The 57671-nt window shown below is 32.8% G+C and carries 46 protein-coding genes and 3 pseudogenes (2 of these 49 running past the window's edge); 2 read left to right on the forward strand and 47 right to left on the reverse strand.

The annotated features are described in order from the left end of the window. The 32 genes and pseudogenes from DYE57_RS12855 to ylqF all read right to left on the reverse strand — a co-directional run. Positions 1 to 289, reverse strand: a pseudogene (locus tag DYE57_RS12855) (DNA translocase FtsK 4TM domain-containing protein); its annotated part reaches 576 nt to the left of the window's first position; the annotation flags it as partial. A gap of 270 nt (positions 290 to 559) precedes the next feature. After that, entirely contained in the window at positions 560 to 2233 is a 1674-nt protein-coding gene (rnjB, locus tag DYE57_RS07395) for a ribonuclease J2 (RefSeq protein WP_115313471.1), read from the reverse strand. Between the two features lie 231 nt (positions 2234 to 2464). Further along, positions 2465 to 4564 (reverse strand): polyribonucleotide nucleotidyltransferase, encoded by a 2100-nt coding sequence (gene pnp / locus DYE57_RS07405; protein WP_115313472.1) that lies wholly within the window; start codon positions 4562 to 4564, stop codon positions 2465 to 2467. A 132-nt stretch (positions 4565 to 4696) separates the two neighbouring features. Continuing rightward, a complete protein-coding gene (gene rpsO, locus DYE57_RS07410; RefSeq protein WP_002442583.1) occupies positions 4697 to 4966 on the reverse strand; it encodes a 30S ribosomal protein S15 in 270 nt (89 codons plus the stop codon). A gap of 127 nt (positions 4967 to 5093) precedes the next feature. After that, positions 5094 to 6065, reverse strand: coding sequence for a bifunctional riboflavin kinase/FAD synthetase (locus tag DYE57_RS07415; protein ID WP_115313473.1), 972 nt, complete (start codon positions 6063 to 6065; stop codon positions 5094 to 5096). Between the two features lie 15 nt (positions 6066 to 6080). Next, positions 6081 to 6998, reverse strand: coding sequence for a tRNA pseudouridine(55) synthase TruB (gene truB / locus DYE57_RS07420; RefSeq protein WP_115313474.1), 918 nt, complete (start codon positions 6996 to 6998; stop codon positions 6081 to 6083). A 144-nt stretch (positions 6999 to 7142) separates the two neighbouring features. Then, entirely contained in the window at positions 7143 to 7493 is a 351-nt protein-coding gene (rbfA, locus tag DYE57_RS07425) for a 30S ribosome-binding factor RbfA (protein WP_115313475.1), read from the reverse strand. A 330-nt stretch (positions 7494 to 7823) separates the two neighbouring features. After that, positions 7824 to 9938 (reverse strand): translation initiation factor IF-2, encoded by a 2115-nt coding sequence (gene infB, locus DYE57_RS07430; protein WP_115313476.1) that lies wholly within the window; start codon positions 9936 to 9938, stop codon positions 7824 to 7826. Positions 9939 to 9942: 4 nt separating this feature from the next. Continuing rightward, positions 9943 to 10260: a L7Ae/L30e/S12e/Gadd45 family ribosomal protein gene (locus tag DYE57_RS07435; protein WP_115313477.1), complete on the reverse strand. Its 318-nt coding sequence runs from the start codon at positions 10258 to 10260 to the stop codon at positions 9943 to 9945. Then, complete coding sequence (gene rnpM, locus DYE57_RS07440) at positions 10260 to 10544, reverse strand: RNase P modulator RnpM (RefSeq protein WP_115313478.1); 285 nt, start codon at positions 10542 to 10544, stop codon at positions 10260 to 10262. The genes DYE57_RS07435 and rnpM overlap by 1 nt, the downstream gene beginning before the upstream one ends. A 17-nt stretch (positions 10545 to 10561) precedes the next feature. Continuing rightward, entirely contained in the window at positions 10562 to 11785 is a 1224-nt protein-coding gene (gene nusA, locus DYE57_RS07445) for a transcription termination factor NusA (protein WP_115313479.1), read from the reverse strand. A gap of 20 nt (positions 11786 to 11805) precedes the next feature. Continuing rightward, positions 11806 to 12273 carry a ribosome maturation factor RimP gene (gene rimP / locus DYE57_RS07450; RefSeq protein ID WP_115313480.1) on the reverse strand — a complete coding sequence of 156 codons (468 nt, stop codon included), beginning with the start codon at positions 12271 to 12273 and terminating at the stop codon, positions 11806 to 11808. 179 nt (positions 12274 to 12452) lie between these two features. Beyond that, positions 12453 to 16763: a PolC-type DNA polymerase III gene (locus DYE57_RS07455; protein WP_115314131.1), complete on the reverse strand. Its 4311-nt coding sequence runs from the start codon at positions 16761 to 16763 to the stop codon at positions 12453 to 12455. Between the two features lie 257 nt (positions 16764 to 17020). Beyond that, complete coding sequence (locus tag DYE57_RS07460; RefSeq protein ID WP_115313481.1) at positions 17021 to 18724, reverse strand: proline--tRNA ligase; 1704 nt, start codon at positions 18722 to 18724, stop codon at positions 17021 to 17023. An 18-nt stretch (positions 18725 to 18742) separates the two neighbouring features. Then, positions 18743 to 20029, reverse strand: a complete 1287-nt coding sequence (rseP, locus tag DYE57_RS07465; RefSeq protein ID WP_115313482.1) for an RIP metalloprotease RseP — start codon at positions 20027 to 20029, stop codon at positions 18743 to 18745. Between the two features lie 236 nt (positions 20030 to 20265). Then, positions 20266 to 21048, reverse strand: coding sequence for a phosphatidate cytidylyltransferase (locus tag DYE57_RS07470; RefSeq protein WP_115313483.1), 783 nt, complete (start codon positions 21046 to 21048; stop codon positions 20266 to 20268). Between the two features lie 3 nt (positions 21049 to 21051). Beyond that, a complete protein-coding gene (locus tag DYE57_RS07475; protein WP_115313484.1) occupies positions 21052 to 21822 on the reverse strand; it encodes an isoprenyl transferase in 771 nt (256 codons plus the stop codon). 228 nt (positions 21823 to 22050) lie between these two features. Next, a complete protein-coding gene (gene frr, locus DYE57_RS07480; RefSeq protein ID WP_115313485.1) occupies positions 22051 to 22605 on the reverse strand; it encodes a ribosome recycling factor in 555 nt (184 codons plus the stop codon). 16 nt (positions 22606 to 22621) lie between these two features. Beyond that, positions 22622 to 23344 carry a UMP kinase gene (gene pyrH / locus DYE57_RS07485; protein WP_115313486.1) on the reverse strand — a complete coding sequence of 241 codons (723 nt, stop codon included), beginning with the start codon at positions 23342 to 23344 and terminating at the stop codon, positions 22622 to 22624. A 141-nt stretch (positions 23345 to 23485) separates the two neighbouring features. Next, complete coding sequence (gene tsf / locus DYE57_RS07490) at positions 23486 to 24364, reverse strand: translation elongation factor Ts (RefSeq protein ID WP_115313487.1); 879 nt, start codon at positions 24362 to 24364, stop codon at positions 23486 to 23488. A 153-nt stretch (positions 24365 to 24517) separates the two neighbouring features. Then, positions 24518 to 25306 (reverse strand): 30S ribosomal protein S2, encoded by a 789-nt coding sequence (rpsB, locus tag DYE57_RS07495; RefSeq protein ID WP_115313488.1) that lies wholly within the window; start codon positions 25304 to 25306, stop codon positions 24518 to 24520. A gap of 272 nt (positions 25307 to 25578) precedes the next feature. After that, positions 25579 to 26352 carry a GTP-sensing pleiotropic transcriptional regulator CodY gene (codY, locus tag DYE57_RS07500; RefSeq protein WP_115313489.1) on the reverse strand — a complete coding sequence of 258 codons (774 nt, stop codon included), beginning with the start codon at positions 26350 to 26352 and terminating at the stop codon, positions 25579 to 25581. A 20-nt stretch (positions 26353 to 26372) separates the two neighbouring features. Next, the gene (hslU, locus tag DYE57_RS07505; protein WP_115313490.1) at positions 26373 to 27776 is read right to left on the reverse strand and encodes an ATP-dependent protease ATPase subunit HslU; all 1404 of its coding nucleotides are present in this window, start codon (positions 27774 to 27776) and stop codon (positions 26373 to 26375) included. A 74-nt stretch (positions 27777 to 27850) separates the two neighbouring features. Next, a complete protein-coding gene (gene hslV, locus DYE57_RS07510) occupies positions 27851 to 28393 on the reverse strand; it encodes an ATP-dependent protease subunit HslV (RefSeq protein WP_115313491.1) in 543 nt (180 codons plus the stop codon). A 3-nt stretch (positions 28394 to 28396) separates the two neighbouring features. After that, a complete protein-coding gene (gene xerC / locus DYE57_RS07515; RefSeq protein ID WP_420802098.1) occupies positions 28397 to 29257 on the reverse strand; it encodes a tyrosine recombinase XerC in 861 nt (286 codons plus the stop codon). A gap of 242 nt (positions 29258 to 29499) precedes the next feature. Further along, entirely contained in the window at positions 29500 to 30807 is a 1308-nt protein-coding gene (gene trmFO, locus DYE57_RS07520) for an FADH(2)-oxidizing methylenetetrahydrofolate--tRNA-(uracil(54)-C(5))-methyltransferase TrmFO (RefSeq protein WP_115313493.1), read from the reverse strand. A gap of 28 nt (positions 30808 to 30835) precedes the next feature. Beyond that, positions 30836 to 32911: a type I DNA topoisomerase gene (gene topA, locus DYE57_RS07525; RefSeq protein WP_185802528.1), complete on the reverse strand. Its 2076-nt coding sequence runs from the start codon at positions 32909 to 32911 to the stop codon at positions 30836 to 30838. Positions 32912 to 33088: 177 nt separating this feature from the next. After that, positions 33089 to 33946: pseudogene (locus DYE57_RS07530) on the reverse strand (DNA-processing protein DprA). 244 nt (positions 33947 to 34190) lie between these two features. Beyond that, positions 34191 to 35099, reverse strand: coding sequence for a succinate--CoA ligase subunit alpha (sucD, locus tag DYE57_RS07535; RefSeq protein ID WP_115313495.1), 909 nt, complete (start codon positions 35097 to 35099; stop codon positions 34191 to 34193). A gap of 21 nt (positions 35100 to 35120) precedes the next feature. Then, complete coding sequence (sucC, locus tag DYE57_RS07540) at positions 35121 to 36287, reverse strand: ADP-forming succinate--CoA ligase subunit beta (protein ID WP_115313496.1); 1167 nt, start codon at positions 36285 to 36287, stop codon at positions 35121 to 35123. Positions 36288 to 36394: 107 nt separating this feature from the next. Next, the gene (locus tag DYE57_RS07545; protein ID WP_115313497.1) at positions 36395 to 37165 is read right to left on the reverse strand and encodes a ribonuclease HII; all 771 of its coding nucleotides are present in this window, start codon (positions 37163 to 37165) and stop codon (positions 36395 to 36397) included. A 1-nt stretch (position 37166) separates the two neighbouring features. Further along, positions 37167 to 38033: a ribosome biogenesis GTPase YlqF gene (gene ylqF, locus DYE57_RS07550; protein WP_115313498.1), complete on the reverse strand. Its 867-nt coding sequence runs from the start codon at positions 38031 to 38033 to the stop codon at positions 37167 to 37169. A 326-nt stretch (positions 38034 to 38359) separates the two neighbouring features. Between ylqF and DYE57_RS07555 the strand changes: the two are divergent. Continuing rightward, positions 38360 to 40975: pseudogene (locus tag DYE57_RS07555) on the forward strand (YfhO family protein). Then, a complete protein-coding gene (locus tag DYE57_RS07560; RefSeq protein ID WP_115313499.1) occupies positions 40953 to 43565 on the forward strand; it encodes a YfhO family protein in 2613 nt (870 codons plus the stop codon). Before DYE57_RS07555 ends, DYE57_RS07560 begins: the two are co-directional and overlap by 23 nt. A gap of 265 nt (positions 43566 to 43830) precedes the next feature. Here DYE57_RS07560 and rplS read toward each other — a convergent pair whose 3' ends face one another. From rplS to recG, 15 genes are all read right to left on the reverse strand, one after another. After that, the gene (rplS, locus tag DYE57_RS07565) at positions 43831 to 44181 is read right to left on the reverse strand and encodes a 50S ribosomal protein L19 (protein WP_115313500.1); all 351 of its coding nucleotides are present in this window, start codon (positions 44179 to 44181) and stop codon (positions 43831 to 43833) included. A 105-nt stretch (positions 44182 to 44286) separates the two neighbouring features. Further along, on the reverse strand, positions 44287 to 45024 hold the full coding sequence (gene trmD, locus DYE57_RS07570) for a tRNA (guanosine(37)-N1)-methyltransferase TrmD (protein ID WP_115313501.1): 738 nt from the start codon (positions 45022 to 45024) through the stop codon (positions 44287 to 44289). Continuing rightward, a complete protein-coding gene (gene rimM / locus DYE57_RS07575; RefSeq protein ID WP_115313502.1) occupies positions 45024 to 45527 on the reverse strand; it encodes a ribosome maturation factor RimM in 504 nt (167 codons plus the stop codon). The genes trmD and rimM overlap by 1 nt, the downstream gene beginning before the upstream one ends. A gap of 129 nt (positions 45528 to 45656) precedes the next feature. Then, a complete protein-coding gene (gene rpsP, locus DYE57_RS07580) occupies positions 45657 to 45932 on the reverse strand; it encodes a 30S ribosomal protein S16 (RefSeq protein WP_115313503.1) in 276 nt (91 codons plus the stop codon). 271 nt (positions 45933 to 46203) lie between these two features. Next, a complete protein-coding gene (ffh, locus tag DYE57_RS07585) occupies positions 46204 to 47571 on the reverse strand; it encodes a signal recognition particle protein (protein WP_115313504.1) in 1368 nt (455 codons plus the stop codon). Positions 47572 to 47600: 29 nt separating this feature from the next. After that, complete coding sequence (locus tag DYE57_RS07590) at positions 47601 to 47933, reverse strand: putative DNA-binding protein (protein WP_115313505.1); 333 nt, start codon at positions 47931 to 47933, stop codon at positions 47601 to 47603. 1 nt (position 47934) lies between these two features. Further along, on the reverse strand, positions 47935 to 49170 hold the full coding sequence (ftsY, locus tag DYE57_RS07595) for a signal recognition particle-docking protein FtsY (RefSeq protein WP_115313506.1): 1236 nt from the start codon (positions 49168 to 49170) through the stop codon (positions 47935 to 47937). Then, positions 49167 to 52736: a chromosome segregation protein SMC gene (gene smc / locus DYE57_RS07600; protein WP_115313507.1), complete on the reverse strand. Its 3570-nt coding sequence runs from the start codon at positions 52734 to 52736 to the stop codon at positions 49167 to 49169. Before smc ends, ftsY begins: the two co-directional genes overlap by 4 nt. Before the next feature lie 134 nt (positions 52737 to 52870). Next, positions 52871 to 53596 carry a ribonuclease III gene (gene rnc, locus DYE57_RS07605; RefSeq protein WP_115313508.1) on the reverse strand — a complete coding sequence of 242 codons (726 nt, stop codon included), beginning with the start codon at positions 53594 to 53596 and terminating at the stop codon, positions 52871 to 52873. A 119-nt stretch (positions 53597 to 53715) separates the two neighbouring features. Then, on the reverse strand, positions 53716 to 53949 hold the full coding sequence (locus tag DYE57_RS07610; RefSeq protein ID WP_115313509.1) for an acyl carrier protein: 234 nt from the start codon (positions 53947 to 53949) through the stop codon (positions 53716 to 53718). A gap of 116 nt (positions 53950 to 54065) precedes the next feature. Next, complete coding sequence (fabG, locus tag DYE57_RS07615) at positions 54066 to 54800, reverse strand: 3-oxoacyl-[acyl-carrier-protein] reductase (RefSeq protein ID WP_115313510.1); 735 nt, start codon at positions 54798 to 54800, stop codon at positions 54066 to 54068. Beyond that, positions 54793 to 55719 carry an ACP S-malonyltransferase gene (fabD, locus tag DYE57_RS07620; protein ID WP_115313511.1) on the reverse strand — a complete coding sequence of 309 codons (927 nt, stop codon included), beginning with the start codon at positions 55717 to 55719 and terminating at the stop codon, positions 54793 to 54795. Before fabD ends, fabG begins: the two co-directional genes overlap by 8 nt. Then, positions 55712 to 56698 carry a phosphate acyltransferase PlsX gene (gene plsX, locus DYE57_RS07625; RefSeq protein ID WP_115313512.1) on the reverse strand — a complete coding sequence of 329 codons (987 nt, stop codon included), beginning with the start codon at positions 56696 to 56698 and terminating at the stop codon, positions 55712 to 55714. The genes fabD and plsX overlap by 8 nt, the downstream gene beginning before the upstream one ends. Continuing rightward, positions 56691 to 57275, reverse strand: coding sequence for a transcription factor FapR (fapR, locus tag DYE57_RS07630; protein ID WP_165417887.1), 585 nt, complete (start codon positions 57273 to 57275; stop codon positions 56691 to 56693). The genes plsX and fapR overlap by 8 nt, the downstream gene beginning before the upstream one ends. A gap of 206 nt (positions 57276 to 57481) precedes the next feature. Beyond that, a protein-coding gene (gene recG, locus DYE57_RS07635; RefSeq protein ID WP_115313514.1) for an ATP-dependent DNA helicase RecG crosses the window boundary here: on the reverse strand, positions 57482 to 57671 show its 3' end. It continues 1859 nt past the right edge of the window; the window shows 190 of its 2049 coding nt (coding positions 1860–2049); its start codon lies beyond the right edge, outside the window; it ends in the stop codon at positions 57482 to 57484.

Raw genomic sequence — 57671 nt, forward strand, 5'->3', positions numbered from 1 at the left:
CAACGCTGCGACGCGTTCTAGGTATTTTTTTAGAATATGTTATAAAAATAGCAGCTATAAGAACTAAAATATATGTTAAAAATCTACTCATTCCAAAAATATAGTTAAAAAAGCTATCAATCATTCTACCAATGATGCCTAATTGAAATGCACCTAATATGATTAGTATGACAGTGACAATAGCGAATAAATAGCGTAAAGGCGTATCATTTTGTTTTTTTCTTTTAGAATTTTTACGGGCAGAATGAGTTTTTTTCCTAGCCGTTGTTTTTTTCTTTGCTTGTGGCAAGATTTTACACCTTCTTCTTTAATCTTTCACAGTTACTTAATTAAGGTTCATTGATAACCATTCGATATGTATTTCATCAATTTAAAATAAGATGAAAGAGGTAAGGACAATTAAAGTCATTTAGTTTAACTTAATCACTCACTATAAATCCATTGCTAGACTATTTTATGAACTGATTCAAGATAACCTATCTGTAAAATACAATCATTTAAAATGCATGAGTTGTATTACTCAATTGTCCCAACCTCTTTAAATTATATTTTATTTAGATTATATCTCAGATATAACTGGAATAATCATTGGACGGCGTTTCGTACTTTCGAATAATAATTTACTAATTTGATCTCTCATATTTTGTTTAATTTCAGACCACTCAATACGTTTTTCTTGTAGACCTTCTTCTACAATTTTACGCACTTTTTCTTCAGCTTCGTTTAAGAGTTCTTCGCTTTCCCTAACATAAACAAAACCTCTAGATTGTATTTCTGGACCTGCAGCAATACGCCTTTTTTTAGGATCTAACGTCACAACTGCTATAAATATTCCGTCCTCAGCTAGTAAATGACGATCTCTTAAAACAATATTGCCGACATCTCCGACACCGATACCATCGATAAGTACATTGCCAGAGTTTACCTTTTCATTTAAAACCATCTCTTTACCGTTGTAATTAATAACGTCGCCTTTTTCAACTAAGAATATTTTTTCGGGTGCAACGCCTGTTTCAGCAGCTAATTTTGCATGAGTAATTTGCATTTTAAATTCACCTTGAACTGGAATGAAATATTCAGGTTTCATTATATTTAACATCATCTTCAGTTCTTCCATACACCCATGACTCGATGCATGGATCTTTTTATTATTAGGTATGATGTGAGCGCCCGCACGAACTAATTCGTTTAAAGTATTAGCTATAATAACTTCCATATTTGCCGAAGCAGTGATTGCTAGAAAAACAGAATCGCCTTCTTCAATATTCATTATTTTATGTTTTTTCTGAGCCATTTGGTTAAGCGCTTCAACTGGTTCTCCTTGCATACCAGTAGCAATTATAATAACTTCATTTTTTGGATAATTCTCAACCTCGTTAATTGGAATAAGTAAATCTTTAGGTATATCAAAATATCCCATTTTACGAGCAATGTTAAATGAACTTTCTAGTGAACGACCTAAAAATGATACTTTACGGTTAAGCTGACTCGCAATATTTAACACCTGTTGAATTCGCACAAAATTTGAAGCATAACAAGAAACAATAAGTCTCCCTTTAACTTTAGCGAATGCATCATACATATGATGTTCAATGATGTTCTCTGGAGTATTATATCCAGGCTTTTCAGCTTCAGTTGAATCACTGATTAAAGCAAATACACCTTCATCTCCAATTTCAGCCATTCGTTTTAAATCTGGAGCATAGTGTCCATGTAAACTTTGGTCGAATTTAAATTCTCCAGTATATACGATTGAACCATATGAAGTATGAATGCACACACCTAAACTATCTGGAATACTGTGTGTCGTATTAAAGAAACTTACATTCACATTTTTAAATCTCATAATTGAGTCATGAGTTACAGTGTAATAACGAATTTTCTTTTTAATGTTACGGGCCTTCATACCTTCTTTTATCAGCGCGATAGTTAATTTAGAACCGTATACTGGTGCATCGAGTTGTTCTAATACATAGCTTACTGCTCCAATCGCATGTTCGTGGCCGTGTGTTAAAAATATACCTTTTAATTTATTTTTACTCTCAATGACATATTGAATATCTGGAATGACAATGTCCACTCCGAGCATTTCGTCTTCAGGGAACATTAATCCCGCATCTAACATAAACATTTCATCGTCTACTTCAACGATGTACATATTTTTAGCGATTTCGCCCACACCACCTAATGGTACGATGCGAATATCTTTATTTTTTTTCTTTATTAAACTCAAAATGTTACCTCCTATTAATAGTGACCCGTCCATATATAAACTTCCTATTTATTATAAGTTAAAAAAGTCTTGATGTACACTATTAATGCACTGTTTAACCCTTGGAACATTTACATTTTAAAATGAATGTCGATATTGTTACTATATGAAATTGACAGGAAAGTGTGTTTATTTATTCCAAAATAAAAAATTGAGTATTCAATAAAGAATACTCAACCTTAAAACAGATTTTTAATCGTTTAATAATACTTTATGTGAAGCATTTACGCGATCTTGTTTATCAATTTCAGTAATTTTAACTTCAATTGTATCGCCAATATTTAATACATCTTCAACTTTATTGATTCTATCTTTAGAAATTTGAGAAATATGCAGTAAAGCATCTTTACCAGGGAACAATTCAACGAAAGCTCCGTATTTTTCGATACGTTTCACTTTAGCATCATAAATTTGTCCTACTTCCGCTTCACGTGTAATATCTTCAATAATTTCTTTTGCACGGTCAATCATTGTTTGATCAACTGCACCAATAAAGATAGTACCATCTTGTTCGATATCTAATTTAACACCTGTCTCATCTATAATTTCATTAATTTTTTTACCACCAGGTCCAATCACGTCTCTAATTTTATCTGATTTAATATGCATCGTTACTACTTTAGGTGCATAAGCACTCAATTCTTCGCGAGGTTGATCAATTGTTTGAAGCATATGATCCATGATAGCTAAACGCCCTAGACGAGCTTGTTCTAATGCCTCCTCAATTACTTCACGTGTAAGACCATCAATTTTAATGTCCATCTGGATTGCAGTAATACCGTCTTTAGTTCCAGCTACTTTAAAGTCCATATCACCTAAAGCATCTTCCATACCTTGAATATCAGTTAAAATAGTATAACTATCATCACGTGTAACAAGTCCCATTGCAATTCCGGCAACTGGAGCTTTAATTGGAACACCTGCATCCATTAAAGCTAATGTAGAACCACAAATTGAAGCTTGTGAAGATGATCCATTAGATTCAAGCACTTCACTTACAATACGGATAGTATAAGGAAACTCTGAAGTGTCAGGAATAGTATAACGTAACGCTCTTTCGCCTAGTGCACCATGACCTATTTCTCGACGTCCTGGAGCACGAACTGGTCCAGTTTCTCCTACTGAGAAGTTAGGGAAGTTATAATGATGCATAAAACGTTTTTCAATTTCAGGTCCTAGACCATCAATTAATTGATAATCTCCAAGCGCTCCAAGGGTTAAAACTGATAAAGCTTGCGTTTGACCACGTGTAAATAATCCCGATCCGTGTGCTCTTGGTAATAATCCTACTTCAGAATCAAGCGGACGTATTTCGTCAACCTTCCGTCCATCTGGGCGTATCTTTTCATCTGCAATCAAACGTCTTACTTCTTCTTTAACTAGCTCATTTAAAATTGCATATACTTCATTAATGAGTGCTTCATTTTCAGGATCTTCATCATCAATAAAGTGAGCAACAACCTCTTCTTTAAGTGCATCTAATTTGTCATCGCGTTGTTGTTTATCAAAAGTTAAAACGGTTTCTTTTAATCCTTTTTCTTCAACTAGAACTTTTACCTTTTCAATCAACGCTTCATCTCGTTTAACAGGAATAAATTCTTGTTTCTCTGGTTGAATGTAATCAATAATTTCTTGTTGAAATGCAACTAACCGTTTAATTTCTTCATGTCCAAAGAAGATTGCCTCAATCATTTCACTTTCAGTAATTTCACTAGCTCCTGCTTCTACCATATTAACTGCATCTTTATGTCCAGCAACTTCTAAGTCTAATCTAGATAATTCTTTGTCTTCTACTGATGGGTTAATGACATATTCTCCGTTGATATAACCAACGTTAACTCCTGCGATGGGGCCATGGAAAGGTATATCTGAGACACTTAATGCCATTGAAGAACCAATCATAGCAACTATTTCAGGTGAACAATCTGGATCAGCGCTTAAAACGATATTCATAATTTGAACATCATGTCTATACCCTTTAGGGAAAAGTGGGCGTATTGGTCTATCTATTAAACGAGCAGTTAATGTTGCTTCATCACCAGGACGTCCTTCTCTTTTTTTGAAACCGCCTGGGATTTTACCAGCCGCATACATTTTTTCTTCATAGTTTACTGTTAATGGGAAAAAGTCACCATCTCTAGGTTCTTTTGAAGCAGTAGCTGTTGATAATACTACTGTATCTCCATAACGAACTAAAACAGCACCATTAGCCTGTTTTGCTAATTGTCCTGTCTCAATTGTTAACGAACGCCCAGCCCATTCAGTTTTGAAAACTTTCTTCTCTTGAGACATTATGAATCTCCTCTCTTCATTCTGTTATTAACATCATATCATTTATTCACATATTTTTATATTTTTTATTATGTATCTCAATAAAAAAGGAAAGTACCATTCAACTGGTGCTTTCCTAATTCTATATTAAGATTAACGACGGATACCTAATGATTTAATTAATTCACGGTAACGTTGAATATCTTTACTACGTAAGTAGTTTAATAAATGTCTACGACGACCTACCATTTTTAATAATCCACGACGAGAATGGTGATCTTTTTTGTGTTCACGTAAATGCTCATTTAATGCAGCGATTTCTGCAGTTAAAACAGCAATTTGTACTTCTGGTGAACCAGTATCTGTTTCGTGTACACGGTATTCTTTGATTAATTCATCTTTACGTTCTTGTGAAATTGCCATATTCAATTTCCTCCTTAAATAATAGTTAACTCCTTAATCTGAGTTAGGCGTCGGAGATTCGACCTACTAAGAAAAAGGTATAAAAGAATATCAGAAGTTAAAGATGCATATCTTTTCTTCCTCAACTTTAAACATTATATGATATATCATCACCAAAATCAATAGATAATAAGTGCCTAGCCCTAGATTTATCTTCATTCATTTGCTTAACTAAAGGATCAATCCCATCAAATTTAACTTCTGGTCTAAGAAAATGGTGCCAATAGACAGTGACACGTTCACCATAAATATTTTCATCAAAGTCAAAAATGTTTACTTCAATAACCACTTCTGCTTTAGATGAATCATGAAAAGTTGGCTTGACACCCACATTTGCAACACAACGATGTAGCTTACTTTCAGGTCCAATTTCCATGCTTACTGCGTAGACACCTTTTTTTGGTAACACATAATCATCGCTTGGTTGAACATTTGCTGTAGGAAAACCAATTGTTCTACCACGTTTTTCGCCTTGAACTACTGTACCTTTAATTCGATAAAGGTAACCAAGTTCATCATTAGCCTTTTGTAATCGACCTTCTGTTAAAGCCTCTCTTATAGCAGTTGTAGAAATCTTTTCAGAATCCATCTCTTGTTTACCTACAATCGTTGTATTAAACTCTTTAAATTCTTGAAGTACAGTCATATTACCTTTTCCAAATTTGCCAAAAGTAAAATCAAAACCTACTATAACTTCTTTTACATGATTATCGATGATATATTCTTGGATAAATTCTTCTGAAGTTACACTTGCAAATCGCGATGAGAAGTTAATCACAATGCAATAATCCACACCATGTTGTGCTAACATCTCTAATTTATCTGAAAGTGGAGTTAAATAAGTCGTACGTTTGCGTTCTGGATTCAAAACCACTGAAGGATGCGGATCGAAAGTCATCACTGCTTGCTTTAAGTGACGCTCTTTTGCTTTTTTATCTAATGTTTCAAAAACTTTATCGTGTCCTTTATGCATTCCATCAAAGAAACCAAACGCCATCGCTACTTCTTCTTTGATAAATTGATCTTTTAAAATAGGATGGGTAACTTCAATCACTTTCATAAAACTTTTTCTCCTTTAATTAAAGACTTTTTTGGGTTTAATTTCATTAGGTTTATCAGGGTGAACGGCATATATTGCCAGAGCTTTTTTAGTATTACAATCTATAAAAACAAATTGTTTATCGACTTTCTGAATTAACTCTTGTTTTAAAAACTTTTGTCCATTAAGAATTCTCTTTTTGAATAATTCGTCTTCTATTTCTATAGCTAATAAACCTTTTAAACCATATTCTATAGGAAACATTTTGTCTTGCAATGAGTCATGCTCATGTAATTCCCTAATTTGGTCAAGCGTTAAACTATCTTCTATTCGAAACCCACCTGAAGACATACGTGTTAATAATGACATATGCGCAGGATAGCCTAACTTTAACCCTATATCTGTAGCTAATGTCCGTATATATGTACCTTTTCCACATGTTACTTTAATATCGAAATGACATTGATGGTTAGCAAACTTTACTTCTGAAATTCTTTTAATATCTTTAATTTGAACCTGTCTTTTCGGGCGTTCTACAGTTTCATTATTGCGAGCATACTCATATAATTTTTTACCATTAACTTTAACTGAGGAATACATAGGTGGAATCTGTTCAATAGTTCCTAGAAATTGGAGAAGTACGCTATCTATTTCATTCTCTGTGATATCAGCATTATTTATCAATTTACTTTCTAAAATCTCTCCTGTTTGATCCTCAGTCGTTGTACTGACTCCCAAGGTAACAGTAGCATTATAAGTTTTACCCATATCCATCACATAATCACTTACTCTAGTAGCATTGCCAAGGCAAATTGGAAGTACTCCATCAACTTCAGAATCTAAAGTCCCAGTATGCCCAATTTTTTTCATTTTTAAAATTTTTCTCAATTTAAAAACGACATCATGACTAGTTAATCCTCGTTCTTTAAAAACAGGCAATATACCGTTATACATTTTGTCTCACCTTTTATTTAATGTTGCTTTAGTTTTAACTATTATAACATGTTATTTTATAACATTTGAGACTATTTAAACATAAAAATAGTAGGTAGTTCCTTATTCTATAGCCAATACGTGTCACTACCTACATTTGAAATGTTATTTATCTTTTTTGTGTAAATCTTGTAGCATACGTTCAATCTTATTACCATATTCTATAGATTCATCATATTCAAATGTTAAATCTGGAATGATTCTTAGACGCATACGAGATCCTAATTCTGACTTAATAAAGCCAGTAGCTTTCTCTAGAGCTTTAAAAGTATTTTCAACTTCCTTATCACTTCCTAAAACAGTTAGGAAAATTTTTGCATGAGATAAATCATTTGTTAATTCAACATCAGTAATTGTTAAAAATCCCACTCTAGGATCTTTAACTTTATTGTTAACGATGTCCATGATTTCTTGTTTCATTTGTTCGCCAACACGTTCTGCTCTCATGTTATTCATCAAATTCACCTCACTTGTTTATCAGTATTATAAAATTTTATCGTAATTATCATTCATAATATTAATAGTGTGTTTACATCAATGTGTACTACTCAATATTCTATTAAATCTATAACTGCTTATCAATTAACACAAGTAAAAGAAGAGGCAGAAACATTTTTATAAGCTTGCAGACAACAATCTATGACAAATAACATAGTTACATAAATGTTAAGAAATCATGAGAAATTTGACCACATAATAAACTCTAATAAAAGTCATAACATGACATCAATCCTCTATAGAGTTTTAAACTTTGTGTCTCGCCTCATTGCTATTAAAAGTATACTATTATCTTTGAATTTCTATCATTTCAAATGCTTCTATAATGTCTCCTTCCTTAAGATCATTATATTTTTCAATCGTGATACCACATTCATAGCCTTGTGCTACTTCTTTGGCATCATCTTTAAAACGTTTTAGTGTATCAAGTTCACCTTCAAATAAGACGATACCATCTCTAATAACACGTACACCTGCATTTCGAGTAATCTTACCTTCAGTAACATAACTACCTGCAATCGTACCAACTTTAGAAACTTTAAATGTTTGACGTACTTCTGCTTGACCAATCACTTGTTCTTCAAATTCAGGGTCAAGTAAACCTTTCATCGCAGATTCAATTTCTTCAATTACATTATAAATAACGCGATGCAATCTCATATCAACATTTTCAGCTTCAGCTGCACGTTTAGCCCCTGCATCTGGTCGCACATTGAACCCGATGATAATACCATTAGAAGCATTTGCTAACGTAACGTCTGATTCATTAATGGCACCTACAGCTGTGTGAATAATACGTACGTTAACGCCTTCTACATCAATTTTCATAAGAGATGCTGACAATGCTTCAACTGATCCTTGAACATCACCTTTAATGATGACATTTAAATCTTTCATTTCTCCTTGTTTCATTTGTTCAAATAAATTATCTAATGAAACATTTTTACTTTCTTGACGTTGTTGGATAACGCTTGCTTCATGACGTGCTTCACCAATACGACGCGCTTGTTTTTCATCACTAAATACAACAAAACGATCTCCAGCTAGTGGTACATCATTGATACCAGTAATTTCCACAGGAGTTGACGGACCAGCTGACTTAATACGTTTACCTAAATCATTGACCATCGCACGAATACGACCATACGTATTACCAACTACAATTGAGTCTCCAACATGTAACGTACCATTTTGAACAAGTAATGATGCAGCTGGACCACGTGATTTATCCAATTCCGCTTCAATAACTGTACCTACAGCACGTTTATCAGGATTAGCCTTAAGTTCTTGTACTTCTGCCACTAACCCAATCATTTCAAGTAAATCATCAATTCCATCACCACTCAGTGCTGAAAGTGGTACGAAGATAGTGTCACCACCCCAATCTTCAGGAATTAATCCGTATTCAATAAGTTCTTGCATGACACGGTCTGGATTAGCAGTTGGTTTGTCAATTTTATTAACTACTACAATAGTTGGAACTTCAGCTTCTTTTGCGTGATTAATAGCTTCAATTGTTTGTGGCATTACTCCATCGTCAGCAGCTACTACCAAAATAGTAATGTCAGTGACTTGAGCACCACGCGCACGCATAGTTGTAAATGCAGCATGTCCAGGTGTATCTAAAAATGTGATTTTTTTACCAGCATTTTCAATTTGATAAGCACCAATATGTTGCGTAATTCCACCAGCTTCTCCTTCTGTCACCTTAGTATTACGAATAGAGTCTAATAAAGTAGTTTTACCATGGTCAACGTGCCCCATAATAGTAACAACTGCTGGTCTTTCACCTGCATCAGGATCATCTGACTCATCATCAAAATAGATTGATAAATCTTCTTCATCAATAATTACTTCTTTTTCAATCTCCACACCATAGTCATCAGCAATTAATTCTAATATTTCTTCATCTAATGACTGATTTATATTAGCCATAATGCCAAATAGGAATAATTTTTTAATAATACCTGATGATTCCACATTTAATTTGTCAGCTAATTCACCTACAGTAATACCCTCTTGATAAGTGATTTTAGATGGCATCTCTTGTGGCTCTGAAGGTTGATGTTGTGGTTTATTATTTTTGTTGTTTTTATTGCCTTTATTATTTTGTTGTTTGCCTTTATTGTTTTTCTTGTTTTGACTGTTTTTATTTTGTTGATTTGATTTTTGATTAGTATTTTGTTTATTATCAGATTTTTGGTGATTATCTTGAGTATGTTTTTTATTATCGCTATTGTTTTGTTGTACTTTAAACTTTTTATCTAAAGCTTTGATTTGATCTTCTTCTAAAGCTTGCATGTGATTCGATACTTCAACGTTCAGATTTTTCAACTCATCTATAATCTCTTTACTCTTTAAATTTAATTCCTTCGCATATTCGTAAATTCTTTTTTTACTCATATAATCACTCCTTACGATATTCATCTATCATTGATAACAATTTCTTAGAAAAACCATTATCAGTAATGCCTATGTTGACTCTCTCGCTTTTACCAATTGCTATCCCTAATTCAGTTCTCGTGCCAAATTCTCTTAACGGAATCTGGTTACTCACACATTTATTGTTCATAAGCTTTTGAGTGTTTTCAGATGCATCGGTTGCTATTATCACGAGTTTAATTTGTTTCTTTTTTATGTCATTTAATAAGACTGACTCTCCACTTTTGACTTTACCTGCTCTCATAGCTAAACCAAGTAAATTATATATATGATCTTGAGTCATTATTTTGGAATCTCTTCTCTGTAAATTAAGCGAATTATTTCTTTGTATAAAGGCTCAAGAGTTTCTTTAGAGACATTAAAAAAATTTTCAAGCACTTCTTTTTGTTGAGCTTTTTCTACTAAAGATACATCTTTTAATACATATGCCCCACGACCTTGTTTTTTACCAGTCGCATCTGCAAATATTTCGCCTTCTTTATTAATTACTACTCGAATCATATCTTTCTTTGGGTGCATTTCATTAGATATAATACATTTTCGCATTGGAATTTTTTTCTTTTTCATAAGCTTATCACTCCAACCTATTCTTCTGTATTGTTATCTTCTTTTGTTTCAGATTCTTTTTCTACTTCTGTTTCGGCACTCAATTCACTAGAAAGTATATCAGACTCCTGAAGAGTCACCTCATCAATTTTAACATCTTCATGACCAGTATTATCGATTTCGTCGACATCTTCTTCTGTTTCAATGACAGGATAAATACCTACTTCACGAGCATCAGATTCAGATTTAATATCAATTTTCCAACCTGTTAATTTAGCAGCTAAACGCGCATTTTGACCACGTTTACCTATCGCTAATGATAATTGATAGTCGGGAACTACGACAACTGTTGATTGATTATTCTCATCAACTATAACTTCAAGTACTTGTGATGGACTTAAAGCATTTCTTACAAATACTTTAGGATCTTCGTCCCATTGTACGATATCAATTTTTTCTCCACCTAATTCTTCTACGACCGCTTCAACACGAGCACCTTTTGAACCTACACATGCTCCAACTGCATCGATGTCAGGATTGTCAGAATAAACACTGATTTTAGAACGATCTCCTGCTTCACGAACCACTGATTTCACTATAACAGTACCGTCATAAATTTCAGGGACTTCTTGTTCAAATAAACGCTTTAATAAACCTGAATGACTTCTAGAAACATAAATTTGTGGTCCTTTTGTTGTTTGTTCAACTTTATTTACATATACTTTGATACGTTCATTAGGAACATAACTTTCATTTGGACTTCTCTCAGCTTCAGATAAAACTGCTTCTATTCGTCCTAAATTAACATACACGTAGCGATGATCAACACGATCAATGACACCAGTTAAAATATCTTCTTCTTTATCAATAAACTCATCATATAAAATTTCTCGTTCAGCATCTCTCAAACGTTGCATCACAGCTTGCTTAGCTGCTTGAGCACCCACACGACCAAAATCTTTTGGCGTAACATCTTCTTCATAAATATCTCCTACCTCATAAGCAGGATTTTTAACTAATGCTGTACTTAAGTCTACTTCATCTCTATCATCAAATACTTCCTCTACCACTTCTTTACGAGCAATTACTCTAAATGAACCCTCATCCATATTCAACTCTACTCTAACGTTTCTTGCACTTTCATAATTTTTCTTATATGCAGTAATCAATGCTGCTTTAATGGCATCAATGAGAACTTCTCTAGGAATTTTCTTTTCCTTTTCTAAATATTCAGTAGCTAATAATAATTCATTATTTGACACAATTTTTCCTCCTCATCATGTTAAATCATAACGGCATGACGTGCTTTTGCTATTTTATTTCTTGGTATTTCAATTTGTTTCACTTTTGACTTGTCTTTAACTTCCATAACTAGTAAATCATCACTAAATGATTGCAAAATGCCTAACCATTCTTTGTCTCCTTCAATAGGTGCATACAGAGAAACAAAGATATGTTGATCCACAGCATTATAGAAATCTTTCTCTTTTTTTAAAGGTCTCTCTGCTCCTGGAGATGCTACATCAAGATAATACATTTCAGTAATGGGATCATTGTCATCCACCACTTCACTAATTTTCTCAGAAGCTAAGGTACAATCGTTAAGATCAACGCCACCTTCTTTATCAATGGAAATTCTTAAGAATCGATCTTTTCCTTCTTTTACATATTCAATATCAACAAGTTCGAATTTTAAGTCGTCTAAAACAGGTTGTATCATCGTTTCGATTTGATCTGTAATTTTACTCATACAGGCCTCCTTTTTTGGCAAATAGAAAAGAGCGGGTTTACGCCCACTCTTCTGCCTGAGTTTAATCATTTTTTACACAGTTATAGTATATCATAAGTCTTATGAGTAAACAAACTTATAAAGTACAACTTAGTTTTTTATTACTCAATGTTAATCTAACTTCTAATTTATATTCAATTCTACATATCAAAAATAGAAAGTTGTGCTTTATCTGGTAAATCAGGAAGTGATCCCAATTCATCTAAGTATTCAATCACTTTTTGTGACAAACCTGCTTTTTTATTTAAGTCTTCTTTAGATAAAAATGGCCCCTCTTCACGTGCCTCTACGATTCTTTGAGCAACATTTTCACCTAACCCAGGTACAGCGACAAATGGAGGAATTAATGAATCTCTCTCGATAATAAAGTCAAATGCTTGACTTTTTTCTAAACTAATAGGTTGCATGCGATAACCTCGATGTGCCATTTCATTCATAATTTCTAAGACCGTTAATACATCTTTTTCTTTTTTACCTAAATCCATGTATCTTGAATACATATCTTTAACAGTATTACGAATGCTTGTTTTATCTTTAATCATTGTAATTAAATCAAAATCAGATGCTCTAATTGTAAAATATGCTGCATAATAATATAAGGGATGATGTACTTTAAAATAAGCGATTCTTACAGCCATTAATACATAAGCAGCTGCATGGGCTTTAGGGAACATATATTTAATCTTACGACATGAATCTAAATACCAATCTGGTACATCATTTGCTTTCATTGCTTCTACCATCTCATCAGTTAGGCCACGCCCTTTACGCACAAACTCCATTGTTTTAAATGCCATAGAAGGTTCAAGTCCAGCATACATAAGATATACCATGATATCATCACGACAACCGATAACACCAGATAAATCACAAATCCCTTGTCGAATCAATTCTTGAGCATTACCTAGCCATACATCAGTACCATGTGATAACCCTGATATTTGTACTAATTCTGAGAAAGTAGTCGGTTCAGTATCTTCTAACATTTGACGTACAAATCCTGTTCCAAATTCTGGCACACCAAATGTACCCGTCTTACATAATATTTCATCTTCTGTAACACCTAAACTCTCAGGACCACTAAAAATTTGCATTGTTTCTTTATCATCTACTGGTATAGTTTTCGGGTCAATACCTGATAAGTCTTGTAACATCCGAATCATCGTTGGATCATCATGTCCTAATATATCTAATTTTAAGACGTTATCGTGGATTGAATGGAAGTCGAAATGGGTTGTCATCCACGCTGCACTTTGGTCGTCTGCTGGGAATTGAATCGGTGTAAAATCATAAATATCCATATAATCCGGAACTACAATTATACCACCTGGATGTTGACCAGTTGTACGTTTAACACCTGTGCATCCTTTAACTAAGCGATCAATTTCTGCCCCACGTTTATGAATACCTTGATCATTGAGATAACCTTTTACAAATCCAAAAGCTGTTTTTTCAGCAACCGTGCCAATGGTCCCAGCTCGGAATACTTTATCTTCACCAAACAGGACTTTAGTGTAATTATGTGCATTAGGTTGATATTCACCACTAAAATTTAAGTCAATATCTGGTACTTTATCTCCTTTGAAGCCTAAGAATGTTTCGAAAGGAATATCTTGCCCTTCTTTAATCAAATCATTTCCACATGTAGGGCATTTTTTATCAGGTAAATCAAACCCAGATCCTACAGACCCATCGTCAAAGAATTCACTCGTTTTACAATGTGCGCATATATAATGAGGGGGAAGTGGATTTACCTCTGTAATCTCAGTCATTGTAGCTACAAAGCTTGACCCTACAGACCCCCTTGAGCCTACTAAGTAACCATCATCCAATGACTTTTTAACAAGCCTTTGTGATATTAGATAGATAACCGCAAATCCATTCCCGATAATACTATCTAGTTCCTTTTCTAAACGGTCGATAACAATTTGTGGTAAATCATCACCGTATAGCTTCTTAGCATTAGAATAACTTAGTTCTCGAATTTCTTCGTTTGCTCCATCCATTCGTGGTGTAAACAATTTATCTTTAATAGGTATAACTTTTTCAATACGATCAGCTAGGTCGTTTGTATTTTTAATAACTATTTCATACGCTTTGTCTTCACCTAAAAAGTGAAATTCATCTAACATCTCATTAGTAGTTCGAAAATGTGCTTCAGGCAACGTTGAACGATTTAATGGGTTGCCCGGTTGTGATGCAATTAAAATTTTTCTAGCTATCGCATCATGTTCAAACAAATAGTGCGCATTACCGGTTGCTATGACAGGTATATTGGCACTATCACCTGCTTCAATCAGACGTTGATAGATTCGGGTGAGTGTTTCATTATCACGAATTAATTCTCTATCCATTAAATCTTGATATAATGCAGGTGGCTGAACCTCTATAAAATCATAAAACTTCGCAATTTTTTCTACTTCAGCTTGATCTTTTTGCATCACAGCTGTAAATAATTCACCTTCATCACACGCAGTCCCTACTAAAATGCCCTCTCTGTATTCATTTAAAAGTGATCGTGGAATTCTCGGTGTGCGATAGTAATATTTAACTAATGAAGCACTTACAATTTTAAATAAGTTTTTAAGACCTTCTTGGTTCTGAACAATGAGAGTAACGTGTGTTGGACGTGCTCTTTTAAATGCATCCACATTCGTTAACTTCTTATTAATATCTAGATGATTAGTTACTCCTAACTCTTTCATTTGTTGAACCATTTTTATGAAAATATAAGCAGTGGCTTCAGTATCATAAATCGCCCTATGATGTTGCGTAAGTTCGACACCATATTTTTTAGCAAGGAAATTTAAACCATGCTTTCCGTATTCTGTATTGATTGTTCGTGAAAGTTCAAGAGTATCTATGACTCCGTTTGTCGAAGGACCAAAGCCTAATCGTTCATAGCCCGTATCGATAAAGCCCATGTCGAATGATGCATTGTGTGCTACATATATAGCATCACCTACCCATTCTTTGAATTCCTTTAATACTTCTTCAATTTCTGGCGCACCAGTTAACATATCATCTGTGATATGTGTTAAATTAATAATCGTTTCAGATAAACGTTCATGTGGGTTACTAAATCGTTCAAATTTATCAATAATTTCACCATTATGTACTTTGACTGCAGCCAACTCTATAATCTTATCGTATTGGTTAGACAGACCTGTAGTCTCTACGTCAAAAACAACGTATGTAGCTTCTTTCAAATCCCGATTTATCGGTTTATAGGCAATAGGTACACCATCATCTACAAGCATGCCCTCCATACCATATATCATTTTGATGCCATGTTTTTCAGCAGCATTATGCGCATCTGGAAATGCTTGCACTACATTATGGTCTGTAACAGCTATAGCTTGATGCCCCCATTTAGCTGCCTGCTCTACATAAGAACTGATATTAGGAATACCATCCATTTGACTCATTGCTGTATGAAGATGAAACTCTACACGTTTGTTCTCAGCTTTATCTTGCTTTGGTGTTTTTTTAATTTCTTCTATATCAGACATCATTATAACTAAATCTCGAACAAATGTATCTTCTTCAATACGTCCTTGAGCTCTCACCCATTTACCTACACTCAAAGCTTTAAAATGATTTAAATCGTCTTTATTTTTACGTGTAAACATTTTTAACACTAGAGAATCTGTATAATCTGTTACTTTTAATTCTACGATATGTCGACCACTTTTAAGTTCTTTAAGATTTATATCAAAAATAACGCCCTCAATCGCTACTTTAAATTCCTCTTCCACAATAGATTCAATAGAACGTAAGTGATCCACTTGTATCGGTTTACCTATTTGACATTTCTCTACAGTACTATCATTGTTGTCTTGTTGTTTAGCTTTTTCAGCCTTCATCTTTTCTAATTTTTCAGTCGCTTCTCTAGCACTTTGTTCATCTTCTTGTTGAATATGAGCTTCGAGTGATGCTAAGTCATCATCATGGTGTGAAATATCAGTTTCAAATATCACTTTATCTATGTCAAACCCACATTGTTTAAAAGCTTTAACTAAACTTCCGTTACACGCTTTATCAAAATGATTTCTTTCAATATCATTAGACACTAACACTTTAATAATGTTGCCTGACATAATGAGTTTCTTTTGTTTTAATTGACCTTTTACTTTGGGTGACAAGCATGTTTGATCAATGCAATGCGCAAAATACTTTAAAGCATATTCATCTTGTTGATTTGTATCTTTAATAGAAAAATGAATAGAAACTGTGGCTATTTCTTTGAACTCTTCTTTAATGGCATGGATAAATAGAAGGTAATCTTCTTGAGATAAGAAATGTGGTAATGAAATATGGAATTCCCATGTTCTATTTTTATTTGATACATCAATACGAGTTAATTCACCTTGTTCAATAATATCTTGTTGTAACTGATTTGATATCTTAATCTGATCGGCAAGCACTTTAAACTTTTCTTGACTTGTCATTGCCAAAATAATAACCACCTTAAATAATAAATACTTTATTTTTACTTATAATTTGTACGTACACCATTAATAAATTCCTCTGAAATTTACAAAACAAATTTGACTCATATTATACTACTGATTCGTTTTATTTTCATGAGAAAAAATTATAAATTTGGCAATAAAGAAGAGCAGGTTAGAATTCAAACTATCCTGAATCTAAGTTCCTGCTCAATTTTTAGTGCATTTTCACTTAATTGCAAATATATTTTAAATAATTACTTAAGATTTGTATACAAATTTGTTAAATATTGCTCTAAATCATTAATGTGAACGTCTTCACTCTCTCCATTGTGACGTTGTTTCACTTCAACAACGCCTTCTTCAGCTCTTTTACCTACTACAACACGAATAGGTAAACCAATTAAATCTGCATCATTAAACTTAACGCCTGCACGCTCTTTACGATCGTCATAAAGAACATTATATACATCATTTAACCGTTTATAAAGTTGTTCACTTAATTCACGTTGTTCATCTTTTTTAGGATTAATAGTAATAAGATGTAAATCAAACGGTGTGACTGATAAAGGCCAAATAATACCATTGTCGTCATTATTTTGTTCAACAATCGCACTTAACGTTCTTGATACACCAATTCCATAACAACCCATAATTAATGGTTGTGCTTTCCCTTGATTATCTAAAAATGTAGCATTCATAACTTTAGAGTATTTAGTTCCCAATTTAAATACTTGTCCAACTTCAATACCTTCAGCAAATTGTGCCTCACCAGAACCATCACTTAACATTTCGCCCTCTAGAATAAATCTAAAATCACCAAATTTTTGCACATCAAAATCTCTTCCTATATTAGCATTCATATAATGGTAACCATCTTCATTTGCGCCTACAACTAGATTATTTAAATCTTGAACAAAGTTATCTGCATAGATTTTAATCTCTTTATCGTGAATTGGTCCAAGAGAACCTGGCTCTGCACCTACTAAATTAATCATTTCATCTTGTGAAGCCATTTCTAAATTATCAGTGCCAAAATAAGATTTTAATTTAATTTCATTTAATTCATGATGTCCTCTGACTAGGACCATGATAAATTCACCATCTACTTTAAAAATCATTGTTTTCACAATTTCGTCAAGTGGTTTATTTAAAAAGTCTGCTAATTCTTGAGCAGTTTTAACATTCGGTGTTTCAATTTTATAAAGTTCCAATTGTTCTATTGGTTTCACAGAAGGGTGATAAATCACTTCAGCTTTTTCGATATTTGCAGCATAGTCACTTTTATTACTATAAACAATAGTATCTTCACCAATGTCACTCAACGCCATAAATTCATGAGTGTGATTACCGCCTATAGCTCCTGAATCTGCAACTACAGGGCGTGCGTTGATACCCACACGTTTAAAAATTCTACTATAAGCTTGATACATGTCTTGGTAGGTCGCATCTAAAGATTCTTCGTCAGCATGGAAAGAATATGCATCTTTCATGATAAATTCTCTTCCTCGTAATAAACCAAAACGTGGACGCTTCTCATCACGATATTTTGATTGAATTTGGAATAAAGTAAGTGGTAATTGTTTATATGATTTTAATTCATCTCTTACAAGAGATGTAACCACTTCTTCATGAGTTGGTCCAAGTGCAAATTCTCTACCATTGCGATCTTTTAATCGCATTAATTCTGGACCATAAGCTCCCCATCGTCCAGATTCTTCCCACAGTTCTGCTTGTTGTAAAGCTGGCATCAGAATTTCTACAGCATCTATACTTTCCATTTCTTCTCGTACGATTTTAGAAATATTATTCAGTACTCGTGTGGCAAGAGGTAAATAACTATAAATACCACTTGTACTTTGTTTAATTAAACCTGCTTTTAATAATAAGCGATGACTCAATGCTTCTGCTTCGGCAGGAACTTCTCTCATCGTTGGTATAAATACTTTAGATTGTTTCATTCTCTTTTTTCCTCCCTATTATAAGAAATACCGTTGTATGTCATTCCACGTCACTATTATCATAGTAATCACTACAAATAAAGCACCTAGAGCAATAATAGCTGTTTCAGCTTTTTTATTAATCGGTTTTCTAAAAATAGCCTCATAAAGAACAAATAAAATACGTCCTCCATCTAACGCAGGAATTGGTAATAAATTCATAATACCTAAGTTAACACTTAATAAAGCTGTATAAGCTACTAAGTTAATAATTCCTGATTTAACTACAGAGTCAACACTATGATAAATACCAACTGGTCCATTTAACATATCGAATGAGAACTCACCTGTAAATATGCTACCTAGCATAGCAACAACAGCAGTAAATATAAGTTTCCCTTTATCAAAGAAATTATAGACCCCATATTCAATTGGTTTGATAACATCATGTTCCAATTTGGGTGCAAAACCTATTTCATAACTCGTTTGAGTCTTTGTTTTAGTAATCTTTCTCTCGACCTTTTTAGGTTCAAGTTGCATGGTTTTAGTTTTACCATCTCTTTCAACTTTTATTGACGTTTTAGCAGTTTTATTTTGATCAAGAACACTTTTGATATCATCGAAACTTTTAATTTTATGATTACCAACTTGTACTATTTTATCATCTTTAAGCAAACCTGCTTCATCTGCTGGTGATTTTTTCACAACATAATCTATCGTACTCGTTGGTGTCCCTTGATAATAAGCTAAACCAATAAATAACGCTAATGCTAATATAAAGTTAAATAATGGCCCTGCGATTAAAGTTAAAAACTTTGATAATGGCTTTTTATGAGCAAATTGTCTATCTCTAGGAGCGATTTGAATAAGACTACCACTTTCAACAAAATATGCTGTTTTAGCAATTGAATAATGATGTCTTTCCTCATCAAAAGCAGTGATTCCTTCAATAAAAAGCTCATCTTTGAAATCACACTTTTTAACTTCTATAGCTTCAATTTGTTGGAATTTGTGTTGATCATCTAAAATAATATGAGAAATTTCATCATTATCATTTAATTTAATTTTGACGTTCATTCCTGGCTGAACTGGAGGCTCTTCTAGGCCATCTCCTGCCATCCTAACGTAACCACCTACAGGTAATAAACGTATTGTATATAAAGTTTCATCTTTTCTAAAGTTAAAAATCTTTGGTCCCATACCTATTGCAAATTCTGGACACATAATTCCAGCTCTTTTAGCGAAAAACATGTGACCATATTCGTGAACCGTGACGAGTACACCAAATACGATGATAAATGAAACTACCGTAACTAAAATGCTCATGCTCTACACCTCTATTAATATTGTGTTTGAATTTTAAAGATAAGAATTTGTACGTAAATGTTAATGGATAATATATGTCATTATAAAATGCTTAATAATAATAGCAAATTAATATATAGCTTTAATACAAAGCGGGTAAAGTCATTGATGAAAAGGAGTTAAGAAATATTGATCCTCGTTCAAAATTTCACTAACTCCTTAATTATAACATCTATCTTATTCTACAATTTATAACATTAAATTTGAATTAATAGAATATTTAATAATGGTAAAACAAACATAAAACTATCAAATCTATCTAATATCCCACCATGACCAGGCAAAATACGTCCCGAATCTTTAACGCCAAAATGACGTTTAAATCCAGACTCTACTAAGTCACCTAGTTGACCAAACATACTTAAAATAATTGTTACAAGTAATAAAGTCCAAATATTCATATGGAAATCAACAAAAAACTGCATGATTAATGGTACCAATATACTACAAATAATACCGCCGATAAAACCCTCAATAGTTTTATTAGGACTTATAACTGGCCATAACTTGTGTTTTCCCATTAATTTCCCCAAAATATAAGCACCTGTATCAGTTAACCACACAATTAAAAATGCATATAATATGTAATGCAAACCTTCTGAACGTGTTTCATAAAAATACATAAACCCTATACCTATATATGCAACAGTCATCAAACAAAAAGCTGCGTCCATGAAACTAAATCTATTCTTAGATAAAACAGTATAACTCAATACAATAAAACTCATCGCAATTAAACCTTTAAGTTGTATGACTTGAACCCAATCTCCCGCATCTTGAGGGAGCATGATTATAACTAATGCTAAAGCACTAATAAGTCCCGGTATAGATAAAAATTTAATCATATTCATATTTAACAATTCTTTTAATGCAATCAAAGCTAACAAGTAAGCGAAAAGCATTAATATCATGCCACCTTGAAGTAAGATAGGCAAGAATATTAATAAAGCAATGATTGCAGTTAAAGTTCTAACTTTCATTTGTTACTCCTCACTTAATCCCCCAAAGCGTCTTTGGCGTGATTGATAAATTTTTAAACATTCTTTAAGCTCATTTTCATCAAAATCTGGCCATAACTTCTCATTAAATATAAATTCACTATATGAAGCCTGCCATATTAAGAAGTTACTAATTCTTTGTTCCCCTGAAGTTCGAATTAATAATTCTGGATCTGGATATTTATGAGTCATTAAATATCGATTGAATAATTCTTCATCAATGATATCAGAGCTTTGATTATTTGATTGTAATTCCTTACAAATTGCTTTTACACCTTGTAAAATTTCGGCGCGACCTCCGTAATTAATTGCAAAAACAAGTGTTAAACCTGTATTGTGTTGAGTCTTAGCTTTGGCATGATCAATAGCCTCGATAGTTGATTGAGGTAACCCTTCATAAAAACCAATCGTTTCTACTTTGACATTTTTCTCAATTAATTCTGGTAAAAATGTTTTAATGAAATTAACGGGTAAATTCATTATGTAATTAACTTCACTTTCAGGTCTAGACCAATTCTCTGTAGAGAAAGCATATAGAGTTAAATATTTAATACCAATATTACTTGCTTCTCGAGTAATCTTTTTGATTGTTTGCATGCCTTCGTAGTGTCCTTTAATCCGTGGCATTCTACGTTTTTTAGCCCAACGCCCATTCCCATCCATAATAATGGCTACGTGTTCAGGTATATTATGTATGTCTAGGTCATTATTTTGATTTGTCTCACTCTTGTTTTTATTTTTCAGCTTTTTAAACATGGTCTTTCCTCCGAGCCTGATCGTCTCTGTTTTATTATATTAGTTAATTAAACAATCATCTATCATTTTATCATACTCTTTATCGCATTGAATAAGCAAATAAAAAAACTGTACCAAAGTCTTACTTGGTACAGTTTAGACTATAAAAACAACTATTGTCTATATTGATTTTTAAATACTAATCAAATATAGCTTCACATGTTTCTTCGGTAATATATTTTTGCATTGTTAAACAGACATAATATCTTTTTCTTTTTCATCAACTAATTGATCAATATCTTTAATTGAATTGTCAGTGGCTTTTTGTACATCATCCGTTTGATTTCTTAAATCATCTTCTGTAATGTCACCATTTTTCTCTTCTTTTTTAAGATGATCATTAATATCACGACGAATGTTTCTAATTGAAACTTTAGCATCTTCACCAATTTTTTTAACTTCTTTGACTAGTTCTTTACGTCTTTCTTCAGTTAAAGCAGGGATAGAAATACGAATGACCTCACCATCGCTTGAAGGATTGACACCTAAATTAGCAGCGATAATCGCTTTTTCAATATTGTCTACTGACGTTTTATCATATGGTGAAATAACAAGAAGACGTGCTTCAGGAACATTAATGCTTGCCAACTGTTGAACTGGGGTTGGAGCACCATAGTAATCTACTGTTACACCATTTAATAAATTAGAGTTGGCTCTACCAGCACTAATATTTGCTAATTCACGTGATAAGTTGTCGATTGATTTTTGCATTCTAGCCTTAGTATCTTTGATTATATCACTCATTTTTTACACCTCTAGATTATTTTGTGATTAACGTACCGATTTTTTCACCCATGACAGCACGTTTGATATTTCCTTCTTCCATTATAGAGAACACATTTAACGGAATATTATTATCCATACAGAATGAAGACGCAGTAGAATCCATTACTTGTAAACCTTCTTGTAACATTTGAATATGAGTTAAATGGTCATATTTAATTGCTTTGTCATCCACTTTAGGATCTGCTGAATAAACACCATCTACATTATTTTTACCCATTAAAATTACATCTGCTTCTACTTCAGCTGCGCGTAAAGCTGCTGTTGTATCAGTTGAGAAGTAAGGATTACCAATTCCAGCTGCAAAAATAACAACTCTCTTTTTCTCAAGATGTCTAATGGCACGACGACGAATATATGGTTCAGCAACTTGTTTCATTTCAATTGAAGTTAATACACGTGTGTCACAGTCTAACTGTTCTAAGCTATCTTGTAGAGCTAATGCATTCATTACCGTAGCTAACATACCCATATAATCCGCAGTACCACGGTCCATTCCTAAATCGCTACCTGTTTTGCCTCTCCAAATATTTCCGCCACCTACAATAACTGCAATTTCACAGTCCATTTTAGCAACTTCAGCAACTTGTTTCGCTACACTTTTAATGATAATTGGATTAATTCCAAACCCTTTATCACCTGCTAGTGCTTCACCACTCAATTTCAAGATTACACGTTTATATTTAGAAGTTTGAGCCATTTTCTTATCCTCTCTATAGTAAAAATATGTAAATATATAAGTAAAGAAGACACAAGTGCCTCCTTTCTGTAGCTATGAAATGATAGGCTAATAAAAAAGAAACGTATTAGGCGTCTTCTTCCTTGTTAACCTTTATGACAATTATTTCATTTGTCCTTTAACTTCTTCAGCGAAATTTTCTTCGCGTTTTTCCATACCTTCGCCTACTTCATAGCGAACAAAGTCAGTAAGTTGACCACCTTTAGATTTTAAGAATGCTTCAACTGTTTCATCTGGATTTTTAACGAAGTTTTGATCTACAGCACAAATTTCTTGTAAATATTTACGTAAACGACCTTCAACCATTTTTTCAACGATTTTTTCTGATTTACCTTCATTTAATGCTTGTTGTTTTAGTACTTCTCTTTCATGACTGATTTCTTCTTCACTTACTTGTTCAGAAGAAACATATTTTGGATTAATAGCAGCAATATGCATTGCGACATCTTTTGCTGCTTCTTCATCAGTTGTACCTTCAACTACAGTTAACACACCGATACGTCCACCCATGTGTAAGTAAGCACCGAATGCGTCGTTATCAGTTTTAGTTCTGATTACAAAACGACGAATACTTAACTTTTCACCAATTGTTGAAATAGCTTCTTTCATTCTTTCGTCAACTGTTTGACCACTAGCTAATTTAGATTCCATTAAAGCGTCAACAGTTTCAGCTTTGCTATCAAGAATTTGGTTAGCAATTTCTTTAACTAATTCTTGGAAACCTTCGTTACGAGCTACAAAGTCAGTTTCTGAGTTGATTTCAACGATAGCTACTTCATTTCCTTTGACTTCTACGTGTACAAGGCCTTCAGCTGCGATACGATCAGCTTTTTTAGCAGCTTTAGCAATACCTTTTTCACGTAAATAATCGATTGCTTTATCGATGTCACCATCTGTTTCAGTTAGCGCTTTTTTACAATCCATCATTCCTGCGCCAGTTTTTTCACGTAATTCTTTAACAAGTTTTGCTGAAATTGCCATTCATTATTCCTCCAATATATAATTGTATTTATAGATATACCCAAATTTTAGCATTAATTTAGGTTATATTTCCAATACTCTATCTAATTTTCAATTTTCTTTTTAAAAAAAGGTGATAAGCATTAGTATCTTATCACCCATTTAAACTATATCTTAGTTTGATTCAACAGAAGTGTTTTCTTCAATTGTTTCTACTTGTTCAGAGTCTTCTTTACCATCTAAATTGATGTTTTGTTCTGCAGCTACTTCTTCATTAGATACACCATGTTGACCTTCTAAGATAGCATCTGCCATTTTGCCAGTTAATAATTTAACGGCACGAATAGCATCATCGTTTGCTGGGATAACGTAATCGATTTCGTCTGGATCACAGTTAGTGTCAACAATACCTACGATAGGAATATTTAATTTACGTGCTTCAGCAATCGCGTTACGCTCTTTACGAGGATCAACAACAAATAATGCTTGAGGCATTGATTTCATATCACGAATCCCGCCTAAAAATTTAATTAAGCGGTCATATTCTTTTTTAAGTTCAACAACTTCTTTTTTAGGTAATACTTCAAATAAACCGTCTTCTTCCATTTTTTCAATTTCAGAAATACGTTTAATTCTTTTAGAGATTGTTTTATAGTTAGTTAAGATTCCACCTAACCATCTTTGGTTAACATAGAATTGACCTGCACGTTCTGCTTCAGCTTTAACTGATTCTTGTGCTTGTTTCTTAGTACCTACGAATAAGACTTTTCCACCTTCTTCAGAGATTTGTTTAACGAAGTTGTATGCTTCTTCAACTTTTTTCACTGTTTTTTGTAAATCAATGATATAGATACCATTTCTCTCAGTGAAGATATATTTTTTCATTTTTGGGTTCCAACGGCGTGTTTGGTGACCGAAGTGAACGCCGGCTTCTAGTAATTGTTTCATTGAAATTACTGCCATTTTAAATTTCCTCCTATTGGTTATTTACCTCCATAACTAACTGATATAAAGACAAATCATTTTCATTTGCACCCTTTATATTTAAATTAATTATGTGTGTATTGGCTTCATAGCCGTGAATTAATATATCATAACTCAGTACTAAAAGCAATGACTTTTTATTCGTCTTCGTAAGTCAACGCTTAAAGTGAAACATCGTAAATAACTTTAGTTTGTATAAAAAAAGAGTACCTTTAGACAAATGAGAGGATACTCTTTAGTTTGAAAAATAATTATTTATTTTTTTCCAATTCATCTAGGAATTTCTCTTTTTTAACTTTAATGAAAGTCCCCTTCATTCCTAATGAACGTGATTCAATAACACCAGCACTTTCTAACTTACGTAAAGCATTTACAATTACTGATCTTGTTATACCTACACGATCAGCTACTTTTGATGCTATAAGCAGACCTTCAGTACCACCTAACTCCTCAAATATATGTTCAATTGCTTCTTTTTCAGAATATGACAAGGAATTAATAGCCATTGTTATTGCAGCTTTATCACGAGCTTCTTTTTCTACTTCATTGTGCTTTTCTCGTAAGATTTCCATACCTATAACTGTTGCCGCATATTCACCCAAAACTAAATCATTTTCATTGAAGTCGTCTTGCACACGGCCTAAGACTAAAGTTCCTAGTCTTTCTCCACCACCTAAAATTGGGAAAATAGTCGTTCTACTATTTACAAATACATCTTTGTTTTCTGGTGGAAAGACAGTTAACTCATCATCAATTTCAATGTTAGATTCAGTTTGCTTAACGTCCATTAATTTTTCAGTGTATTCACGAGGGATATGTCTATCTTCCAACATATCTTTAATACGTTCACTTTTTAATAATTCGTTGAGACACGACCCTAAGATTTTTCCTCTTCTCGATACGATAAATACATTTGTAACTGTAACACTACTAATCGTTTGAGCAACATCTTTAAAGTCCACTGCAATGCCTTTATGTTTTTGTAATAACGTGTTTAATTCTCTAGTCTTAGATAATAAGCTCATAATTTTTCTCCTTATATATATTATAAAATAAATGTACTTAAATCCTTATTTGTTGAGATAGATTTTAATTTATCGTCAACGTATTGTGGTGTTATGTCTACAACAGCATTTGGCATATTTGGTGCTTCGAATGATAAATCTTCAAGCATTTTTTCTAAAATTGTGTGTAATCTACGGGCACCGATGTTATCAGTATCTTGGTTAACTTGATAAGCAATTTCAGCTAAACGTTTAATCGCTTCTTCTGAGAAGTTCACTGTGACAGCTTCAGTTTGAAGTAAGGCTTCGTATTGCTTAATTAATGACAACTTAGGCTCTGTAAGAATACTTACAAAGTCGTCCACAGACAGACTCTCTAGTTCAACTCTTATTGGGAAACGACCTTGTAATTCGGGAATCAAATCACTAGGTTTTGATACATGGAAAGCACCAGCGCCGATAAATAGCATGTGTTCAGTATCAACAGTACCATATTTAGTTTGAATCATGCTACCTTCAAGAATCGGTAAAATATCGCGTTGAACACCTTGCCTTGAAACATCTTGACCACTACTTTGATTATTTGTCGCTACTTTGTCAATTTCGTCTATAAAAATGATACCCATTTGCTCAGCTAATTCAAGTGCTTCTTGATTAGCAGTCTCTTGATCTATTAATTCATCTGCATAGTCATCAGCTAAAATTTTTCTTGCTGTTTCAACAGAAACTTCTCGCTCTACTTTTTTCTTAGGCATTAATTGATTCATCATATCTTGTATTTGTTGATTTTGATTAGTACCTAACATACCCATTGCAGCTGGATCTTGTTCTACTTTAATTCTAACTTTTTCCTTTTCAAGTTTACCTTCATCAAGCTGTTTTTTTATTTCAGAACGTTTAGTTTTAATTTCTTCTGTAGGTGGTTCTTCTTCATCATCGTTATTTTGACCAAAGTTAGGTATCGCACCTCCTAAAAGATTTTCAAGTGGGGTATTACCTTGAGAAGCTTTCTTTTTCATACTTGGAACTAATAATTTAACTAATATGTCATTTGCTTTAGCTATAGCTTCATCTTGGACTAATGATTTTTTCTCTTCTTTAACTAATCGTACGGCAACATCAACTAAATCTCTAACCATGCTTTCGACATCTCTACCAACATAGCCAACTTCAGTAAATTTAGTTGCTTCAACTTTAATGAAAGGTGCCCCAACAATTTTAGCCATACGTCGTGCAATTTCAGTTTTACCAACACCAGTTGGTCCAATCATTAAAATGTTCTTAGGTGCAATTTCTTGTTTTTCCTCATCTTCTAGTAAACTTCGTCTATAACGATTTCTAAGTGCAATCGCGACTTTACGTTTAGCATCGTCTTGACCGACAATATATTCATTTAGTTTAGATACGATGTCTTTAGGAGTTAACTTAATTCCATTGGTATACATCTTTAACATTCCTCCATATTGCTACTTTGTTTCATTAGATTCATTTCCTTTTTAAATTACAGTATTAATGCATTTTATAACGTTTCGACAACAATATTGTCATTTGTAAATACACAAATATCTGCAGCGACTTTTAAACTCTCGTAAGCCATTTCTTTAGCGGATAGATGAGAAGCATGTCTTTTGAGTGCTCGACCAGCACTTAGTGCATAATTCCCTCCTGAACCTATAGCAATAAGGTCATCATCGGGTGCAATCACCTCACCTGTACCACTTACAATAAGAATTGCATCTTTATTCATGACTATCAGCATAGCTTCTAATTGACGTAATTGTTTATCACCACGCCATTCTTGTGCTAACTCAACTGCTGCTCTTTCCAAATTACCACTAAATTGTTGAAGTTTAGTTTCAAATTTTTCAAAAAGTGTAAACGCATCAGCTACACTTCCAGCGAATCCAGCTAGTACTTTGCCTTCATACAAACGTCTCACCTTTCTAGCGGTTTGTTTCATAATCACTTGTTGACCTAATGTCACTTGTCCATCGCCAGCCATAGCAGCTTCACCATTATGACGTACAGCGTATATCGTTGTTGCGTGTAAAGAATTGTCCATAAATTACTCTCCTTTTTTAGCTCGAGGATGTGCGTTTAAATATACTTTCCTTAGTTGTTGATTTGAAACATGTGTATATCGTCCAGTGGTAGATAAATTTACGTGTCCTAATAATGATTGTACAGTACGTAAATCAGCTCCTTGATTTAACAAATGGGTTGCAAAGGTATGTCTTAATTTATGTGGGTGAATATCAGTGATTCCAGCAGTTCGTTTCACTACATCATTGAGTACATATCTGACACCACGTTCAGTAATAGGCTCGCCCTTCATATTAACTATTAGACAATCATGGTCACATGATTGTCTTGGTTTAAATTCATCTAAATACCGTTCGATACTTTGCTTACAAAATTCTCCAAAAGGAATAAATCGCTCTTTATTCCCTTTACCTAGGACTTTTACCCCAGGCAAATTCACATCAATATCCTTTATTTTTATATTAACAAGTTCCGACACACGAATTCCTGTTGCGTATAATAATTCAATAATTACTCTGTCTCGCATGCCTTTTTTATAATCAAGCTCTACGGTTTGAAACAACGCTTCCATTTCCTCTTCATAAAAAAATTGAGGAAGGTACTGTTCTTTCTTCGGGTGCACAAGTTGAACAAAGGGATTAATGATTGAGTCATCTTGAGTCATCCAAAATTCGTAGAAAGTACGCAATGTAGAAATCTTTCGAGATACTGTTGTTCTTTTTAAATTATTTGAGTATAAGAAAGATAAATAATTTCGAGCATCTTTATATTCAAATGTGTCTAATTGTAAATGCTCTTTATCTAAAAAGTTATTAAATTGAGCTAAATCATCATGATAAGACTTTAAAGTATACTCAGAAAAGTTCCTTTCTACTTTTAACATATATAAAAATGTATTTTGGATTTTATCCAATATCAATCCCCTCCATTATATTGCATTGTAGCATATGAAGAATAGGTCATACAGTAATTTGATAATCAATTCAAAATCTTTAGAGCATTAGCCACAAAACATTAATTAATATTTAAAAACGTTACTCCACTCCTCAATGAGAATAACTGTTATTATTTATCACAAAAAAACCAGGTAGCATCCCTTCACTACCTAGTTATACTTGTTTCAATTTAAAGTGTTTGTTTAAAATTGTCCAAATATTCTAATGCTCTATTAGCTTGAGCTTCATATCTCTCTTTTTTATCTTTAATGCGCTTTTCTAAAGAAGGTAATAAGCCAAAGTTTGCGTTCATCGGCTGAAAGTTCTTTTCATTTTTAGCATGCGAAATATAATAAGCCATACTACCTATCATTGTCTCTCTAGGGAAGATAACTTCTCCTTTATTTAAAAGCTTGTGAGCTAAATTAATGCCAGCTACTAATCCACTTGCTGCACTCTCAACATAGCCTTCAACTCCAGTCATTTGGCCAGCAAAGTATAGGTCATTATGCCCTATAAATTCATATTTTTCATTTAACACATCCGGTGAGTTGATAAATGTATTTCTATGCATAACGCCATATCTTACAATATCAACATTTTCAAGACCTGGAATAAGACGAATAACCTCTTTTTGTGCTCCCCATTTCAAATGAGTTTGAAAGCCTACTATGTTGTATAATGTCCCTGCTGCATCATCTTGTCTTAACTGAACTACTGCATAAGGTCGTTTGCCGGTTTTAGGATCTTCCAATCCTACAGGTTTCATAGGACCAAACAATAAAGTTTTACGACCTCTTTCAGCCATCACTTCAAAAGGCATGCATCCTTCAAAATACTTTTCTTTTTCAAATTCATTAACTGGTGCAACTTCAGCTTCTAAAACCGCGGCATAAAATTGGTTAAATTCTTCTTCAGTCATCGGACAATTTAAATATGCTGCCTCACCTTTATCATAGCGAGATTTAAGATAAACTTTATCCATGTCTATAGATTCCTTTTCAATAATAGGTGCCGCGGCATCATAAAAGTATAATTGATCTTTACCTGTAATCTCTACTATTTTCTGTGCTAATTGTTCTGTTGTAAGTGGACCAGTGGCTATAATTGTATAACCTTTGGGAATACTATTTATTTCTTTATTTAGAACAGTTACATTAGGATGCTTTCTAAGGGTTTCAGTTATAAAACCAGAAAAATCATGTCTATCAACTGCTAATGCACCTCCCGCTGGTACACGTGCTTTATCAGCAGCTTGTAAAATGAGAGAGTCTAGACGTCTCATTTCTTCTTTCAACACACCGACTGCATTTGTAAGTGAATTTCCTCTTAAAGAATTGGAACACACAAGTTCTGCAAATTTATCAGTGTGATGGGCTGGCGTTTGCTTAACAGGTCTCATTTCAATTAAATTTACGTTAATCCCACGTACCGCTAATTGATATGCAGCTTCAGAACCTGCTAAACCTGCCCCAACAACATTAACTGCTTGAGTCATCATTTCCCTCCTATAATTAAGTTCTCAATTATTTTTGAACTTCTTCTTGGTAGTCACAATTTGAACATACAACTTGACTACTTTTACCTTTTTTCTTATCAACAAGATAGTGATTACATTTTGGACAATCTCTACCTACAGGTTTATCCCATGAAATAAAGTCGCAATCTGGGTATTTAGAACAGCCGTAGAAGATTCTATTTTTCTTAGATTTACGTTCTACGACATCACCTTGATTACATTTCGGGCATTTTACACTAATCGTTTTAACAATTGCCTTAGTGTTACGACAATCCGGAAAATTAGAACAAGCCATAAATTTACCATATCGTCCCATTTTAATCACCATGGGTGAACCACAAACCTCGCAATCTTCACCAGCTGGCTCATCCTTGATTTCAATTTTTTCCATCTCTTCTTCAGCACGATCAACGTCTTGCTTAAAACTATTATAAAAATCGCCAACAACTTTACGCCAATTCATGTCCCCTTCAGCAATTTTATCTAATAACGTTTCCATGTTTACTGTGAATTCAACATCAATAATTTCAGGAAAGTATTCTTTAACTTGTTCATAAACAATTTCTCCTAATTCAGTTGGAACGAATCGCTTACTTTCAAATTTGACATAATTACGTTTTTGTATTGTATCTATAGTTGGTGCATAGGTAGAAGGTCTACCTATTTTTAATTCTTCCAAAGTTTTAACTAAACGTGCCTCAGTATAACGTGAGGGAGGTTGAGTAAAATGTTGAGCAGGTTCTATTAGTGTTGCAGTTACTTTATCTCCTTCTTCTAATTGAGGTAGCTTATTCTCCTTATCATTTTCTTTGTCATCTTTTGCTTCTACGTATAGTGTCATGAAACCTTTAAATTTAATCGTCTGTCCATTGGCTCTAAATTTTATATTATTTTGAGTTACATCTAAAGCTATTGTATCTAAAATAGCAGTAGCCATTTGACTCGCTACAAATCTTTCCCAAATTAATTTGTATAGACGATGTTGATCTCTAGTTAAGTAAGGTTTCATTTCATCTGGCGTTCTTAAAGTGCTGGTAGGTCTTATAGCTTCATGAGCATCTTGGTCACCCTGTTTACCATTTGCTTTACGTTTAGAAGCATATTGTTTGCCATAATTATCAGTAATATAGCTTTGTGCTTCAGACTTCGCCGAATCAAAGATACGTGTAGAATCAGTACGCATATACGTGATTAAACCAGTGGTACCTTGACGTTTTAAATCGATACCTTCATATAATTGTTGTGCGAGCATCATTGTTTTACGAGCTTTAAAATTTAATTTACGTGCTGCTTCTTGTTGAAGCGTTGAAGTAGTAAATGGATGAGCTGGATAACGTGTCTTTTCTTTCTTATTTACATTAGTAATTTCGAATTGATCTCCATCTAGTGCTGCTGTTATTTTTTCAACGTCATCTTTAGTTTTAAGTTTATAAGGTTTGTTTTGATAATGAAGGAATTTAGCATTAAATTTAGACTTTTTATATCTAAATTCACCTTCTATTGTCCAATATTCTTCAGGTTTAAAGTTACGTATTTCATTTTCACGATCTATAACTAATCGCAATGCAACTGACTGTACTCTCCCAGCAGACAGTCCTTTTTTTACTTTTTTCCATAAAACCGGAGAAATATTGTAACCCACTAATCTATCCAAAATTCGGCGTGCTTGTTGAGCATCAACTAAATCCATTTCAATTCCTCTAGGATGCTTAAAGCTATCTTTAACTGCATCCTTAGTTATTTCATTAAATACTACTCTGTTTTCTTTTGAGTCCTCTAGTTCTAAAATTTTTGATAAATGCCAAGCAATCGCTTCACCTTCACGGTCGGGGTCGCTAGCTAGAAAAACTTTTTTAGCTTTCTTTACGTGTTTCTTCAAGTCTTTAACTACAGGCCCTTTACCACGAATCGTAATGTATTTCGGTTCATAGTTATCTTCAGTGTCAACACCCATTTGACTTCTAGGTAAGTCGCGAACGTGTCCCATTGAAGCAATAACTTTGTATCGTTTTCCTAAATATTTTTCAATGGTTTTAGCTTTTGCAGGCGATTCAACTATGACTAAATTATCTGCCAAAGTTATTTCCCCCTTGCAAATTGAATTACTAAAGATAAATGATAAACTCTTATTTTTACATTTGTCAACGTTTTAATATTTTATTTCCTATTTTGTTAGAATTATTATTAATTTTGTTTCATTAAACTTTAACTAAATTAATGCATGTTAATAATTAAGAATGTCAGAGAATAGAAAGTTATTTCAAAAAAAGTAGTCCAATAATATACTATTTTTATCTATAACTACTCGTGCACCTTCGTTAATTCTTAATAAGTTTCCTTTAGTCATAGTATTAAATAACGATCCAGGCAATACATAGACATTTCTATTTTGTTCAAGTGCACAATCAATTGTGATTTGACTACCACATTTTACTTCTGCCTCTGTGATTAACACACCTTTAGACAAGCCACTAATCAACCTGTTTCTTTCAAGAAATTTATAGACGAATGTGGAGGATATTCACTAAACCTCTTTTTTCAATTTCATTTCTCAATTTTATAGTTGATTTAGGATAATATGTATAATGACCAAAACCTAACACAGCAACAGTGGGCAAATCATATTTATATAGAAGTTTGGTGTGCAATACTATCTGCACCTTTAGCTAAACCTGAAATCACAGTCATATTAATCTGTTTAAAAAGAAGGAAAAAGATATTCTAATGCTTGTGTAGTATAATGCGTAGATTTACGTGAACCAATAACAGCTAACGTATTAGTTTGATTAAAATTTTTGAGGTTTCCTTTATAAAAAATCACATATGGGAAATCATAAATCTCCTTTAACAATTGGGGATATTCTTGAACAAAGTAAGTTACAAATTTAAGACTTGAATGTTTCATAGTAGAAAGAATATTATTGAGTTTTAATGTCTTAAATTTTTCATATTTTTTCCACAAAGATGAAGAGGATTGGTGTGTTAACCATTCTACTAATAGTTCATTTCTTCTTAAATCATTTTCCGTAATAAACTGAGGATATAAGTGGATAAGATTGTGTACTTGATTTGTATTGAAATGCGCCCAATACAGCTTTAATAATGTATATTGAATCAAAGTCATTGCTCCTTTAGTAATAAATAGTATGTCCTAAGGAACAATCAATTTGGATTACTATTACAAGACAAATTATCGATCAATTTAACGTACTTGTAAGAAGTAATTTTTCTAATGTATCAAAAGTTAAAATATTCACACTTTTTCATCTGAAAAATTCGAGTTTCTACTATTATACATATTTAAACAAAAAAGCTCGAACCCAAAATGAGTCCGAACTTACAAAAATATATCAACTTTAGATTTATTTGTTAACTGTTAATAATTCATCATAAATTCCAGCTTTTTTAGCAGCTTCAATAAGAGTAGTACCGATTTCAGATGGAGTATCTGCCGTTTCAACACCACAATTATTTAAGGTTTTAATCTTTTCATCTGCAGTACCTATACCGCCAGAGATGATAGCACCTGCGTGACCCATACGTTTACCTGGAGGTGCTGTTTGACCACCTATAAATCCAATTACAGGCTTGTTCATATGCTCTTTAATCCATTGCGCTGCCTCTTCTTCTGCGGAACCACCAATTTCACCAATCATTACTACTGCTTTTGTTTCAGGATCTTCATTAAATGCTTTTAAGACATCAATAAAGTTTGTACCATTAACTGGGTCTCCTCCAATACCTACAGCAGTAGTTTGCCCGATGCCTTCTTCAGTTAATTGATAAACAGCTTCATAAGTTAATGTACCAGAACGAGATACGACACCGACATGTCCTTTTTTATGAATATATCCTGGCATAATACCAATCTTACATTCGTCAGCAGTAATTAAACCAGGACAGTTTGGTCCAACTAAACGTGTTTTACGACCTTGTAAATATCTTTTCACTTTAACCATATCGACAACAGGAATATGTTCAGTTATACAAATAACCATATCTAAATCAGCATCTGCAGCTTCAATAATAGAATCTGCGGCAAAAGGTGCCGGCACGTAAACAACGGATACATTAGCACCAGTTTCATTTTTAGCTTCTTCTACAGTGTTATATACTGGAACACCTTCTACAACTTGCCCACCTTTACCTGGTGTTACCCCTGCAACAATCTGTGTTCCATAATCTAGCATTTGTTTTGTATGGAAAAGGGCAGTAGACCCTGTGATACCTTGTACCATTACTTTCGTATTTTTATCAATAAATACACTCATCTTAGTGCTCCCATCCTTTCCTTACGCTTCTTTTACAAGTTTTACAATTTTTTGTGCGCCTTCAGCCATTGTTGCTGCTGGTTCGATAGCCAAACCTGATTCATTTAAAATTGCTTTACCACGCTCTACATTGGTACCTTCTAAGCGAACTACTAACGGTAAAGTAAGTTCAACCTCTTTTACTGCTGCTACAATACCTTCTGCGATAACGTCACACTTCATAATTCCACCAAAGATATTTACAAAAATACCTTTAACATTGTCATCACCTAAGATGATTTTAAATGCTTCAGTAACTTTTTCTTTAGTAGCACCGCCACCAACGTCTAAAAAGTTAGCTGGATTTCCACCATAATGATTAATTGTATCCATCGTTGCCATAGCTAAACCTGCACCGTTAACCATACAACCAATGTCTCCATCTAATGCAATATAAGATAAATCGTATTTAGAAGCATCGATTTCTTTAGGATCTTCTTCTTCTAAATCACGTAATTCTAAAATATCTTTATGTCTGAATAATGCATTATCGTCAAAGTTTAACTTAGCATCTAAAGCTAAAACTTGCCCATCACCAGTTGTTACTAGTGGATTGATTTCAACAATAGAACAATCTTTTTCAATAAACACATTATAAAGTGCTAATAAGAATTTAGTTGCTTTACCAATTGATTCTTTAGGAATATTTATATTAAAAGCAATGCGATGTGCTTGATATGGTGATAATCCAACAACTGGATCAATTGTTTCTTTGAAGATTTTTTCAGGTGTTTGAGCTGCAACCTCTTCGATTTCAGTACCACCTTCTTCTGATGCCATTAAAGTCACTTTGTCTGTAGCACGATCAATAACAAAGCCAACATAATATTCTTTTTGAATATCGCAACCTTGTTCGATATATAAACGTTTAACCTCTTTACCTTCAGGTCTTGTTTGATGTGTGACTAATTGTTTCCCTAATAATTCATTTGCGTAAGTTTCAACTTCAGATAGTGATTTGGCAATTTTCACACCGCCTGCTTTACCTCTACCCCCAGCGTGTATTTGTGCCTTAACCACGTATACATCTGAATCTAATTCTTTCGCTTTCTCCACCGCTTCTTCAGCAGTATATGCTACTCGTCCTTTTGGAACTGCAACGCCCATAGAACGAAATATTTCTTTACCTTGATACTCGTGGATATTCATCTTCCATCCTCCTGTTTCTTAGGTTAAGTTGCCCTTTAATTATAAAAAATGTAAGCGCTATTGTAAACTAATTGACTGTATTTATTGCAATTGAAACAAAATTCAAATTATTTCAACATCGATTTAATAGGTTCAAATGTTTTACGATGTTCTTTAATGACACCAAAAGTGTTAATTGCCTCTAAATGCTGCTTTGTACCATAACCAACATTACTTTCAAATCCATACTCTGGAAAATGATTTGCCAAATCTCTCATATAGTTATCTCGATACTCTTTAGCCATAATACTCGCTGCTGCAATAGACACACTTTTCGCATCACCTTTAATAATTGACGTTTGAGGTATATCGTTATCAAGTTTCATAGCATCAATGAGTAAATGTGAAGGTCTGACCTTTAAGTCATCAATAGCACGTTGCATTGCTATCTGAGTTGCATGATATATATTATATTGATCTATTTCTTCAGACGGAACTACACCATAAGCATAGCTATACACATTTTTCTTCAAATCTTCATTTAATATGGCACGTTTTTTAGCAGATACCTTTTTAGAATCGTCCAATCCAAGATAATGGTGCCCTTTATTAAGAATCACAGCGCATGCTACAACAGGCCCAGCTAATGGTCCTCTCCCAACTTCATCTATACCACAAATGAATGCATCACTTTGACGTTTGAATATATCATTTTCATATTGATTCATTGATAGATATTTATCTTCAAGTGCTTGTTCTTTTAAAAGCTGCTTTCTACGAGATTCAATTGCTTTTATAACGCCTTTACGATGATCTTGGTTAGCAACATGCTCTTCTAATTCATTCAAAGTTTGAATGAGCGCAATTTCTTCTTTAATTTTTTTAATTGTCTTTGTCATATTACATGTCACGCTTCATTTCTTTTAAAATATCAAAACAATATGTTCCAATCTTAGCGTTTCTCATATCATTAATTATCAATTCAATGACTGATTCATAGTCGACCTCGTTACCCTTTTGCAGTAAACCACGGCGTCTACCTATCGCATCAAACCACTCTATGATTTCAGCTTTCTCATCTACAACAACATTGTAATGACGTTTCAAACCTTCTAGGTCATGCGTAATCATAAAATTTAATCCATAAATCGCTACTTCATCTAAATGGACAATGCTATCTTTAATCGCACCAGTCAAACTTAATTTCTTACCAACTTCTTCATCTTCAAATTTAGGCCATAATATTCCTGGCGTATCTAATAATTGAAGAGATTTGCCTACTTTAATCCACTGTTGTTGTTTCGTTACTCCGGGTTTGTTACCCGTCTGAGCGATACTACGTTTTGCCAATTTATTGATAAGTGTTGATTTACCAACATTAGGAATACCAACTATCATGGCACGAATAGCTCTTGGTTTTAAATCTTTAGCTTTTTCTCGATTAAATTTTTCTTGAGTTACCTTAATCGCTTCAGCTTCTACATTTTTTAAGTTTTTACCATGCTTTGCATCTACTGCAACAGGATAAAATCCTTCTTTTTTAAAATATGTTTCCCATTTTTCTAATTCTTTTAAATTAGTCATATCTTTTTTATTTAAAATAACAACTCTCGGTTTTTGTTTAATGACATCATCAATCATAGGATTTCTTGAACTATACGGTATTCGTGCATCAACTATTTCAAAGACAACATCTACTTTTTTTAGTTGTTCATTCACTTCTCTTTTCGCCTTAGCCATATGTCCTGGATACCATTGTATTGTCATGATGTATCACCTTACTTTCATTTTTCTTTATATTTTATGTATATCATTAACTTATCAAGTATACTTTATATTACGAATCACTACCACTTAAAGTTTAACATTCCTTACTTCTTATTTTAAAAATGATATAATTGACTCATTTATATGAAATTCAATCTATAAAATTAAGATAAAAAGTAAATCGATAAAAAACTATAATATTAAAGATTATGTAAATCACTTTAATAAAAGTTACAATCGCTTTTAATCATTTAAACAATAACCTACAATTTAATTAAAGATAAGAAGATTTAAGACATCAATATATAGTGTTTTAGGAGTATGTAATGAAGAAAAAAGTAAGCTATAGCATTTTATTTTTAGCACTATCTTTAATAGGTCATAGTTACATTATTTATTGTTTTTATCATGATGGTATTTTCTCTACTGGCCCAAATGACGATATGGAACAAATGGTACCTATCCAGATGTACCTTTTTAATCATTGGAGTCATGGTAATTTATTTTACGCTACTAATTTCGGTTTAGGTGGAGACTTCTTTACCGATTTAAGTTATTATTTTTCAACAAACATTCTATTTATTTTTAACGTATTAATCATACTCTTATTAAAATTATTTATTACTATAGATACAAATCAACTCATGTTTTGGATGAATAATGCGTTAATTATCTCAATTATCAAAGGCACATTTGCACTATTTTGTACTTATCTATATGGTAGATTTATCTCTAAAAATAGAGTATTAAGTCTATTCATTGCATTTATATTTGTCATTTCACCTTTGTATTTCAGATTCACTGTGTATTGGCCATTCTTTAGTGATGTTTTCATCTGGCTACCTTTATTTTTATATGCCATTGAAAGGTTTCTTCAACACCGCAAATTAGGTTTAGTTATTTTAAGCATAACTTTAATACTTATCAACAATTTTTATTTTGCCTATTACTTTTTAATTACTGGTGCAGCATATGTGCTAATAAGAATCATCTGTAGACATCCTAAAGATATAGTTACTCGTGGCCAAGCATTCATTACCTTATTTATAAGTGCAGGTTTAGCATTAGGAAATAGCTTATTAGTTTTCTTTCACGGTGTGCAAAGTTTTATTGATAATCGACGTGTTCCTTTCTCTGGACATGTGAACACTTATGATAATTTAAATGTAAATACCAATATATTTTTCGATAATTATCTTATTGTTATATTATTTATAACAATCCAAGGAATACTATGCTTTAAGTTATATAGGCATTATTATTATCGATTATTTGCTATTTTGTCACTTGTTTTTATTATTTTTACTTTCTTACCATTTGTAGATCAAATATTTATTGGATTCTCTGCACCACAAAAACTATGGCACTTTATTCTAGCGTTTAACACTGCAGTACTCATCAGACTGTTCATTAAATATTTTAAAACCATCAGTATTAAATCATATGTAATTACAAGTTTAATTGCTCAAAGTGTTATTTATATTAGTGCATATTGCTATCATAATTATTTACCATGGCTAATCCTAGTGCCCGTAATTTCCATAATAGGACTACTCATTTTACTTTTAAATGAAAAAAATGTGCGCATCAATCTCACTTATCTTTATATCATTTCCATTGCAATATTAAGTGTCATGGTTACGTTTGTTTTTATTAGAAATCAAATCTATTTTAAAGACCATAGAGAGCGAGCGAATACATTTTATGTTAATTCAAGTTTATATAGTTCTGATTTACAGAGAACATTAGTTAAAGAAATGAATGATAATAAAAATGGCGACCAAAGAATGGATTGGCGAGTCAATGAACAAGATAATACCCCTATGTATCAAAACTTTAAGGGTCTTAGCCTTTATTCAAGCATTTTTCATCACAATATTTTGGATTTCTATTTTGATGCCTTAAAAATAAATTTAGCTGAAGAATCGTTAAGCTGTTATCAATCGACAAATAGTCGACAAAATTTAGCTAGTTTATTTTCAATCAAATATCTTATGTTAAAGAATTATCAGCACACTGTACCAAGTTATTTTAAAAAGATAAAAACAAGTGGACAATACAATATATATGAAAATCAACTTAATTTACCGAGTGTGAAAGTAACGCAACATCTATATAATAGCAAAAGTTTAAAGACACCTATTAACCGAGAACATGCTATGCTTGATGGTGCTATTATAGATTCATAAGGAAAACCTTTTAACTCAAAAAGTAACAATTTATTAAAAAATTCTAGAATTTCGACACAAAATCTAACTAAAAAAGGTAACAACAAATTTAACATCAAACATGATGTAGGTACAATAAAAATTCATATTCCAAAAAAACTTCGTCAACATTATCAAGATTTTTACTTAACTATATATATTAAACGAGTTTATCCAGATAGTAATTATAATGTAAACGTAAAAAACTATCTTAATCATCGTTTATATAATAACTCTGTGTATCGTATTGGCGTTGACACTCAGCTCTATAGAACTGTACCAAATTAAAATGGTGATATTCATATTCAATTGTCACCTAATGGCACATTTAATGTTAAATTATTAAATCTTAATGGAGAAAATTATGAGACGCTTAAACAAGCAAACCATCGTGCAAACTTTAATATGCGTTATAAAGATATAAAAAATGGTATAAAAGTTAACTTAGATAACCATTCTAAAGGACTTGCAACAATAAATATCCCTTATCGTAATGGTATGCGTGCATACATTGATGACCGTCAAGTGACTATTAAAAAAGGGAATTATATGATGACAGGTGTACCAGTTAATAAAAATGACAAAACAATTATTATTAAATATCAACCACCTTACCTAAAAACGATGATAACTATATCATTGTTCAGTATAGTGATAAGTATTGCTTTCATTAAATTAATGAACTTAAGAAAAAGAAAGATGAGGATTCGCCATGATAAAAAAACTTTGGGATAAACCTATTCAACGTTTTGGACTAATCATTTTATTGAGTTGTATACTCTCATTAGTTTTATATGGACCTTTTATTTATCAATATATAACTAAGGGTATCGTATTTAGTGGCAGTGGTGATGGTTTTAGACAAATGATGCCTTTTCAACTGTATCTATATGAGCATTTTACATCTTTAAAAGGATTCTATGATGTTTCATTTGGTCTTGGGGGAGATTATGTTAAGTCCTTATCCTATTATTATTCTATGTCTCCTTTAATGTGGGGGAACTTTCTAATTATATGGTTACTTGAACATACGATACATATCAATCCTCATAATATAGGATTTTGGCCAATGAATCAGTTAATTATGGCGTATATCCGTACAGTAATCACATTTATTTTTACATTTTATTTATTTAATTATTTGCGACTTAAACCCGCACCTATGTTCATTGCAACGATTTTATATAGTATGTCTACTGTAATTACATATTACAATTTTACTTGGTCATTTTACGGTAATCTACTTATAATGCTACCTATGTCAATTTGGGCAATAGAAAGATTTTTTAAGGAACGTAAAATTGGCTGGTTTATTATCGCAATTACTTATACACTATTCACAAACTTTTATTTTAGCTACTATGAAGCGATAATCATAGGTTTTTATTTTATTTATCGGTTAGTTGCACCCCATCCTAAAGACATGGTGAATCGCTGGCAAAAATTTTACATATTGTTATGCGCCACTTTATTAAGTGTATTAGTAAGCTTTATAGGGCTTTATACTGGGGTATCTTCATTTTTGGCTAATGACCGAGCACAAAATCCTAAGTTTAAAATTACTTTTTTTACGAATTTATTCGAACCCAATTATAATATTTTTGCTGATGGTTTTTATATCACTATTTCTTTTATTGCTGTCATTGCACTATTTTCTTTTAAATTATATCGACACTATTATTATAAATTATTTGCGATTGCGACCTGGATCTTACTCATCGGTTCCTTATCTCAATGGTTTGATAGTGCATTTAATGGCTTTTCATTACCACAAAGACGTTGGGTTTACTTTTTAGCGTTATCTACAAGTGTATTAATAGCATTATTCATACAACATTTGAGTGAATTATCAATTAAAGAATACATCATTATCGCTATTCCAGTATTTATATACGGTCTTGTATATATTATATTGACTGAAAAATCAGTGAAGTGGATGTATGTTGCACTTATATTGATCGTAGTATTATTTGTATTCCTTAAAAATAAATCGTTGTTAACACGCACTTCAATGATGGTATTACTCGTTGTCTTATTTTTAGCTCAACAAGTTTTGATGTCAAATGATTCACGAAAAATAACTATTGAACTTTATCAAACGACTTTAAAGACTCTTAATGATTCGAGCTATAAAAGCAGTATTTTAAACAAAAAAATTACGCATATGACTCAAAAATCTTCAGATCCATTAAATAGATTAGATTATTTTTCATATTATGCTTTAAACTCTCCCTTCATATATCACTACAACGGCACCTCATTATATTCTAGTATTTTCGATGGGGATATATTAAAATATTATGATCAAACCTTGCAAATTAATATGCCTGTGGATAAAAACAGTACTTATCGATATTTAGGTAATCGTGCAAACTTAATGTCACTATGGGATGTTCAAGATCGATTAAGACACCCTAATGATTTAAATATGCCTTATGGCTTTAAAAAGAAAGAACTGATAACTGATAAAAAAGATCAATGGATTCATTCTGTTAATACAATGAATTATCCAAGTGCACACATTACTAATAAAAAATATGATACAAAAGAATTAAAATCTCCACTTGATAGAGAACAGGCTATGCTAAATGGGGTCGTATTTAATAATAAAACTCAAGGTAACACACCTTTTAAACCTAATACTAATTTACTTTCTAATGCTAATCAAAGCTTAAATAATGCCGATTGGATTGACAGTAATCATTTGAAAGTTAATCAGAATAATGGTGGTGTTACATTTAACTTACCTAAAAGTATAGTTAAAAATTATAAAGATATGTACGTAGAAATGGATGTTGAATTACTCTCTCCTGATAAAGAACACAAAGTTGGAGTGAATGAATATTCACAAGAAAGAAATCGTTTGTCGTACAAATATCGTCGTTTTGTTTCACCTGTAACGATGCGTACTAAGTCTTCAAGTCACCTTAATATCACGATGTCAAAAGGAACTTATCGTTTTAAAGTAAAAGGAATTTATGGTGAAGACTATAAAACACTTAAAAATGCTTCACAACAACTAAAAACAGTTAAAGTGAAAAAAGAAAGCAATGGTTTTACAATTACTAAACAACAACGTGATCATGGATATCTGGTCTTACCTATGGTTTATGCTGAAGGAATGCATGCAACAGCGGATGGGAAGCCTGTAAAAGTACAACAAGGAAACGGCATAATGACTACAATTCCAGTTAAAGAGGGGCAAACAACAATAAGATTAACCTATACTCCCCCTTACTTTTATTTATTAATAACTATCAGTATCATCGGAAGTATTTTGAGTATTATTTTTACTTATTATGTAAAGAGAAAAAGAGAAAAATAATTATTTTATTACAACAATATGTAGTCTCCTACTTTAGAAATAAAGCTACCCAAAATTAGAATTTACATCTAATTTTAGGCTTTTTTATGAAAAGTTCTTTTTATAAAAAACCTAAATGCTGATTCAATTAAAAAAGCTTTCAAACACTTATATAAAAAGATGTTTGAAAGCTTTGTCTTTATTGAGGCTTTATTAAAAGCACTGAGTTAATATATATGACTAATACTTTTTGTGTTGCCCTCTTTGCATTTGTCGAATATGCTAATTAGCGAACTTCTTGGATTCTAGCAGCTTTACCACGTAAACTACGTAAGTAGTATAATTTAGCACGACGTACTTTACCGCGACGTTTAACTTCGATTTTTTCGATTTTAGGAGTGTGTAATGGGAAAGTTCTTTCCACACCTACGCCTGAAGAAATTTTACGAACTGTAAAAGTTTCAGAAATTCCTCCACCACGACGTTTAATAACAACACCTTCGAAAACTTGGATACGTTCACGAGAACCTTCGACGATTCTTACGTGTACACGCAAAGTGTCACCTGAACGAAAAGTAGGTAAATCAGTACGTAATTGTGATTGTGTTACTGCTTCGATTAACTTATGATTACTCATTATAAATTCTCTCCTTCAACCTATGTTCTTGCCTAGACAAATGTACAGCAGCGGATCATAGTGATAATTAATGTTTTTTCACACTTAAATTATGTTAGCACAACACTACTCGTTTTTCAATTGCTTTTTATATGTTTCTAAAATTTCTTTATCTTTAGAGGTAAGTTCATATTCCTCTAGTAAATCTGGCCTTTTTTCATAAGTACGAATTAACTTTTGTTTATGTCTCCACTCGTCAATATGCGCATGATTACCAGATAATAAGACATCTGGAACTTTCATATCTTTATATTCGCGAGGACGTGTATACTGAGGAAATTCAAGCAATCCATCTGAAAACGAATCGTCTTGGTGAGACGCTTCATTGCCTAATACTCCAGGAATCAGTCTAACTATTGCATCAGTCATCATCATAGCAGGCAGCTCCCCACCTGTTAACACATAATCCCCCATAGAAATTTCATCTGTCACGAGATGTTCTCTAATACGTTCATCATAACCTTCATAATGTCCACAGATAAATACAATATGGTTTGCTTTACTTAATTCTTGTGCAATCTGTTGAGTGAAAGGATGTCCTTGAGGACACATTAAGATTACTCGAGTATGTGCGTCTGTATTTAAATCTTCCATGGCATTAAATACAGGTTCAGGCTTTAATACCATTCCTTGACCGCCACCAAATGGATAATCATCAACTTGATTATGTTTGTTAACGGAATAGTCACGAAAATTAATTGTATTTACAGCAATCATATTTTTATCCTGCGCACGCTTTAAAATTGAGCGATTTAACACGCCATCAAACATTTCAGGAAATAGTGTTAAATAATCAATTTTCATTATTCTAACAACCCTTCCATCGGCGTAATTTTAATAGTTTTACTTTCCACATCAACATCTTTTACCACATCTTCAATATATGGGATGAGGTATTCTTTATCACCTTTGACTACCCATACGTCATTTGCACCTGTTTCAAAAATATTGATAATAGGACCAATTGGATGATTTTCATCATCGAAAACAGTACATCCAATAATATCAGAATAATAAAACTCATGCTCACTTAACTTAATATCTTCACGATCACGTTCTTGATAGATATAGTCGCCTTTAAGGTGTTCAACATCATTAATATTATTGATCCCTTCAAATTTCAGCATATGAAAACCTTTATGTATGCGATAAGAGGCTACAGTATACTCAATGTCGTTCTGATGATGTTTAACTATTAAATGCTCACCAGGTTGAAATCGAATTTCAGTAAAATCTGAATTGGATTTTACTTTCACTTCTCCCTTAATCCCATGAGTATTGACGATTTGTCCTACTTCTACTTCCATGTCTTATCCCTCCTAATCTTCTGATTTAATCTCAAAAATGAATCAAATATATCTTAACACGCATGCGAACTACAAATAAATATTATTAAAAAAGGACGCCGTGATGGCGTCCACAAAGACTTTCGCTAATTACTTAGCGTTTTTTTGTTCATCAAATTTTTTCATGATACCTTCTTTAGATAAGATATTGTGAACTGTATCAGTTGGTTTAGCACCATTGTGTAACCATTTTAAAGCTAACTCTTCATCAATTTTAACTTCTGGTGCATTAACGTGTGCTGGGTTGTAAGTACCTAATTGCTCAATGATACGACCATCACGTGATGAACGTGCATCAGCAACTACGATACGATAGAATGGGTTTCTTTTTGAACCTAAACGAGTTAAACGAATTTTAACTGCCATATAAATTACTCTCCTTTATGTGTTTATCATTTTTATTTTCTACAAGAATAAATAATAACAGTTACACAAATGTTTGTAAAGACTTTTTTCTTTACAAAAAGTAGATTTATGAAATAAATCGTACTTTTGGTTATGCATGAGCTTTAGCTAGTATATTATATTATTGATTGAACAAATTGAGTAATTTTGTAATTACACATTCCTCATCAAATATACCTCTTAAAAAAAGCATCGAACAACTTTTCGATTGTCCGACGCTTTATATTGTATATTAAAAAGGTAAGTTCATGCCTTTAAGCATATTTTGCATTTGATTACGTTTTGCTTTTTTTCCTTTACCGCCACCAGTAAACTGTTTCATCATTTTTTTCATATCATTAAACTGTTTCATCAAGCGATTCACTTCTTGTAAAGATCGACCAGAACCTTTAGCAATACGTTTTTTACGTGATACATTTAATGTTTCAGGGTTTGAACGTTCATTAGGTGTCATTGATTGGATAATCGCTTTAATATGATCGATTTGTTTATCACTCATATTAAGCTTATCTAAACCTTTCATTTTGTTCATACCAGGAATCATTTTCATAAGATCATCTAATGGACCTAAGTTTTTAACTTGATCTAATTGTTCCAAGAAATCATCTAATGTAAATGATGACTCACGCATTTTCTTCTCTAAATCTTTCGCTTTTTCTTGGTCAACATCTTGTTGTGCCTTCTCAATGAGACTTAATACATCTCCCATACCAAGAATACGTGAAGCCATACGTTCAGGGTGGAATAATTCTAACCCGTCTAAATTCTCACTCATACCTACAAATTTAATAGGTTTTTGTGTTACAGAACGAATAGAAAGTGCTGCACCACCTCGAGTGTCACCATCTAATTTAGTTAATGTTACACCAGATACATCTAATTGCTCATCAAAAGATTGCGCAACGTTAACCGCATCTTGACCCGTCATAGCATCTACTACCAACAAGATTTCGTCAGGTTTAGATACTTTTTTAATCTCTTGCAATTCATTCATTAGCGCTTCATCGATGTGCAAACGACCTGCTGTATCAATGATAACAAAGTCTAAGTGTTCTTCTTTCGCGTGTTTCAAGGCATTTTCAACAATTTGTTGAGGTGGCACTTGATCACCTTCACTATAAACAGGTATATCGATTTGCTTACCTACTGTTTGTAATTGATCGATTGCAGCTGGACGATAAATATCACCTGCGACTAACATAGGTTTTTTATTATATTTCTTACGCATTAATAAAGCCAATTTACCTGCAGTAGTAGTTTTACCTGCACCTTGCAAACCTACCATCATAACAACAGTTGGTGGCTTATTAGCCATTTTAATGGAGGTGTTCTCTCCACCCATTAAGGTCGTAAGCTCTTCCTGTACAATTTTGATAACCTGTTGACCAGGTGTTAAAGATTGCATTACATCAGAACCTAAGGCACGTTCTGATACTATTTTAACAAATTCTTTAACCACTTTGAAGTTAACATCGGCTTCTAATAATGCAAGCCTTACTTCTCGCATCATTGTTTTAATATCTGCTTCTATTACTTTGCCTTTGCCACGCATTTTTTGCATCGTGGCTTGTAAACGATCGGATAATCCTTCAAATGCCATAACGTTTGCCCTCCTTTTTTAAATGATTACTACTCTAACTCTTCTAATTGAGTGATATATTGTTTAAGCAACTCAGGTTGGTTAAATGATTGTTTCATTAAGTCATATATTTCTCGACGTTTCTCAAATCTTTGATATAGTCCTAATTTAGATTCATAATCTTCTACTAAATCGCCAGTTCTTCTTATATTATCATAAACTGCTTGTCTACTCACTTCAAATGTATCAGCAATTTCACTTAATGAATAATCTTGTAAATAAAACAATTCTAAATAGTTTCTTTGCTTTTTTGTAAGTAAAGATTGATAAAAATCAAACAAATAATTCATTCTTAATGTTTTAACTAAATCATTTTGACTCATCTTATCTACCTTCTTCAGTTTCATCAGAAGACGCCACAATGTCTTCAGGAATATCCTCATTTTGTTCAATCATGTCAGCAAACAAACCATAAACATAGCTTTCTGGGTTGAATGGTTGTAAGTCATCTAACTTCTCACCTAAACCAACATATTTAACTGGTATGTGTAATTCATTACGAATTGCTAGAACAATACCACCTTTGGCAGTTCCATCTAATTTAGTCAATACAATACCTGAAACATTTGTGACTTCTTTAAATGATCGCGCTTGTGATAATGCATTTTGACCAGTCGTTGCATCTAAACATAATAAGGCTTCATGAGGTGCATCTGGAATAGCACGACTTATCACACGTTTCATTTTATCTAATTCTTGCATTAAGTTAGATTTATTTTGCAGACGACCTGCTGTATCACAAATTAAAATATCTACGCCTTTATTTTTAGCAGCATTAATGGCATCATAAACAACTGCAGCAGGGTCAGAACCTTTATTTTGGCTCACTACTTCCACACCAACACGATCCCCCCATACGTTTAGTTGTTGAATCGCACCAGCTCTAAAAGTATCTCCAGCCGCTAACATGACTTTTTTACCTTCTTGTTGATAACGATGAGCTAATTTACCAATTGTTGTTGTTTTACCTACACCATTAACACCAACCATTAAGATGACATTCAATCTACCATCTTCAAGGTTCATCGCTTCTGAATGATCATTTTCTTGGTGATAGATTTCAACGATTTTTTCAACGATAACTTCTCTTAAATCTTCAGTTTCTTGAATATTACGTCTTTGGGCTTCTGTACGTAACTCATCTGTTAATTTCATTACAGTATTAAAACCAACATCTGCTGTAATTAACATTTCCTCTAGGGACTCAAAGAAGTCTTCGTCAACTTTTCTATATCGAGCAATTAAGTTATTTAATTGCTCCTGGAAGTTTTGACGTGATTTTTCTAAACCAGCTTTAAATTTTGCACCAATTTTTTGCGCTTCAATTTCTTCAAAGTCTTCAATTGAAATTAATCCATCTTCGTCAAAGTCCGCTTCACTAAGTTTTTTGGGTTTCTTTTTAGGTTTTGTTTCTTCAACTACTTCCTCTTCATGCGCTATCTTATCACTGTCTTCAGGTTCTTTTTTAGTTTCCGAATGTGTACTTTCATCTAGTTCTTTTTGAATATCATCTTCGCTTTTTCCTGAAAACTTATCTTTTAAGCGTTTAAAAAAACTCATCCTTGTTCCTCCTTCATAACCTCATCTATAGTATTTAAGTTTACACTTACTAATTTAGATACACCTGATTCTTGCATCGTCACTCCGTATAATCTATCGGAGAATTCCATTGTCCCTTTTCGATGTGTGATAACAATGAATTGCGTCTCTGTAGATAACTCATTTAAATATTGGGCATAACGAATAACATTCGCTTCATCAAGTGCTGCTTCAACCTCATCTAGTATAACAAACGGTGCAGAGCGAACCTTAAGAATTGCAAATAGTAAAGCAATCGCACTTAATGCACGTTCACCACCACTAAGCAATGACAAATGTTGAAGCTTTTTACCAGGAGGTTGAACAATAATATCTACTCCTGCCGATAAATAATCGTCTTCTGTCAACCGAAGTTCAGCTTGACCACCACCAAATAACTGTTTGAATACAGTAGAGAAATGCTCTTGAACAGCGTGGAAAGTATTTTTAAATCGTCCTTCTACTTCTCTATCCATTTCATTAATAATCTGCTCTAGTGTTTCTTTTGCTTCCCTAAGATCCATTCGTTGCTCATTTAAGAATGTATAGCGTTCATTCAACTCTTCAAATTGTTCTATCGCATTTAAGTTAACTGGACCTAATTCATCGATAGACATTTTAGTTAATTTTACCTTTTTACGTAAATTCTCTATTGATTCATTGGACTCATACAATGTACGTGCGCGTTCAACTGTTAATTGATACGTATCGTTAAGATGGTCAATAGCATGGTTAATCAAAACGTCTAGCTTGGACTGTTTTGATTTGATGTCTTGGTAATGGTTTTCAATAGCTAAAATATCTTGATGACACACTTGAAGCTGATTTTCATTCGTTTCAATCGTTTCATTCAAATCATTTCTACGTTGTTTGATATCTGTAAGTCGCTGATTTAAATGTTGACGTGCATCTTGTTGTTCTTGAATTTGATACTTTAATTTTTCAAAAACCTCTTCACCCATCATCTCATCAGAATTAAACAACTTAATTTTTTCTTCGACATCTTTTAATTGACGTTTAGAATTTTCATATTGCTTATCTAATCTTTCAATCACTTGCTTTTGTGATTTTATTCTTTCCTTAATAACTGCTAAATCAGACTGCTTTTGATGTAATTGTTGTTGTGTTTGATTTGTAGATGCTTTGCCTTCTTTAGATAATTGGGTGTATCGCTCAATATCACTCTCTAATTCATTCAATTGTTGATGAATTTCTGATAATCGTGATTGTTTGTGTGTTAAAGTTTCTTTACTTTTATCACTTTGGTAACCATCATTTTTTTCAAATTCAAACTCTTCATGTTCATTTTTAAGATGTGTTTCTTGAGTTCTTAATCTATCTAATTCTAACTCATGATTGTGCACACGTTCTTTTAATGTATTGTATTGTTGACTTGCTTCAAAATATTGTTCACTTAATTGTTCAGTCTTTTCTTTCTGAGATTTAAATTGACTTTCAAATTCTGCTGTTTGGCATTGATAGTCTTCAAGTTGATGTCTCATTGTTGATAATTCATCTTTTTGAGACAAAATACTTTTTGTCTTACGTGCACCACCGCCAGTCATGGAGCCACCTGGATTCACAATGTCACCTTCTAAAGTAACAATTCTAGTACAATAACGAATTGCTCGGGCAAGCACATTGGCATGTTTTAAATTATCTACAATAATGGTATTCCCTAACAAATTATCGATAATAGCTTGATAATTTGAGGCTACTTTTACAGCGTCAGAAGCAATATTAATAAAACCTTCTAAATTTTGAGCAATACTTTTAATATCTACAGCGATTTGTCGTGACTTAATTACATTTAATGGTAAAAATGTAGCACGACCTAAACCTCGTTGTTTCAAGTATTGAATAGCTTGGCGACCATCTTTTTCAGTATCTACGATTACATATTGTAATGATGTCCCTAAAGCTGTCTCAATTGCTTGAGTTAACTTTGATGGTACATTGATAACTTCAGCAACCGCACCGTGAATACCGGTTAATTCATGTGCTTTTGCTTTTAAAATGTGCTTAACACCATTAAAGAAATACGTGTAATCTTCTTCTTGTGTAGCTAAACTATCAATTTTTGATTTTAACTTTTCATTATAACGGTACGCTTGGTATAACTTATTCTCATAATCTGTTTGTCGTTTTTTGGATTCAGTTAATTGTTTCTCTAACTGTGCAATTTGATGTTCGGCTTTATCCACTGCTTTTTTCGCTGTTTGATAATTCTTATCGGTATCATTAATACTATTTTGAATGTCTTTTAATTGATTAAATGCTTCAACTAATCTTGAGTCTAGGCGAGATTTTTTGGCTTCATTTTCATTAATGGTATGTTCTAAAAATCGAATATCGTTATTCACATCCGATTGTTCAGACATAAGCGTGTAATAATTATTTTTGATTTCTTCAAGTTTCTCATCGTGTTGTTCATCCGAAACATATAGTAACGACTCTAACTCTTGAATATCTTTATTAAGTTCCTTTTGTTTATCTTTTAATTCATTAAGTGACGTTTCATTTTGTCGCTTTTCATCTTGAATTGCTTGAATTTGTGATTGTAAATTTTCAAGTTCTTCTTCATATCTTGCGTTAGTTTCAGATTGATTCTTTTTACGTTCTTCTAAAACGTTTAATTTACCTGATAATTGTTCATAATTTTCAGTGGTTTTAACAAGTTCATAGTTGCGTTTTTCAATATCATAATCTATTTGTTGTCGTTCACCTTTATACTTTTGTAATAATTGATTAATTTGAGCTTGTTGTGCTTCTTTACTAGCTTGTTGGCTCTTCAACTGATTTAATCGATTATCTAATTGTTGATTATCTTCATTATATTGATCAATATCGTAAACTGTGACAATAACATCACTTTGTTCCATTTGTTTAGATAATTGTTGATACTCTTTAGCAATGGCTGCCTCTTCTTTTAGTGGTTCCACGCGACCTTCGAGGTCATACAAAATATCTTCAACCCGATTAAGATTATCTTCAGTGTGATCTAGTTTATTAATTGATTCTACTTTGCGTTTTTTATATTTTAATACTCCTGCCGATTCTTCAATAATTTGACGTCGATCAATAGGCTTAGCATTTAATATTTCATCAACGCGTCCTTGCGAAATAATGCTAAACGCTTCTTTTCCTAGACCAGAATCTAAAAATAATTCTATGATATCTTTCAAACGCGCACGGTCGTTATTTAAATAGTATTCACTTTCACCGCTACGATATAAGCGACGCGTCACTACAAGTTCTTCTGAATTAATTTGTAATTTTTTAGAATGATTATCTAGCTTTAGTTTTACCTCTGCATAATTTTGAGCTTTTCTATGTTCAGCACCTGAAAATATAATATCTTCCATTTTAGCGCCACGAAGTGATTTTGCTGATTGTTCACCTAACACCCATTTAATCGCATCAGTAATATTACTTTTACCACTACCATTAGGACCAACAATAGCTGTCACACCTTTATCAAATTGGACATTGGTATGGTCGGCAAAAGACTTAAATCCTTTGGCATCTATTGATTTTAAATAAACCATTGTATTCTCCTTATAACATTCGTGTTGTGTCGATAAACTTGTTATTTTATCGCTATAAAATTTGACTAATCAAATATGTTAATTATTTCCCAAGCTTATCTATAAGATGTCATTATATATTTTAAAATGACTCACTACTTTTTCATTAACTTATATGCTTGCTCTGCTGCCTTTTGTTCGGATTCTTTTTTTGTCTTACCTTTACCTTCTGCAACTGCCTTATTTTCTAATATAACTTCTGAAGTAAATAAGCGATGATGCGCAGGACCTTCTTCTTTGATTAAACGATAGGTCACATCGCCTTTATTTTGACGGTGCACAAATTCTTGAAATTGTGTTTTAAAATCAACTACCCCGACAAGTTCGTTATCTTCTACATATGGGAAAATTACCTTTTCAGCAAAATTCCAAACTGTCTCTAATCCTTGATCTAAGTATAGAGCTCCTACAAATGCTTCAAAAGCATCTGAAATAAGAGATGGTCGTGTTCTACCTCCAGTTTTTTCTTCACCTTTACCTAATAAAATAAGCTCATTCAAATTTATTTTATTCGCAAATATCACAAGTGAGGGTTCACAAACAATTGTTGCACGCATCTTTGTCAAATTACCTTCAGGTAAATGAGGATGCTTATCAAATAAATAGCGTGAAACCGTCAATTCTAATACCGCATCACCTAAAAATTCTAAGCGTTCATTATGGTCTAAACGATGCATATTAAAGTCGTTAATGAAACTCGAGTGAGAGAAGGCTTGTTGATATAAATCAATATTTTCAAAGTGAATGCCCCACTTAGCCATTTTATCAGCAAATTTTTGTTGGAAATCATTTACCATATCTATCTTTTTCTGGTTAGCCACAGTCTAACCTCCTAACTATAAATTTTTAAATTTTAATATACCTTAATTTTACGTGAAAATAATCTAAAACTAAAGAAAAAATCTGAGCCGACGAGAAGACGACTCAGATGTTAATCATTTTATTTTTCAAGGCTGTTGATGTATTTAACTGCATCACCAACAGTATTGATTTTTTCAGCTTCTTCATCAGGAATTTCAGTACCAAATTCGTCTTCTAATTCCATTACTAATTCAGCGATATCAAGTGAGTCAGCGCCTAAGTCATCTTTGAAAGATGCATTTTCAGTTACTTTGTCAGCATCTACACCTAAACGGTCAACGATGATGTCTTTTACTTTATCGAAGTTTTCCACGTCGATTCACCTCCTTTTAAAGCGTCTATCCATAGACTACTATATTCTCCCATTTTAAATTCTAAAAAACAAGTAGAATTTTAGAAACAATTAGCACTTTAGTGCTTAGTGTTACTTTACATATACATTCCGCCATTAACGTGGATGGTTTGTCCAGTAATATATTTAGCTTTATCAGAGGCTAAGAAAGCAACTGTATTTGCAATATCAGTATCTTCACCAAAACGTTTTAAAGGAATTTGCTCTAACATTTGCTCTTTAAGATTATCACTTAAAGCGTTAGTCATATCAGAAACAATAAATCCAGGCGCCACAGCATTCACTGTAATACCACGTGATGCTAATTCACGTGCAGTTGATTTAGTTAAACCTATTACACCAGCTTTAGTTGCTACATAATTTGCTTGACCTGGGTTGCCCATCTCACCAACGATACTTGATAAATTGATAATGGAACCACCACGTTGACGTAACATTTGTGGTGTTACTTTTTGAATACAATTAAATACACCTTTTAAGTTTGTATCGATCACGTCATCCCACTCTTGTTCTTTCATACGCATTAGTAGGTTATCTCTAGTAATACCAGCATTATTTACCAACACATCAATAGAACCGAATTGACTTACAACTTCTTTTACCATTGTTTTAACTTCATCACCTTTAGCAACATTAGCTTGAATAGCGAAGCTATCAACACCTTTAGCTTTTATTTCATCAACAACAGCTTCTGCTTTGTCTTTACTGCCAGCATAGTTAACAGCTACGTTATATCCATCTTCAGCTAGTTGTAAGGCGATACTTCTACCAATCCCGCGTGAAGCACCAGTAACTAAAGCATTTTTACTCATTTTCATTCCATCCTTTCACATCTTTAAGTGTTTGTATTGAAGTAGTTTTAACATCTCGATTAATTTTTTTAATTAAACCTGACAATACTTTTCCAGAACCAATTTCAACAAAATGCTCTACACCTTGATCAATCAACCATTCTGTTGATTTTATGAATTGTACTGGTGAATACAACTGCTTAACTATATTATGCTTAATCACTTCTTTATCTGTTTCACCTTGAGCATTATAGTTTTGAACCACTGGAAACTTCGCATTATGCCATTCAAATTGATTGATGTACGCGGCAAAGTCTTCCTCTATCACACTCATCATTGATGAATGGAAAGGACCTGAAACAGCCAATGGTAATACTCGTTTAGCACCTAATGATTTACCTTCTTCAACTAATTTATCAATCAAATTTTTATGTCCAGAAACTACTATTTGTCCAGGTGAATTGATATTAGCTGGTTCAATTAATTCATCTTTAGTAGATAAATCTTTACAAATTTTATCAACATCATCAAAATCTAATCCAAGAACTGCAGCCATGCTCCCTACACCATTTGGAAAAGCTTGAGCCATTAACTCTCCGCGTTTACGTACAATCTTAACTGCATCATCAAAAGATAGAACACCACTCGCAACTAAACTTGAATATTCACCTAAACTGTGTCCCATAGTATAATCAACACTAATATCGTTTAATGCTTCTAATAAAACAATACTATGCGTTAAAAGTGCAGGTTGAGTGTTCTGTGTTTCACCTAATTTTCCTTCTTTATCAGTAAACATCGTTTCTAATATATCAAAATCCATCGCTTCTTGTGCTTGATTTAAGATATATGTTGAATGTTGATCCTCATTATATAAATCGCTAGCCATACCAACTTTTTGAGCACCTTGACCTGGGAAAATGATTGCTGTTTTACTCATCTTTACCACCTACCGTTCCTCTCATAGTTTGTACAATATTTTCTTCACCGGCAATTTTTGCTTGTCTAATGGCTGAATAAAAAGCTTTAGCATTAGAACTACCATGTGCTTTTACAACTGTTCCATCTAAACCAAGTAGGACTGAACCTCCATATTCTGAATAATCCATTTTCTTGGCAAATGTAGCTAAATCTTTTTTAAGAACAGCACCTGCTAATTTATTTTTAAAGTTACCCATAACTGTTTCTTTAAGCATTTTACCAATAGATTTAGCCGTACCTTCTAAATTTTTAAGAACCATATTTCCAGTGTAACCATCAGTAACTACAACATCTGTATTGCCATCCATTAAAGTTTTAGCTTCAATGTTACCTTGGAAATTAAATGAATGATCTTTTTCAAATAATTCAAATGCCTTTTTAGTTAAAGTATTTCCTTTTGCAGCTTCTGTACCAATATTAAGTAATGAAACTGAAGGCGTTTGAATGCCACGAATTTTTTGTGCATAAATATTACCGAGTTGCGCATATTGTAATAGATGTTCAGCTTTAGCATCTGCATTAGCGCCTACATCTAAAAACAGAAATCCTTTACCATCTACAGTCGGTAATGTTACCACTAATGCCGGTCTTGCTACGCCTTTTATACGACCAACAATAAATAAACCTGCTGACATCAATGCACCTGTGTTGCCTGCTGAAACGCATCCATCTGCTTCACCTGATTTAACTGCTTCTGCCATTTTTACCATTGAACTATCTTTTTTACGTTTAATTGCTCGTACAGGCTCATCTTCCATTTCTATTCTCTCAGAACAATGTCTAAACTCTATACGCTCATGATTTAAGTTATACTGTGTTTTATCTCCAAAAAGAATTATTTCTAAATCTTTAAAGTCTTCTACAACCTTTTTAACAGCATCTAATACAATACCTGGTGCGTCATCTCCGCCCATCATGTCTACTGCGATTTTAACCATTCCATTCATCCTCACTTGTATAGAACATTTTAAATTTACCTTTAAATACTAGTTTCTCTTTAACATAAGATTTCACTTCAATCATATAATGCTTGTTTGTCTTTTCGATAACTTTAGCTTCTATTCTTACTGTATCATTAAGTTTCACTTTTTCTATAAATTCAACCTGACTTTCTTGTGTCAGAACTGTTGGATTATGTATGAGTGCAACACACAAAGAATTAGCTTGTGCAAAAAGAACATGTCCTCTAGCAATCTGCGTTTTAGCGAAAACCGAATCTTCAGTGATTTCTATCAGTGATTGAGCTTTAACATCAGGATCTACTTGAATTAAATCCCCTATTATCTCATTTGCTTCAATCGATTTAATTTGATCGTAATTCTGCTCGGCTACAAGTTTAATTCTTTTACGCAATTCAGGAATATTTAAATGTGTGCGATCTAAACGAATAGTTTGAATACTCACATCAAACTTTTCACAGAGTTCATAATCAGTAATGAAGGGGTTCACTTTTATAGTATTTTGGATAGCTATTCTCCGTTCATCTTTCTTTAATTTCACACTCTCACCCCTCATTTTAGTACCAAGTCTTAAATATTCCTTACACATCATAACACTTTCATTATCAATTCCTCAACAAATAACTGTAGTTGAGGAAAGTTTAAGTTTTTCTTAAATTAGTTTTGTCGATTCTCTTACCAGAGAATCTCTATGTTAGGGCCCCTAGTCCCAACTTCCATGGCCGGTAACATTTCTTCACGAAATGTTTTGTGTCGGGAACCCTAATCAAAACTGGTGTGTAAGAGGTTTCGTTGGATGAATTGTTTGAGGTGTGTGTATGGTTGTTGGAAGAATTGGCCGGATTGAATGAGTTCGGCTGCTTCATCTCTTGCAACTTCTAACATGCGATAATCTTCGACTACATTTGCAACGAGGAAGTCCGGTAAACCACTTTGTTTAACCCCAAAGAAG

The sequence above is a fragment of the Staphylococcus saccharolyticus genome, from assembly GCF_900458815.1.
GTDB classification, from domain to species: Bacteria; Bacillota; Bacilli; order Staphylococcales; family Staphylococcaceae; genus Staphylococcus; species Staphylococcus saccharolyticus.

What these genes read in the sequence shown, in the direction of transcription:
- truB (WP_115313474.1), bottom strand. Translation starts at nt 6,998, where the DNA reads ATGTATAACGGTATATTGCCTGTTTTTAAAGAACGAGGATTAACTAGT.
- DYE57_RS07590 (WP_115313505.1), bottom strand. Translation starts at nt 47,933, where the DNA reads ATGAGTCAAAATGATTTAGTTAAAACATTAAGAATGAATTATTTGTTT.
- codY (WP_115313489.1), bottom strand. Translation starts at nt 26,352, where the DNA reads ATGAGCTTATTATCTAAGACTAGAGAATTAAACACGTTATTACAAAAA.
- DYE57_RS07435 (WP_115313477.1), bottom strand. Translation starts at nt 10,260, where the DNA reads ATGACTCAAGATCATATATATAATTTACTTGGTTTAGCTATGAGAGCA.
- plsX (WP_115313512.1), bottom strand. Translation starts at nt 56,698, where the DNA reads ATGGTTAAAATCGCAGTAGACATGATGGGCGGAGATGACGCACCAGGT.
- DYE57_RS07460 (WP_115313481.1), bottom strand. Translation starts at nt 18,724, where the DNA reads ATGAAACAATCTAAAGTATTTATACCAACGATGAGAGAAGTTCCTGCC.
- hslV (WP_115313491.1), bottom strand. Translation starts at nt 28,393, where the DNA reads ATGGACAATTCTTTACACGCAACAACGATATACGCTGTACGTCATAAT.
- pnp (WP_115313472.1), bottom strand. Translation starts at nt 4,564, where the DNA reads ATGTCTCAAGAGAAGAAAGTTTTCAAAACTGAATGGGCTGGGCGTTCG.
- DYE57_RS07455 (WP_115314131.1), bottom strand. Translation starts at nt 16,763, where the DNA reads ATGACAAGTCAAGAAAAGTTTAAAGTGCTTGCCGATCAGATTAAGATA.
- rimM (WP_115313502.1), bottom strand. Translation starts at nt 45,527, where the DNA reads ATGGAAGTAGAAGTAGGACAAATCGTCAATACTCATGGGATTAAGGGA.
- ylqF (WP_115313498.1), bottom strand. Translation starts at nt 38,033, where the DNA reads ATGACAATACAATGGTATCCAGGACATATGGCTAAGGCGAAAAGAGAA.
- xerC (WP_420802098.1), bottom strand. Translation starts at nt 29,257, where the DNA reads ATGTTAAAAGTAGAAAGGAACTTTTCTGAGTATACTTTAAAGTCTTAT.
- sucC (WP_115313496.1), bottom strand. Translation starts at nt 36,287, where the DNA reads ATGAATATCCACGAGTATCAAGGTAAAGAAATATTTCGTTCTATGGGC.
- ftsY (WP_115313506.1), bottom strand. Translation starts at nt 49,170, where the DNA reads ATGAGTTTTTTTAAACGCTTAAAAGATAAGTTTTCAGGAAAAAGCGAA.
- fabD (WP_115313511.1), bottom strand. Translation starts at nt 55,719, where the DNA reads ATGAGTAAAACAGCAATCATTTTCCCAGGTCAAGGTGCTCAAAAAGTT.
- trmD (WP_115313501.1), bottom strand. Translation starts at nt 45,024, where the DNA reads ATGAAAATTGATTATTTAACACTATTTCCTGAAATGTTTGATGGCGTG.
- frr (WP_115313485.1), bottom strand. Translation starts at nt 22,605, where the DNA reads ATGAGTGATATAATCAAAGATACTAAGGCTAGAATGCAAAAATCAATC.
- DYE57_RS07470 (WP_115313483.1), bottom strand. Translation starts at nt 21,048, where the DNA reads ATGAAAGTTAGAACTTTAACTGCAATCATTGCTTTATTAATATTCTTG.
- rseP (WP_115313482.1), bottom strand. Translation starts at nt 20,029, where the DNA reads ATGAGCATTTTAGTTACGGTAGTTTCATTTATCATCGTATTTGGTGTA.
- hslU (WP_115313490.1), bottom strand. Translation starts at nt 27,776, where the DNA reads ATGTATACCAATGGAATTAAGTTAACTCCTAAAGACATCGTATCTAAA.
- tsf (WP_115313487.1), bottom strand. Translation starts at nt 24,364, where the DNA reads ATGGCAATTTCAGCAAAACTTGTTAAAGAATTACGTGAAAAAACTGGC.
- ffh (WP_115313504.1), bottom strand. Translation starts at nt 47,571, where the DNA reads ATGGCATTTGAAGGATTATCCGATCGTTTACAAGCCACGATGCAAAAA.
- rnpM (WP_115313478.1), bottom strand. Translation starts at nt 10,544, where the DNA reads ATGAAAAAGAAAAAAATTCCAATGCGAAAATGTATTATATCTAATGAA.
- fapR (WP_165417887.1), bottom strand. Translation starts at nt 57,275, where the DNA reads ATGAGGGGTGAGAGTGTGAAATTAAAGAAAGATGAACGGAGAATAGCT.
- rpsB (WP_115313488.1), bottom strand. Translation starts at nt 25,306, where the DNA reads ATGGCAGTAATTTCAATGAAACAATTACTAGAAGCCGGCGTTCACTTC.
- rbfA (WP_115313475.1), bottom strand. Translation starts at nt 7,493, where the DNA reads ATGAATAACATGAGAGCAGAACGTGTTGGCGAACAAATGAAACAAGAA.
- rimP (WP_115313480.1), bottom strand. Translation starts at nt 12,273, where the DNA reads ATGAGTAAAATTACAGATCAAATCGAAACGATGATACAACCTGTTTTA.
- rpsP (WP_115313503.1), bottom strand. Translation starts at nt 45,932, where the DNA reads ATGGCAGTTAAAATTCGTTTAACTCGTTTAGGTTCAAAAAGAAACCCA.
- smc (WP_115313507.1), bottom strand. Translation starts at nt 52,736, where the DNA reads ATGGTTTATTTAAAATCAATAGATGCCAAAGGATTTAAGTCTTTTGCC.
- rpsO (WP_002442583.1), bottom strand. Translation starts at nt 4,966, where the DNA reads ATGGCAATTTCACAAGAACGTAAAGATGAATTAATCAAAGAATACCGT.
- DYE57_RS07415 (WP_115313473.1), bottom strand. Translation starts at nt 6,065, where the DNA reads ATGAAAGTGATTGAAGTTACCCATCCTATTTTAAAAGATCAATTTATC.
- fabG (WP_115313510.1), bottom strand. Translation starts at nt 54,800, where the DNA reads ATGAGTAAAAATGCTTTAGTTACTGGTGCTTCACGCGGGATTGGTAGA.
- pyrH (WP_115313486.1), bottom strand. Translation starts at nt 23,344, where the DNA reads ATGGCTCAAACTTCTAAATATAAACGTGTAATCTTGAAATTGAGTGGT.
- DYE57_RS07560 (WP_115313499.1), top strand. Translation starts at nt 40,953, where the DNA reads ATGATAAAAAAACTTTGGGATAAACCTATTCAACGTTTTGGACTAATC.
- sucD (WP_115313495.1), bottom strand. Translation starts at nt 35,099, where the DNA reads ATGAGTGTATTTATTGATAAAAATACGAAAGTAATGGTACAAGGTATC.
- DYE57_RS07545 (WP_115313497.1), bottom strand. Translation starts at nt 37,165, where the DNA reads ATGACAAAGACAATTAAAAAAATTAAAGAAGAAATTGCGCTCATTCAA.
- infB (WP_115313476.1), bottom strand. Translation starts at nt 9,938, where the DNA reads ATGAGTAAAAAAAGAATTTACGAATATGCGAAGGAATTAAATTTAAAG.
- rplS (WP_115313500.1), bottom strand. Translation starts at nt 44,181, where the DNA reads ATGAGTAATCATAAGTTAATCGAAGCAGTAACACAATCACAATTACGT.
- trmFO (WP_115313493.1), bottom strand. Translation starts at nt 30,807, where the DNA reads ATGACTCAAGCAGTTAATGTTGTTGGGGCAGGTTTAGCAGGTTCTGAA.
- DYE57_RS07475 (WP_115313484.1), bottom strand. Translation starts at nt 21,822, where the DNA reads ATGTTTAAAAAGCTGAAAAATAAAAACAAGAGTGAGACAAATCAAAAT.